The sequence below is a fragment of the Rouxiella badensis genome (assembly GCF_002093665.1).
GTDB classification, from domain to species: domain Bacteria; phylum Pseudomonadota; class Gammaproteobacteria; order Enterobacterales; family Enterobacteriaceae; genus Rouxiella; species Rouxiella badensis.
In genome coordinates this window covers 1-57,671 of the sequence record NZ_MRWE01000023.1, presented here as the reverse complement: position 1 = coordinate 57,671, position 57,671 = coordinate 1, and the positions used below count along the sequence as shown (strand labels likewise).

The window sequence follows — 57,671 nt, the reverse complement described above, 5'->3', positions numbered from 1 at the left end:
CAAATGATTGAATGAAAAGGCAAACAGAACTTAAACAAAGTCGATGCAGGACGCTAAAAATCGCATCCAACCTAATTATCAGACCTGAGTAAATCATCAAAAATCTAATTCTTTATCGAGGAGAATTTCTTTATCTTGGTGGGAAAACACAGAATTCGAGGGTATTAGTTGCACAAAGTCATACTGTCTTTAACTTATTGAATGACTGTTTCGATGATTGTTTGTTCATAAAGTGATACAGCGGCAACACCGCTGTATAGATATAAGGATAAATATAAGCACAAATATAATTAGCCTGATAGTTATAGAAAATCCTTTTTATCATTAACCGTCAGTGGAACGCGTCAGGTGCTCCCAGGCATCGATTTCCGCGCTCAATACTGCCAGCTTATTACGTACCAGGCCCAGCGCGTCGCTGCCCAACAATAAATGAGTCGGCGGCGAATCACTCTCAATGACCGCCAGCATGGCCTGCGCGGCTTTAACAGGATCCCCGAGCTGCTTGCCATTTTTCGCTTCCCGCGCCTGGCGAAGAGGATTAAATAAGGGGTCATAGTCGGCGATGGCTCTCGGACTTCTCACCATTGAGCGCCCCGCCCAATCGGTGCGAAACGATCCCGGCGCGACGGCCGTTACCGCAATGCCAAAAGGTTGCAACTCTTGACTCAGGGTCTCTGAAATCCCTTCGAGCGCAAACTTGCTGCCACAATAATAGGCAATACCGGGGAGGGTAATGAATCCGCCCATCGAGGTGATATTGAGAATATGCCCACCACGCCGCTGGCGCATAAGGGGAAGCAGCGCTTTTATCATCGCCACTGCGCCGAAGACATTAACGTCAAACTGACGTTTCATCTCGTCGAGCGACGACTCCTCCATCACTCCCTCATGCCCATAGCCCGCATTGTTAACCAATACGTCTATCGGACCGACTGCGGCTTCAACCTCGGCAATCACGCCATCAATTGCCGTAAAGTCAGTGACATCCAGCAGACGGGCAAAGGCACTTGCAGGAGCAAGCGCTTCAAAAGATGCTTTTGCCTCTGCGCTGCGTACGGTTCCCACAACCCGGTGACCGTGATTGATTGCCTCCTGTGCTAACGCCCGTCCGAAGCCGCTGCTCACGCCGGTAATAAAAATAATTTTGGATGAAGACATAAATACTCCCGTTCATGATGAGATGACTGCATAATATTCTCTTGAATGGGATATTTTTAGACCAGATACTCTCTATTTATTGCCTAAAACTATGAGGCAGGCGCAATGGATAACATTAATACCCCCAAGGGCGCAGACCAACAGAAGATGGTCTGCCGGCTTCTGGCCCTGGCGCCCAACGAAGGCTACAACCTTTGCGCCCTTCCCTGCGTGCGTTTCCTGCGCTCGAACCGGCCGCTGGCACAGACGCCGGTCCTTTACGATCCGGGCATCGTTATTGTGTGTCAGGGGTCGAAAAGGGGCTATTTCGGTGACAAAACCTACCTTTACGACGCGCAGCATTATCTCGCCGTCTCGGTGCCAGTCCCTTTTGTGATGGAAACCGATGCATCACCAGAATGCCCCCTGCTGGCGATATATTTGCATCTCGACTTTCAGCTCGCCGCAGAACTGTTAATTCAGATAGAAACCTTTGGCGCGCCACAGCCAACGACGGCTCCCGAAAGTATGATGTCCAGCCCAATGGATGCGGCCCTAAGAAAATCAGTACTTCATTTCCTCGAAGCAATGAGCACTCCCATCGATGCGGCCATTCTCGGCCCGAATCTGGTGAGAGAACTTTATTACCGCATTCTGTGCGGCGCTCAGGGAAAGGCCATGCGTTCTGCGCTGGCAATGCAGGGGCAGTTTGGAAAGATTGGCAAGGCGTTAAGACATATTCATGCTACCTATGCGTCGCATCTTGACCTCAATCAGCTTGCTCTGGAAGCTGGGATGAGCGTGCCGACCTTTCACAGCCATTTCAAAGCGATAACCCGCACCTCACCGATGCAATACGTTAAATGTACTCGCCTGCATCAGGCCCGATTAATGATGGTCAGGCAAGGCGTCACCGCGGCCGTCGCCAGCCAGTCGGTAGGCTATGAAAGCGCCTCGCAGTTCAACAGAGAGTTCAAACGCTTATTTGGGTTACCGCCAGCGGAAGAGACAAAACGCATGCGTGAAAATTTTGCCGTTCCTCCTGCACATTCCGCCTCTGAGTTTGTCTCGTCTCATTAGTCACCGAGAGAAGCGCTATTGATGCCTATCTTTTAACGGCACCCTTCTGATATCTCAACTAGTCTTTAATTTTATGTCAGAGGACAGGAGCCGTTAAGCATGTATTTATCCACGCATAATCAAAAAGAAGATAAAGAGAATCAGGAGCCAGAATCACTGGGTTCAGCTTCTCTCATTCAGCAAAAATTGCTGGACTCACGCTCAATCATTATTTCAGGTGAAATTAATCAGACGCTTACCGAAAAAGTGGTGTCGCAGCTGCTGTTACTTGAGGGAATCAGTGATGCGCCGATAAAAATATACCTCAATAGCCAAGGCGGCCACGTCGAAGCGGCCGATACCATTCATGACATCATAAAATTCATTAAGCCTGAGGTGCATATTATTGGCACCGGCTGGGTCGCGAGCGCCGGGATAACCATTTTTCTGGCCGCCAGCAAAAGTCATCGCTATGCGTTGCCTAATACACGTTTTATGATCCACCAGCCGCTGGGCGGCGTGCGTGGACAGGCAACCGACATTGAAATCGAAGCTAAAGAGATCCTCAAGATGCTGGATCGCGTCAATAACCTGATTGCCGATGCCACCGGGCAACCGGTAGAGAAAGTTAAAAGGGATACCGACCGTAACTACTGGATGAGCCCGCAGGAGGCTATCGACTACGGCATCGTTGGCAGAGTCGTCACCAGCTATAAAGATTTAAACCTGAAATAACGGGTTCGCGGCGCAATAACCACAAAGCGGCGGCTCAATTCGCTTTGTGGTTAAACCCTTTGCTCCTTTTTAACTGACGGTTTTAAGGCAACTCAGAAATTTGTTACGGGTTTATCCATTCAGTGGCTAAGAAAAGTCATTATTAATATTTTGTAAAGAGTCCCGGTGGGGATATACCAATATTGGGTAATGTTGCCTGGTACTGATATTTGATAAACGATGACGATTGTTTTTAGACAGTTGCATGCTGGCGACCGAGAAGAATATCTCACCTTGATGCTGGCAGCCTATAAGCCTATTTATGCATTAGGCATTCCCTTCGATGCGGCTACCGCTACGCTGGAAAAAGTCACACAGCATATTGCCGAACATGGGGTTTATGCGGTGTTCTCAGAAGGCGTGATGAGGGCTTCGGTTACTATCCGTTACCCCTGGGGCCCTATCCCAGGCCCATTTGGCGTGCCGCATTTCGGTTGGTTTGGCGCGCACCCGAATTACAAGGATCGCCGTTGGGGCCGAGAAATTCAGGAATGGGTCGAGCAGAATATTTTAATCGATAAACTCAAAGCCCCCGCCGTCTCACTCGGAACTGCCGTTACCCATCCCTGGTTAAAGCAAATGTATGAAAGACGCGGGTTTGAATCCATTCATGAGGTCGATATCGGCACCGGGCACAACATTGTCTTCATGAAAAAAATCCTCGAAAAATCATCATAGATATAATATTAATCATTAACCCCCCTGAGGATGGAGTACGCTTTGCATTTAGAATCTGCACGCCTGACGTTTCGACCGGTGCGTCATTCTGACGTCGAGGATCTTTACAGAATTTACGGCGATCCCGCCACGAATACCTTTAATCCTGCCGGTCCCTATCCCAGCCTCACCTACACCCAGGCAGTACTGGAAAGATGGATTGCACAATGGGCACGCGATGGCTTTGGCCAAATGGCGATTGCAACACGCCTGAATCCGCACAGGATTATTGGCTTCGCCGGCCTCAGCGTACGCGAGTTTGACGGTGAGACCGTCAATAATCTGGGATATCGTTTTGCAACAGAAGCGTGGGGGCAAGGATTTGCAACCGAAGCAAGTCTGCGCCTGACGCGCTTTGGTTTCGAAGAGTTAAAACTAAAGAAAATCTCGGCCGCCGTCAGAGAAAATCATCTCGACTCACTGAACGTGTTGGAGAAATCCGGTTTACGCCGTTCAGGCAAAGTCACCGACGTAAAAGACGCTCCGGCGAGCCTGGTATTTACGATAACCTCAGACCAATGGTTTGAGCGTCCGGTCTAGGCATTTATCGGCGTCGTTTTTTGCATTACTCGCGTCAGGCTGATGAGTGCCGCACCCACGGCAAGCGTGCCTGCCAGCATCAGCGAAGCATCGGTGCCGTGATTCTGAAACAGATTAAACATCAGGGCCACCAGCGCCGCCCCGGTAGTTTGCCCCAGCACGCGCGCGGTGCCCAAAAGTCCGCTTGCGCCACCGCTGCGGTTGCTGGGTGCAGAAGCTACAATGGTATGGTTATTGGGAGACTGGAACAGCCCAAACCCTGCGCCACACAAAATCATCCGCCAGATAATGTTCAGATGCGAAGGCGCATTGGGTAACAGCGCCAGCGAAAATAACCCTAATGAAAAAACGATCAGCCCCACGCCTCCCAGCACCCCGGCATGATAACGCCCGACCAGACGCCCTGATAAGGGCGCTATCAGCATCGTTGACAATGGCCAGAAGGTCAGTAAAAACCCGGTGGAACGGGTGTCAAGGCCAAGTGAATTCTGGAAAAAGAATGGCAAGGAAACAAATGCGAGGGTATAGGCCGCAAAAGAGCACATGGAAGTACAAAGCGATAAGGTAAAGATGGGAATACGCAGCAGATCTACTGGCAACAGCGGCAGAGGACGCAGCCGTTCACGGCGAATAAAGAACCAGCCAATGATAATTAACGCGACGACTTCAACAATAATAATCCGATGGTTCATACCTTGGGCATATCCGCTGATAGCGCTAATAAAGAGCCCAAAGGTCAACGCATTCATCAGGCTACTAATAAAATCAAACCGTCTGCCAGAATGCTTGAGCGGATTTTCTGGCAAGAATTTGAACCCCATAAACAGTGCAATCAGGCCAATCGGCAGGTTAATCGCGTAAAGCCACGGCCATGAGGCGACAGAGAGAATAAGTCCCGCTACGGTCGGGCCCGCTGAGGCCGAAACCGCGACAATCACCGCACCCGTGGCAATGCCTCGCCCTAAGAGACGCTTAGGATAAACAATGCGAATCATTGCCATATTCACACTGAGAATAGCCGCCGCGCCAAACCCCTGTAATATGCGGGCAAGCGTCAGCGTGATAAGAGAATCTGACAGGGCGCAGGCGAGCGAGGTAAAACTAAAGACAAATAGCCCGAGCTGATAAATACGCTTATAGCCAAATATTTCCCCAAGCGAAGCCAGAGAAAGCAGCGAGATGGTTATCGCTAACTGATATGCATTGACTATCCAGATAGAGGCCGCCGCACTGGCGTGAAAGTCACGGGCAATGGTCGGGAGTGCGACGTTTGCCAACGTGCTGTCCAATACTGGTACGGTGATGCCGAGCGCCAGAGTCAAAATGGCACCATAGCGCTGCGGCAACGGCAGTCCATCATTAATCATTTTTGTCATGAGGGTTATATCAAATTATTGCTTATACAATTTCAAATATCAGCTATAAACCAATAAGTGAGGAATTAAAATCGAGCAATAGTTATAACAACCACAATACAAATTAACAATGATTTAACGTGTGCACCGAATGATAATTATCATTTAGCGTGCGGGCTTTATTAATTAAAGCTGTCAAACAAAAGGGTTAGCTAATTACTGAAATAGCTTTGCCATTTATTTAATTTAGCACCCTCGCGAAACTTTACGTTATTACCGAGGGCCGTGCCGTATTATATCACCGCGATTTGCCGACTGCGCAAAGCCTCGCTAATTTCAGTGTCCAACTCTCCGTCAACGATGAGCGTGCTGGCCAGAGATAAATCGCCAATCTTGAACGCCGAGGCTGAATTCAGTTTCTCGGCCGACACCATCACCACCGTTTCGGCAGCTCTGTCCGACAGGGCCTTTTTAACGCAGGCTTCCTCATAGTCGCCGGTGGTGAATCCCGCGCTTTTATGCACGCCGGTAACCCCCATAAAGAAAATATCCGCATTAATACGGCTAATGGCATCCATCATCGAGGCACCGACTGTCACCATGGAGTGTTTAAAGAGCCGGCCTCCGATGAGGATGACGTCAATCAGCGGATAATCTATCAGACCTACCGCAATACTGGGGCTATGGGTCACGACGGTGAAGGGCAGATCCCTGGGCAAAAAGGTCAGCATCTCGCCGGTTGTCGTGCCCCCGTCAATGATAACCACCTGCCCCCGCTGAATCAGGCTCGCCGCTTTCTGCGCGATGAGCCGTTTTGAGCTGATGCGTACGCTTTTTCTTTCTTCAAAAGGCGCGATTGCTTCTGAAACGGGTAACGCGCCACCGTGTACCCTTTGCAATAATCCTTCAGCGGCCGGACTTTTGGACGACAGCTCGCCTGAGGCTCGCGTTATCGCAGAAGCCGAAGAAGAAACTGGCTTTCAGATAACCCATGTCGAAAAGGTATTCGAAGCCTATATGAGCCCCGGGTCGGTGACCGAAAAATTGTTCTTCTTTATCGCTGAGTACTCTGACCACGACCTTCGCGGCGACGGCGGAGGCCTGATCGATGAAGGCGAGGATATTGAAGTGCTGGAGTGGCCGTTCGAGAAGGCGATGCACGCCATTAAGACAAATGAAATTATTGATGCCAAAACAATTATGCTGCTTCAGCATCTGGCGTTGAATGCCATTATTGACTGATTTATGGCACTTCCAGCTTGTCCAGCAGCGCCCTCACGCTTTCTGTTGCCTGCGCGTGACGCGTCTCTGCCGGAATGTCGTCCCACGGCATAGCATCGTCAGCGCAGTAATCGCCAATACAGAGCGGGCTAATGGCGTCGTCCAGTAAACCCAGCGGCAGCCAGATATAGGGAAGGTTTCGCAGAAGATTAGGCACGCTGGAACCGCACGGTTTGCAGAAATCGTTTCTGTATCCTGTCGGTTTAATCCAGCTTGCTATTGCCTCCTCCCCCGACTGCCAACTGAAATCAGCGGCTCTGACAAGGGTTGCCAGGTTATGTCCTATACCACTCTGTTTACGGCACAGCGAGCAGTGGCAGCGGTAAAAGAATTTTGGGCTTACCGCGAGGGAGAACGTTACCTCACCGCACAAACAGCTTCCTGAAAGCATACTTCTTATCCTCGATTGGTTTAATAAGAAGAATATGTCATATTTTTCAGGCTGTTTGGCAAATAAAAAAGGCCGCACCCGGCAGCCTTTTTGCGACAAAAATGAGTTTAGTGAGTTCGTTCAGACTTGCCGAGCGCGTAGGCCGCCGGGAGATCGAGACGTTGCCAGAAAGCCTGCTCTGGCGTGTTTCCAGAAAGCGGATAGCCTGCCGGCAAGGCCGTTTTGACCATCAACTGACGGCGTTTCTCAGCCGAAAGGTGGGGTAAGGCAGACTGTAGCAGGACTTCGGCACCGGCCGGCACGCTCAGGGGCTGTGACGCACCCTGCTGCTTCGCTAGACCATAGCTCATGGTAAAGCGATAAAACTGCTTCATGTCTGGCGAGCGGTACGGGTCATCATGCCCGACGGTTTTCGCACATTCGGCCAGCGTAGTACCACACTCTTTCTCAAGCGCAGCACGCAGTTGATCCTTCGCTTCATTAAACAGCGTCACGTAGCGCGGATCGTTAAGATAGTGCGCGACATTACGCTGCGTCACCATACGCGAACCCATGATATCAAGCGGATAATGCACGCCCAAAACGATGCGCGAATAGCCGTAGCGCGCGCCCCGCTCCACCAGCGAGTCGTAACGCTCAGGGATCATCTGCGCCATTAGCAACGCATCGGTGTAGCCGGTATTGGTGTGTCCACTCGGGAATGACCCCCCGTCGGCGGTGTAAGGTTGGTTGTCTTTCACCACCGTATCATCCGGCACCAGATGTATAGTGTTGCCTTTAATCAGAAACGGGCGCGAATAGTTAAAGTGCTTTTTAGCCGCACTGGTGCTGACTTCGCTCGCCTTAATCAACGCTGCGGCCTTGCCGATTTCACCCTTGTCGTAGGCGGTCAGGAAAGCCTTGCCGAGACGTGGCCCCATTGCATCGGCGAGGAAATAGAGGTAGCTAATGCCTTCGGCGTCAGCCAGCGCCTGGTGACGGACGCCCTGAGTTGCATCGCAGTTAATCGCGGTGACGGTCTGTAGGCTTGCCTGTAGGGTGGAGTCTGGCAGCTTACTGAATCCGGATAACAGCTCAATCCCCGCCTGCTGATTGGCCTTAGTCTGGAAATCATAGCCGCTGGCCTTCAGCCACGCCTTGTCAGACTGGGTGTCATTCTGCGAGGCTTTATCCAACTGACCCCGGGTCAGCGTCGCTGCCCCCCCCTTCAGCGCATTGATTTCTGCCTGTAAGGACTGCGCCTCCAGTGCGTCAAAAGCCTGACTGGCGGAAGCCGGAGAAGTCCCGTTTGCCAGTGCGGCGGCCTGCGGAAGTGAGACTGCCTGCGCCTGCTGCGCCAACAGCAGCGTGGCCGCGATAAGCGTTAACCGAATTTTCATTAACTTTCCCTTATAATCAAACTATTACCCTGTTAATGCACAACGCTAGCACCGCAGGATGACAGTTTTATTGCAGAAAAAATTTTTAGCCACTGTGGGCGTGTCTTCCCGCCTCTGCCCCCTTGCCCCGGGTATTTATATCGATTAGGTTGGTTAATCATCAAGCGCGACAGAAGTGAGAAACTATGAATTACCTTAAATGGTTTAGTCTCGGTTATATCGTTGTCCTGCTTTTATCATTTGGATATAGCTATGCCAGAGCGTCGCAGACCTCGGAAGCTCCCGTGACGCAAAGCTGGTCAACGGCGCGCCGCGATTCGTCCAATCTTGCGCCCGATCCGCTCAAGTTTGCCGATACGGCGATTGTTGAGGTTTATGCCGCTAAAACCTACGGCTGGCGCGGGCTGTTCGCAGTGCATACCTGGATAATATTCAAAAGAGCCGGAGAGACCCAGTTCACCCGCTATGACGTGATTGGCTGGCGTAGCGACGACGTTGTACGCCGCAACTACGCCATTCCAGACGGCTACTGGTTTGGTGCCAAACCCCATATTCTGGTCGATCATCGTGGACCGCAGGCCGAGGCAATGATCCCGCAGATTGAGGCGGCTATCAAAAGTTATCCGTATCCACAGACCTATCACGCTTGGCCGGGTCCAAACAGCAACACCTTTATTGCCCATATTGGCCGTGACGTTCCGGCTTTACAGCTGGATATGCCCTCGAACGCCATCGGTAAGGACTATCGTCCGCTGACGCATCCGGTGGGATTGCCGCCTTCGGGGAAAGGCGTTCAGATTTCACTGTTGGGACTTTTGGGACTCAACATAGGTGCGCAGGAAGGGATCGAAATTAACGTTCTGGGGCTGAACCTGGGCGTCAATATCGCGCCTCCCGCGCTACGTTTACCCTTTATCGGCAGCGTAGGTGACGGGAATACAACGACGGTGCCCAATAAGGGCTGAGAGATTCTCAGAACCGATGTTGCTTAAAAGTCACCGCCAAGATTCAGAATCGCAATCTCGATTTTGAGGTCTATAATTCTACTTCGGGCCAATTCATGGCCCTTTACTCGGGCGCACGACTGCCCCTGTCCGACAGCACCACATCATTGTATTTACCATCCTCAACAATCTGATGAATAAGGGGTCCTCATGAGTTCATTCAAGGCGCAAGACGGTACCAATATCTATTACAAAGACTGGGGCGCAGGAAAACCTATTTTATTCAGCCACGGTTGGCCGCTGGACGCAGACATGTGGGACAGTCAGCTCAATTTTCTGGCCGAGCACGGCTATCGCACCATCGCGTTCGACCGCCGCGGCTTCGGACGCTCTGACCAGCCCTGGAACGGCAATGATTATGATACTTTCGCCTCGGATATTCGCGGGTTAATTGAGCATCTTGACCTCGAAGACGTCACGCTGGTCGGGTTCTCGATGGGGGGCGGTGACGTGTCGCGCTATATCGGCAATTACGGTACTGACCGCATCAGCGCGCTGGTGTTACTCGGTGCCGTCACGCCAATATTCGGCAAGACGGATGACTATCCTGGCGGCGTTGAAAAATCAGTATTTGAGGGTATCAGAGACGGAGTACGTAAGGATCGCGCGCAGTTTATCAGCGATTTTTCAACGCCATTCTATGGCATCAATGAGGGAATGAGCGTATCGGAAGGTGCGTTGACCCAGACCTTGAACATCGCGCTTTTAGCCTCGCTGAAAAGCACCATCGACTGTGTGACTGCATTTCAGGTGACGGATTTCCGGGGCGATCTGGCCAAGGTTGATGTACCGACACTCATTATTCACGGCACCAAAGACCAAATCGTTCCCTTCGAGTTAACCGGCAAGCTCTCGGCAGAGATTATCAGTCACTCGCAGCTGAAAACCTACGAAGGCGCACCGCACGGCTTCGCCCTCACGCATCAGGACAAACTGAACGAAGACCTGCTGGCCTTCCTCAAAACGGTTTATTAATACGGCATTTACCCGCCCCTTTATGACCTGTAAAGGGGCGCGCGCTCTTACAGCCTTTTACCCGGCATCATCCGCAGCAAGGTATTATCTTTAAGATAATAGTGATGGAATAACGCAGCCGCGGCGTGCAATCCAATCAGATAATAGCCTGTGTTGGCAATAAGCTCGTGAATAGACTTTATCTTTTTGGATAACAGTAAATTCGGATCGTAAGTTACCGGCATCTTCACGCCAAAAAGAGCCCACTCGGTGCCTTTAAAATACATCGAAAGTATTCCCATGATCGGCACCACAATAAAGAAGATATAAATGATGCCGTGCATGATATGCGCGGCAATGTCCTGCCAGTGTGGCGGTTTAGGGGTAATTCCCGGCGTAACATACATGAGCCTTACGAACACACGCGTGCTCATCATTAATAATACGCTGGCACCAAAGCTGTAATGCAGGACGGTTAATAGCGCATGCTGAGGTAAACTTTTTGGAATAAAGCCTTTGAGCTCAATGGTGGCATAGGTAGCAACAACAAGCAGGAAAACAAGCCAATGAATGGCAATCTGTATAGGACTGTATTTAACGCGCATGTAAGTGTCTCAAGAAAGATGCTGAAGTCAGCGTATCTTCAAGAGATTAAGCGCACATTAAGGCAAGAAAGAAACCGCAATCCGTGAGCCAGATTGCGGAGGGTGATTAAGATTTTTTGGTCTGAACCCAGAAGCCGTGAATAAGTCCCGGGAAATATCCGCAAATAGTCAGAATGATATTAATAATAAACGCCCATCCAAATCCTTTGCCGATTAAAACACCCAGCGGAGGTAAAATGATGGTAAACAGAATTCTCCAAAATCCCATGGTGCTCTCCTTTTCGTTTTTGATACCTAACCCTATCGAAATAGAAACATGTACACAATAAGAGTTCTCTTGGTTACCGATTGCGTCGCGAAACCAGGGAGATTAGTATTTGATTATGCAATGATGAGGCTGGCAGTGGCCAACTCTGGGGAGACAGGTAATGAAGCAGGACGTGATAATGCTGATCCTCGCGATAATTTTTATCGTGATAATGTTTGGCACGACGATGAGCATCACGGTACGTGCCAAAGGGTTGAAAAAGGCCTATTGGCTTCTTTGCAGCTTCCTGATTGGCATCGGCAGTTTGTCTTTCATCTATTTTCTCGCTTTTCCCGAACATCCTGGATTCTCGGCAAATCGCCCAGCGGGTGAAATTCCTCCCGAACTGATGTTCGCCGCCACGCTAACCCGCACCGGTATCGCCGCCGCCCTGCTGGGGTTTCTGGTGCACGGCATTTGGCGGCTGATCGGTTTTTTCGGCAAACGTGATGCCTCCTGACATCGGGTTTCGCTTGATAACAATTTGTTTCGGAAGAACAGCTTGGCTCACCTTACTTTTCGCTGTATATTTATACAGCCAAATTACCCTGGCATTTATGCCGATCGCCTCCCGCTATTTATTTTAAGACCCCCCTTTAATAAATAGAACGGCGATAAATCGAATGACAAAAAATTGATAGAGAGTGAGCCATGCGGGTTGAACTGAGTTATGACAAAAGGAATGTAGCGGCAATACCAGATGCCGGTGAAAAAATTACCCGGGAGCTCACCAAGCGGGTTCACAGAATGTTTCCCGACGCGGAAATTAAGGTCAAAGCGATGCAGGCCAATGGTCTCAGCACGCACGGCGTCAGTAAACAAGAAAAGTCACAGTTGAATCAGATGCTTGAAGAGATGTTTGAGGAAGCGGATGAATGGCTTTCTTATGAATAAGCCGTTATTATTTACTTACAAAGCGCAATTGAAATAAACATATCACTGCGATGGCTTATTATAAGATAGCCAAAGAAGATAAAATATTTTAACGAATTTGCGAAGTAATCGATGCCAAATCCTAAGAAAAACAGCGCTCAACCCCATTTTTATTCTAAACGTTTCGCGTTGATTTGCTTAGGAATCGTCTGCTGTATGGGGCTATTGCTGGCCCGCGTAGGTTATCTCCAGCTGCTTAATCGGCCGATGCTGGAGCGTCAGGCCGACCAACGCTCACTGCGCACGCAAATTATTCCCGCCGATCGCGGCACCATCGCCGATCGCAACGGGCACCCTCTTGCGCTCAGCGTGGCGTCTAAAGACATCATCGCTGACCCGTACCGTATCGAACAGCTGCACAGCGATCTGAACAGTCCAAAGTGGCAATATCTGGCCTCGGCGCTCGATATGCCGCTGTCGCAGCTTCAGCAAATGATCACCAGTGACCCTAAGCGTCGCTTCGTCTTCCTGGGGAGAAAAATTGAACAGGGCATCGCGAAGGACATCGGCGAACTGCACCTCGGCGGCGTTATCCTGCAACACGACGACAGCCGCTATTATCCCATGAGTGAGGCGGCCTCGAACCTGGTCGGCGTAGTCGGTACCGATAACGAGGGTCTGACCGGACTGGAACGTGGTTTCAACAGTCTGCTGCAAGGCAAGCCTGGTATGCGTGAGTTCCGTCAGGACGGTCAGGGTAACGTCATCGGTATTCTTAAGGACGTGCCGCCGCAGCAACCACCGACGGTTAACCTGAGTATCGACAGCTATATTCAGTACGTGGTGTATGCCGCGCTGAGAAAAGGCGTGATGCTGAACCAGGCGGACTCGGGGGCAGCGGTGATGGTCGACGTCAACACCGGCGAAATTCTGGGAATGGCCTCTTACCCTTCGTTTAACCCGAACAACTATGCTGGCACCGACGTCAAAGACATGCGTAACGTGGCAATTAGCGACAGCTTCGAGCCAGGTTCGACGGTAAAACCTTTAGTGGTGATGGCGGGTCTCGCGCACAACATCATTAGACCCGATACAGTGCTCGATACCCGTCCTTATACGGTTAACGGCCACCTTATTCGCGACGTAGGCCACGAGTCGGCGCTTACTATCACCGGCGTACTGCAAAAATCCAGTGATATCGGCGTATCGCACATTGCGTTGGCGATGCCTGCACAGATTCTGGTCGATCAATATCACGCCTTTGGTCTGGGCAAACCCACCGATCTCGGTGTGGGTGGTGAAAGTGCCGGTTACTTCCCGCTGCACCGCGAACGCTGGGCTGACATCGAACGCGCCACTTTCGCCTTTGGCTACGGTCTGCGCGTAACGCCGCTGCAAATTGCCCGCGAATATGCCACTATCGGTTCATTCGGTATTTATCGTCCACTGTCGATAACCAAAGTTACGCCGCCGGTGCTTGGTACCCGCGTCATGGATAAAAACGTGGTAGAAACCGTAGTACATATGATGGAAAGTGACGCCCTGCCGGGGGGTTCTGGGCTGAGTGCCGCCGTTCCGGGTTATCGTTTAGCGATTAAAACCGGTACGGCCGAAAAGATGGGTCCATCGGGCAAATATGACGGCGGTTACATCAACTATACGGCAGGCGTTGCGCCAGCAAGTAACCCACGCGTAGCGCTGGTGGTGATGGTCAATAACCCACAGGCCGGGAAACACTTCGGTGGTTCGGTTGCGGGTCCTATCTTCGGCGAGATAATGGGGCAGGTTCTGAACCACATGAACATTGCGCCAGATGCCTTAGTCCCTGAAACACCGCCGACAACCGTTGCTTCGTCCAGTAAGGCAGTGAAGTTAAAAGAAAAAAGCGCGCTCGCGCCGCAGTAAAGAAAAGCGGTAAAAAAGTCAGTTTTTAACGCCGAGTGACTGGATTTGTGCAGGCAAATTTTGTACCTTTCCGTGTTATTTTCCACTGCTTAAAAGTGTCTACCCGTATGAAAAGGCTCTTAATTGTTGTCGTTATTTTTCTCTCGGTTTGCCTGGCTGTCATTGCATTAAACATGCACGGCAATGGCCCGTGGGGCTAACTGCCAAGCCCGCAAGGATTAGGAGAACGCATTTTGCCCACCGGTAAACGTTTTATTTTAATGGTGATCGCAATCCTTGTCGGCATTGTGGTATTGGACGATGCCATCGCCCGCATCATCCATTGGATCCTGCTAAGGTAATGACAAACGAGTGATTTTTCCTCATCCAGCCGTCGAATTGCCTAATACCACACGTTATGACTACTCTGCCCGCTCCGCCTGCGCGGCGAATTTGTGTATAATCATCTTAACGTAACTAATCATTGACGAGCTATGGCACAAGATATCCACCTCTCTATCGTCTGCGCACTCAGCAAATGGATCGAAGGCCATTTGGGGCGAGTTATCCATCTTGAGGAGCTGGCAGAATATTCCGGCTACTCGCTTTGGCACATGCAGAAACTGTTCAAAGAGTCGACCGGTATCTCCCTCGGCAAATATATTCGTGAGCGTCGTCTGGCCAGTGCGGTTTATCAGCTGAGCAGCAGTGATTCATCGATTTTCGATATCGCGATGGATTTTGGTTTTGGCTCGCAGTCGCACTTTACCTACATGTTCCGCAAGCGCTTTAACATCACGCCCTACGAGTTCCGGCAAAACCCCGACGTCAAACTCGATGTCGCTCCCCCGCTGCACATCATTCATCAGAAATCGGCCTGATTAAAAACCTAACTCGCTAAGACCCGGATGATCGTCGGGTCGACGCCCGAGCAGCCAATGGAATTTTCGCTCAGAGGCCTTAATCGGCAAATCATTGATGCAGGCATAGCGTGCATACATTAATCCCTGTGGGTTGAACGCCCAATTTTCGTTGCCGAAACTCCGGAACCAGTTACCGGAATCGTCATGCCACTCATAGGCGAAACGCACTGCGATACGCTCTCCGTCAAAAGCCCATAACTCCTTGATTAACCTATAATTGAGTTCTTTCGCCCACTTGCGCTCTAAAAATGCCACCACGTTCTGCTGGCCGGTGACGAATTCGCTGCGGTTGCGCCACTGGGTATCGGCCGAATAAACCTGGCTGACCCGCTGCGGGTCACGGCTGTTCCAGGCATCCTCAGCAAGTCGAACTTTCTCAGCGGCGCTTTCTCGAGTGAAAGGTGGCAGCGGTTTTTTCAGAGTCAGGGGGGTATTTTCAGCCATCATTGCCTCACGGTTAATCAAGGTAAAAGATTGAGATGCATGTAGACAAGTCTGTCTACACCAATCACACTAGCGCATGTAGACAGAGTTGTCTACATGTGTAAAATATCCATCATCAGCTCACCACAGGATATTTCATGAATACCCGGTCTTCGCCTAACGTTGCACAGCCCGCCGCACGCGAACGCATTCTTCACACCGCCCACGATCTTTTCTATCGTGACGGCATTCGTGCAACCGGCATTGATTCAATCATCAGGGAAGCTGGAGTCACCAAAGTGACGTTCTACCGTCATTATCCGAGTAAGGATGCACTGATACTGGCGTTTTTGCAGTACCGCCACCAGCGCTGGATAAGCTGGTTTAGTCAGGCATTACGCGAACATTCAGACACAGGCATGCCCCTTCCTGCTGCATTGGCCGCTACCCTGCAAGCCTGGTTCGAGCGAGAGGATTTTCGCGGTTGTGCATTCATTAACAGCAGTCTGGAATATGGCGATGCGCTGCCGGAAGTGCTCAAGCTTTCTGTCGCGCACAAGAAAGAGATGGCAGAGGTGATTGCCGATTATTTTAAGGCGTTCTCAGATAAAAATCAGACAGCGGAGAGCGTGGCACTCTTGATTGATGGCGCAATCATAAAAGCGCAAATGGAAAATGAGGCAACGCAGGCAACGCAGCTTGTGCAGAAAATGTTGACCCTGCTCCTCAGCGCGCGGATGACAAACGACTGACCCTTAACTCACCCTGCGCCCACAAAAAAACGCAGCCGAGGCCGCGTTTTTTCTTATCTGTGTCTGTATCAGGAAGTGGTTAGAACTGGTAAACCAGGCCTACAGCCACGATGTTGTCGGTATTGATACCGGCAGCTTCGGTGAAGTCGTTATCGTGCAGCAGGTTAACTTTATAATCCACGAAGGTAGACATGTTTTTGTTGAAGTAGTAGTAAGTACCGATATCGATATATTTTTCGATGTCTTGAGTACCGAAGTTACCCATGTCTTTACCGCGTGACTGCAGATATGCCAGTGATGGACGCAAACCGCTGTCGAACTGGTACTGGGCCACGGCTTCGAAGTTGTCAGCCTTGTTGGCGAAACCGTCGATGTCGTTATCTTCGGAACCGATACGAGTCAGGTTTTCAGTGTGGGTGTACATCGCCGCCAGGTAGACGTTGTTTGCGTCATATTTCAGACCGCCGCTCGCCGCCGTTGCCTTGTCGCCGCGACCGTAAGCCAGCTCGTTCTGATCGCTGGTGCGATCAGAACTGCTGTACGCCGCTGCTGCACTGATGCCCATGCCCAGATCGTAAGTCGCGGAAATGCCATAGCCGTCGCCGTTAGCAGCCTGCGCTGAACGACCGGAAGACTCGCCGCCCGGGTTGTCATTTTTCCCCTGATACTGCAACGCGATGTTCAGGCCTTTAATCAGACCGAAGAAATCATTGTCACGGTAGGTCAGTAAACCGTTTGCGCGCTGCTCCATGAAGTTGTCAGCGGTATAGGTATCACCACCGAACTCTGGCAGTACGTCGGTCCATGAACCGATGTCATACATTACGCCGTAGTTACGGCCGTAATCCAGTGAACCCCAATTGCCGAATTTAAGACCGGCGAAACCTACACGGGTGTAGCTGTTGGCAGTACCTTGTTCTTCCGCCGTGTTTAGCGCTGCCTGGTACTCCCACTGACCGTAACCGGTAAGCTGATCGCTAATCTTGGTTTGGCCGTCGAAGCCGAAACGCAGATAAGACTGGTCGCCATCAACGCCATCATTACTGGAGAAGTAATGTTCTGCATCGATTTTACCGTTCAGGTCTAGAATATTTCCGTCTTTATTGTAGATTTCTGCCGCACTCGCGGTTCCTGCAATTAATAATGCTGGGACCAGGAGTGAAAGAACGCGAAGTTTCATTTGTCTATCCTCATTAAAGGGTATCGAGCCGCCGCCACTGTTTCTTAGGTTTACGTATGTTTAAAAATTGTTAGGCTCGATAGGCAGACCTATTCTCATGATAAGGAATATATTAATCCAGAAAGAAAATGATACCGAATTAGTGATAGTGTTTCATAACAATAAATAAATGTAACATAAAATGTATTTTCAGGAACTTTTGTCAATCATGTAAAGGCAAAAAATACAGCACGTAGTGTTAATTAATTAAAAAATCATTAAAAATCAAATAAATACACAAAACAAAAAGCGCACTAAGTGATAAACCAAAATAAACCCATCCTATATAATGTCTCTCGCTATCATCATTATTTGTTATTTATTACTTTCATTATCCCCTGTATTTGGAAACAACAGCCGGCCTTTTGGCCGGTTTTTTTTTGCCGTTTGTGCGGTAATTCAAACCCGTCACTATCCCCCTATTTACACATCTTTGCGTCCCCGCACATAATTTCTTCAATAACCTTTTATTTCATGGCGGAAATTAAATCCTTTTCTTGCAGATTATTTCTTTTGCTATGCCAGGGTATACCCCCCTGTATTGAGCCAGTCCGAATGAATCATTTTCCTCTCACGGAGTAGAAGTTAAGCAAGAAGGCGGTTGCATATTCCGTTACTATAAGAGCAATCCCGCTGTAGCGAACTTCAAGGGTCGTTACACTGGCACATTTCGACTTTCGACCAGCTCACAAAGGAATCGCATGCAACAACCCGACAACCACGACAACATCGCCAAGGCACAGATGCTGCTGGCAACCCGCCGTTTCCTCAAACTCGACGAGTGGCTGTTGTCACAAATGCGCGGTTGGCAAAATCAGAACGAGGCCAACAACACGTATGGTCTCGTCATGCATCCCGATACCCTGTTTTCGAAGGATGAAAGTGCGACGCAGCGTCTCGAGATCTTGCGTGACTGGGCGCAACAGTGTCCCGGTAGCTATCACGCTCACTGTTTGATGGGCATGTTCTGGCACGAGCAGGCGTGGGTTATCCGTCGTGGAAATGGGCCGGAACACGAGGTTGAAGACGCGCAGTGGCTCGGCGCGCAGCTGTGCTGCGACTATGCGGTGCTGTCATTCCTCTCAGCGATTGCCTGCCACCCTCGCCCCACGCACGCATTTCGTCACATGATGAACCTCAGCGGCGGATTTGGTGAACCTTACTGGCTGCGCGCGCTGTTTGCGGGTCAACAACCAAAACCCCTGCATGAACAGTTCAATATTCAAAACAGCCCAGTATGGGAGCAAGGCGCTGCCTACCTTTATGCGATGGGCGTTGCGCCGGCCACCCATTGGCCGCAGCAGCTCCCCGCAGCATTGCAGCAGACGCGTCGTAATGATGAAGACGCGTTAGACTACTGGCTGCGAATGGCCATGTCAGTGCGTCACAGTGACGTGGGCAGCATGGAGTCGTATCTGCTGTTCCACTCAACCTTCTGGGGCGGCAGTGACGAACAACAAAACGAAATCATCGATGGCCCGCTGTGTGCCGAGTTCAGCGAAGATGAGCGAAACCAGTTCCGCGCCAATGCGCTGCTGGATGCCCTCGGCGGCGAGATAGCCGACCGCGACTCGCCGCGCGCCGAACAACTCCAGCAGCGGCTGACCGCGCTTCTCAACCAGCCGCTAGAGCCTGCAACCCGCATCGCGCTGCTCAATCTGGCCGGTACCTGCATCGCCTACTGGCAGGACGACGATCGTGCCGGACTGCAGGTGTATGCAGACCTGTTCGCCGTTTCACCTCAGGCGATGCCCGGCAAATTCGCTGCACTTTTTATTTCTCGCGCCGTGCTGGCAAGCGAGGAACAGGACGGCATGCCAGTACTCACTTCACTGCTGGTGCGCGCTATCAACCGCGCCGATGATGCTCTATTGACCGCCTTTGCCGCCGCCGCTGTGCAGTTCGGTCTTTATGGCCTGCCGTGCGACACGTCATTAAGCAGCGGCCTAATGGACTGCGCCTGGTCACTGATGCAGCAGCAAAAAACCACCGAGTCGGTCGGCAAAGACCTGCTGGTGCTGGCACACGACATGGCGATTAATGATGATATCGACGCGACCCATTTCCTGATGACAGAAATGGCGCGTCGCGGCAGCGCGCTTCATACCTATGAACTGTTCTTCTTTTATCGCAACGCCTGGCATCAGGACGTCCCGGAATCCCTGCACAACGACAGCAATGCGCTGGACTGTGTGCTGAGCGCCGCGCGGTCAGGCCTGGTTCCGGCGATGTTCAGCGCTGCCAACGCCCTGCGTGAAGGCCTCGGCGGCGAAGTGGATTATCAGCAGGCGATGCATTGGTATCAGCGTGCCAGCGAAGCCGGCCACCCTTCCGCCGACTACTGGCGCGCAAGCTGTGCGCTCGATTTAGGTTCTGACGCTGAAAAGCGTGAAGCGGTTGAGGTTTCACTGCCAGCTATCCTCGCGCAGCAGAATCACCCTGAACGTTTCGAAGCCGCCTACACCTTGGGTATGGCCTGGATGCAGGGCGTCGGCACCAAAAAGAACAAATACATCGCCTGGCAGTTGATGAACTTCGTACTGGAGTTGAATCCTGAATCCGAGGTAGCGCGTCAGGCCATTATCCAGCTCGAAGGGTCGCTGCGCGCGCGCATGAGCCTCTGGCAGGACAAACGTAAGGTTGAAGGCGTCGATTTCACCGCACCTTATCGCCAGAGTAGCGCGCCTCAACTGCCCGACGCCTCACACGAGCCGCAGCATGTAGATTAGGACGACAGGAAATAACGGCCCCACGGCCTTTCTGCTACAATACTCAGCCAGTTTTAGCCCATACTGGCTTTTTTTATTGAAAGATAGCGGTTTATCGATAAGTATTCGTTATATCCTGTAAACGGATTTCACAGAATTATAAGAAAGGATTGACGACTACATGCCAGCAGAATCGATGATAGACCTTTCACGGGCTCAGGCTCAGCCTGGAAGAGCCCAGCAGATAGCGACACGAATTATCTTCCTGCTTTCAGGATTTGCGATGTCCGCCTGGGCGCCGCTGGTCCCCTTCGTAAAAATTCGCCTCGACATCAGCGACGGCACGCTGGGCCTGCTGCTGCTGTGTATCGGTGCCGGTTCCACCTTTTCCATGCCGCTAACCGGCTTCCTGACCGGAAAACTGGGCTGTAAGACGGTGATTTTGCTCGCCACTATCGTACTGTGCCTCGACTTGCCTTTACTGACGTTGATGGACACGACTCTCGGCATGGCGCTGGTACTGATCATCTTCGGCATGTCGATTGGCATGGTCGACGTAGCGATGAACGTTCACGCAGTGGTGGTCGAGAAAGCCAGCGGGCGCGCGATGATGTCAGGTTTTCACGGCTTCTTCAGCATAGGGTGTATTCTCGGCGCGCTGGCGGTCAGCGGCCTGCTCTCCCTGGCGCTGACGCCGTTTCTTGCCAGCATCGCGGTCATTGCCGTGGTGTTACTGTCTTTGCTTGGCATCAGCAAACACCTGTGGCACGACACCAAAAGTAAGCAAGGCGATCCGATGCTAGTGATGCCACGAGGCTGGGTGATCTTCCTCGGGTTACTGTGTTTCGTGATGTTCCTGACCGAAGGCGCGATGCTCGACTGGAGCGCACTGTTTCTCATCACCGAGCGGAGCGTGGATCCACACAACGCCGGTCTGGGATATACCGTCTTTGCCATCGCGATGACCCTCGGGCGTCTCACCGGTGACAAGGTCATCAACTATTTTGGTCGTTTTAAAGTCCTGCTTTTCGGCAGCCTGATAGCCTGCGCAGGACTGCTTCTGTCTGTAGGCGTAGATAGCCTGTATGCTGTAGCAGCCGGTTTTATCATGGTCGGCCTGGGTGCCTCGAATTTGGTGCCGATTATGTTTAGTGCCGCCGGTAATCAAACCAGCATGCCTGCCAACCTCGCCATTGCGTCGGTGACGACATTGGGATACGCCGGGATACTGGCCGGCCCGGCACTGGTCGGGTTTATTGCACAATTGAGTAATCTGTCGATTGCATTGAGCTGTGTCGCGGTCCTGATGCTGCTGGTTTCCGCCAGCGCACGCGCCGTGACTCGCTAAACAAGGAAAAGCGTCACCACCATGCCAAGTAAATATTTATCGCTGACTTCGACCAATATTACGCGATTTTTTTGGATCTTCATTCTGCTGCTGGCAATGGGGCTTGGCCTCTATGGCTATAACTACACCAATGCGTATCTCAACGATAAGCTGAGAACGCTGCAATACACCGGCGATCGCCTGCAAAAGCGTATCGACCACTATCGCTATCTGACCTATCGCATTTACGATAACTACACCGGTCAGCCACTGGCGCAGATCCCGGCCAACGTGCAGGAAGTGAAGCTGCGTCAGGATATGTTCTTCATTAACAAGCCGCACAAAAAAACCGATGCGCTGATTTACGGCACTCATGACGCCGCCACGCTCGACCTGACGCTAAAAATCTCCGGCTTTCTTGACGATCAGTGGGGGGCGAAAAATCAGCCCTACTCGATGTATTATCTGAACGGTCAGGACAACAGCCTGATGTTCATTACCACGCAGCCGCTGCAACAGCAGGACTCGCGTCTCAAAGAGAACTATTTCTACGCCGGGATGCAGGCGCGCCGCGCAGAGATGCTGCAACAGGCCAATACGCTCGACGAGCGCGAGAGCTATTCCAGCCTGCGCAAATCGCGTAACTCCAGCGACTATTTCTTCTCGCTGCGCACCACCTTTAACAACCCCGGCAATCTTGCGACGGTGATTGCATTCGATCTGCCGATGAGCGATCTCGTGCCGCAGAGCATGGCCCGAGACAATTTTCAACTGACCAATAACAACGACACGGTCAACGAAGGCGACGCACCTCAGGATCCAAACGCGGGCAGCACGATTACGCTGCAAGGCGGATCAATTAACCTCAGCACGCCGTTGAGCAACTCGCCGCTGAACCTGACTTACAGCATTCCGGTGCTTTCACTGGCGATTGATCTCACCCGCAACAACTTCTGGCTGATCCTCATCAACCTGATCCTGCTCGGCATGGCGATGGCCGGTATCTATCTGATTCGCCATAAATATATCCGCCCGAGCGAGAACATGGCCCACCAGTTGCACACCCAGCAGGCGCTGAACCATGAGATAATCTCTAACCTCTCCGTCGGTCTGCTTATCTATAATTTCAGCAGCCACAGCGTGGTGGTCAGCAACAAGATTGCTGAACAGCTGTTGCCGCATCTTAGCCTCGACAAAATCGCCAATATGGCCGAAGAACATCACGGCGTGATTCAGGCGACGGTCAACAATGAAGTGTATGAAATTCGCATGGTGCGCAGCCAAATAGCGCCAGACACTTACCTGTTCATGATGCATGACCAAGACAAAGAGGCGATGGTCAACAAGACGCTGCAACAGGCGCGCCGCGAGCATGAAAAGAATCTGCAGGCACGCAAGCTGATGCTGCACAACCTGGGCATCGAACTCAATCAGCCGCTGCTCGAACTGCACGCGCTGGCTGAACAGTTGAACAGCAACCCACCGGTCGAAGACCGCAGCAAGCTGGAGAAAACGCTGCTCGGCGAGTCCAAGGACGTCCTCACGCTGGTTGATAATATTACCCTGCTGACCCGTCTCGAAACGCAGGACTGGCAGCCGGTTCAACAACGCTATTCGCTGGCCGCGCTGATGGACGAGCTGCTGCTCGACGCACTGCCTAAAATTAACCAGAAAGGCCTGATGCTGCTGAACCATTTCGAGATGGATCCGCTCGACAGCTACGTCGGCGATCCGAATGCGGTGAAGAAGATCCTCGCGCTATTGCTCGATTATGCCATCGTGGCTACCTCGCTTGGCAAAATTACGCTGACCAGCGAACGGGATCCGCAGCAGCCGGACCAGCTGATTTTCCACATTACCGACACCGGCAGCGGCCTGTCGAAAGAGGAGTTGAGCAACCTCAATTATCCGTTCCTCAGCCAAACGCTGGTAGACCGGTTTAATCACGGTTCGGGGCTTAATTTTTACCTGTGTAATCAGCTGTGCAAGAAGCTCGGCGGTCAGCTCGAGATACGCAGCAAAATCGATATCGGCACCCGTTATACGGTGCGAATCAAACAAACGCTTGAAGCGGTGGATACTGAGGTCGAGGCGGCGGACGAAAGGCTGCTGGACGACGTAACTGTGCTGCTCGACATCACGGCGGATGAGGTTCGCGGCATCGTTACCCGCATCATGAGCGCCTACGGTGCGATTTGTATCGTCGCCGACGAGCGCCAGCCAACACGGGATTACGATGTATTATTAACCGATAACGCCCAACACTGTGACCACTATACGCTGTTGCTAACCAGTGACGAGATTGGCTTCCAGGCTCTCGAAAAACGCTATATACGCGTCAACTTCAACATCGGCAGTGCGCTGATAGACGCAACCTTACTGTTAATTGAACAGCAGCTGCTGGAAGAGGCGGAAAATGAAATCGCGCTTTCACAGCAGAATAGCAGTGCCGATTCAACTAACGGTGATTCAGATTCCGGTACCGGCGACGACGAAATCGAAGCCTATGTTAAACAGCTGCATACCAGCGACTATTACGGCCTTTTCGTTGATACAGTACCGGAAGATATAGAGAAACTGTATAATGAAAATCAACGTCGTGATTTTACATCGCTTTCCCAGACAGCTCATCGGCTTAAGGGAGTGTTCGCCATGCTGAACCTTACACCGGGGAAGCAACTGTGTGAAAAATTAGAACAGCATCTCGCCGAAGGCGAAGTGTTGATGATCTCAGACAATATTAATCAGATTGATTCTTTTGTCTCCAGACTGCTGCAGCAAGGTAGCTAATCACATGAACAATATGAACGTAATTATTGCCGACGACCATCCTATCGTCTTATTTGGGATCCGTAAGTCCCTTGAACAAATTGAGTGGGTAAACGTAGTAGGCGAGTTCGAGGACTCTACCACGCTTATCAATAGCCTGAGCAAACTTGATGCACACGTGCTGATAACCGACCTGTCTATGCCAGGTGACAAATACGGTGACGGCATTACGCTAATCAAATACATCAAGCGCCACTACCCACAGCTGTCTATTATCGTGCTGACCATGAACAACAACCCGGCTATCCTGAGCTCCGAGCTCGACCTGGATATCGAAGGGATTGTGTTGAAACAGGGTGCACCTACCGACCTGCCTAAGGCACTGGCCGCGCTGCAAAAAGGCAAGAAGTTCACGCCGGACAGCGTTTCCAAACTGCTGGAGAAGATAAGCGCCAACGGTTACGGTGACAAGCGCCTCTCTCCAAAAGAGAGTGAAGTTCTGCGCCTGTTCGCCGAAGGTTTCCTGGTGACCGAGATTGCCCGCAAGCTGAACCGCAGCATCAAAACCATCAGCAGCCAGAAGAAGTCAGCGATGATGAAACTGGGCGTCGAGAACGACATCGCCCTGCTCAACTATCTGTCTTCAGTCAGCTCTACGCCGGTTGATAAAGACTAACGTTCAGCGCCGTGGGCCAGAAAAGAAAAAAGGCACAATCTAGATTGTGCCTTTTTTTATGCTCTGAATTCAGGATGATAACGGCCTGGCGCCCTGCCCGCTGACGCGTTTCCTGCGCACCTGCTGGCTGTAATAGCTCAGCGTTTTGCGCAGTTGGTCGAGCGTCACCGGTTTGGACAGACAGTTGTCCATGCCCGCTTCGAGACAGAGCTGCTTCTGCTCCGCCAGCGCATTGGCGGTAACCCCGATAACCGGCAGCATAAACTCCAACTCACGCAGGCGCTTGGTTAAACCATAGCCGTCGAGTTTTGGCATGTTCACGTCGCTAAGCACGATATCGACCGGATGAACCTTCATCGCCTCGAGCGCGTCCAGGCCGTCGTTGGCGGTCACGACGATGTATCCCATGGACCCGAGCTGGTCGGCCAGCAGGCGGCGGTTAATTGGATGGTCATCGACCACCAGCAGCGTGATATCACCGTTATCCTGTGACTCGACGACCTCTGGCAGCAACGCGATATTATTCTCGTTAACCTCATTCAGCTGATAAATGCGGTTCAACAACAGCGTGATCTCCAGCGGCGTAGAGGTACTGTGGATCCAGTAACCCGGGCTGCTTTCCTGCGGTGGCCCGATGTGGTCGATGGAAAACTCGATTTGTGCACAGAGCGCGCCACGGTGAATGAGCGGCGTATCGACTATCAATATGTCTTCGGCGAGGGTTTCGTCTTCCGCATTCCAGCGCTGAACGTTGGCACCGTGGTGATGCAGCAGCTGCATCAAATAGCTTTCGAGATAGCCGTTGCGGATATTCACCCACAGACGTTTACCGGCCCAGAACGCTAGCGGCGGTGGCGCAGGATGGACTTCGCCGTAGATTGGCAGTCGCACGGTAAAGGCGCTGCCGAGCCCCGGTTCCGAATCAACGGAGATATCGCCATCCATCAGGTTAATCAGCTTTTCACAGATAGCCAGCCCCAGTCCGGTGCCCTGGAAATGACGCTGTACCCCACTTCCGACCTGGAAGAAGGGATCGAACAGGCGGGTGATCTCTTTGGTTGGGATCCCCACGCCGGTATCGCGAATCATAAACTCCAGATAGTTGCCGCAGGTGCGCGCGTGCAGCACGATGCAGCCGGTATCGGTAAACTTGATAGCATTGTTGAGGATGTTCGACAACACCTGCTGCAAACGTACCGGATCACCGACAAAAATCTCAGGCACGTTGTGCTCGATGAAGCAGTACAGCCCGAGGTGCTTCTTCACCACCAGCGGCAGATAGTTGCCTGCAATGTGAGTGATAACTTCGCGGCAGGAGAATTCCTGCGGCTCGATTTTTAGCTGCTCGGATTCTATTTTCGAGAAATCGAGAATATCGCTGATGATCTTCAGCAGCAGCGCCGACGAGTTATTCATCGCCGTGACCAGTCGGTCAACGCCCTGCGGCAGCCCTTGCGTTTGCAGCAGATCGAGGTTACCGATAATGCCGTACAGCGGGGTGCGCAGCTCGTGGCTAACGGTTGCCAGGAACATCGACTTCGACTGGCTCGCCTGCTCTGCGGCATTGGCCATCTCGTGCAGCGACTCTTCCATCTTCACGCGAGCGCTGACGTCAATCAGTACACAGATTGCTACGTCCTCGTTGCGATAACGGGAATGCACAAAGCTGAGCTGTATGTTGTTGTTGTCACGCGTGATGATGTCCACGAAGCGCGTCTGTTGGTCGCAGATGATGCGCGTGATGCGCTGGCGGTCTTCGTGCGTCAGCATGCTGATGTAGTTGTGCGCCAGTTCGTTACTGAGGATGTTGACCCCATCGCTGATGCGCAAAATTGAGATACCCACCGGCGCAGAAGCGACGATTTTATGGTTGAACTGCTCGTGTTCCTCGAGGCGGAAAGCGTTCTCTTCTGCGGGCAGGAACATTTTTCGCTCAAACAGCCAGGCCAGCACGAACAACAGCAATGCCGAGAAAACGTTAAGCACAACAGCATTAAGAATCAGCAGCTTAAAGCGTTCGATCACCGTTTTGAACGGCAAAGAATAGACCACGCTCAGCCCGGAGGGTGGCAACGGTTTCTTATAAATCAGATCGTTATAGCCGTTCATGTAGCCGAAATAACTTTGGCCGGTCGGATAATTGTCGAGGATCGACGTATAGCGGTCTCCCTCAAGGAAACTCAGCAGCGGCACGCCTTCGCTGTCGAGCAGCGTTACGCCAGTATGCGAGGAGCTGGAGACGGTGAAATCTTCCAGACGCAGCGTCTGCTGCACGCCCATCAGAGCCTCGAGCTTGTTACCGACGTAGATTGGCGTCAGCACGTACAGGTTACCCTGCTCTTTGTTATTTCCCGCCTCAACCCAGTATTGGCTTTTCTGCTTGTCCTGGCTCTTGCTGTTGCGGTATTTGATCAGTTTATCGTGCAGGGTTTTGAGACCGTTTTCTCGTTCAATCGGCGTCGCGCTGTCCATGACACCGAAATCAACCAGACAGAGATTCTCCCCGTTAATGTAGAACACCCGCTTGAGGGAGTAATTATCGGAGAAGTTGTCCTTCCAGTAGTTAATTGTATTACCCAGCGACGCCAGCGAGTTGCGTTTGCTGTCGGTCAGTTGCGAACAGTTGGATTCAGGGAACAGCGCGTGATAGCTCGGAATAACATTCTTGGTGCTCAACACGCCATTGATTAAGTCGAGGCCGTTAATCGAATCACCGAGGCGCTTTTCAGCCATCGACCTCACGCTACGAACCACTTCGGCGGTATTTTTAATGTAGGTTTGCGCCTGGTTGTAGTTGAGGTTGTCCTCTTCGCGAATTTCCGACTCTTTATTGTGGAAAATATTCAGCACATAAAATGTCGTCAGCAGTGCGCCGAGCGACCAAAGCATGATAGCCAGTACCCTGAAGAGGTAACGGGAAATTCTCAATGCCGTTCTGAACGAGGTTAAATACTTCAAGCGGTTACCATTGCTGAAACGTAAAATGAAAAGGAAAAGGGCACAATATGTAACCCATATTATGCCCTTTGTCGCTCAACCTGAGAAATCGATTTTATTCGTCTTCTGAAGGTTGCTCGTCGTCTTCTGCTTCGATATCGTCAGGTGCTTCGCTTTCCTGCGCAGCTTCCAGTTCACCTTCCACTGTTGCTACGCCGTCCAGTTCTTCATCTTCAACAGGTTCTGCAACGCGCTGCAGGCCGACCACGTGCTCGCCATCAGAGGTACGGATAAGCGTCACACCCTGGGTGTTACGGCCAACCTTGCTGACTTCGGAAACTCGGGTACGAACCAGCGTGCCGGCGTCGGTAATCATCATGATCTGGTCGGCGTTATCTACCTGGATAGCCCCCACAACCGGACCATTACGCTCACTCACCTTGATGGAGATAACGCCCTGCGTCGCACGAGATTTAGTTGGGTATTCGCTGGATTCGGTACGCTTACCGAAGCCGTTCTCGGTAACGGTCAGAATGGCACCTTCACCGCGAGGAATAATCAACGAGACCACGCTGTCGCTTTCGCCCAGACGGATACCACGAACACCGGTCGCCGTACGGCCCATCGAACGCACTGCCTGTTCGGAGAAGCGCACCACTTTACCGGCCGCAGAGAACAGCATAACTTCGTCATTACCGTCTGTCAGGTCAACACCAATCAGCTCATCACCCTCATTGAGGTTGATAGCGATGATGCCAGCGCTGCGTGGACGACTGAAGTCGGTCAATGCGGTTTTCTTCACCGTGCCGCTGGCCGTTGCCATAAACACGTGACGGCCTTCTTCATACTCGCGCACCGGCAGAATGGCGGTAATACGCTCGTTCGGTTCAAGCGGCAGCAGGTTGACAATCGGACGCCCACGGGCACCACGGCTTGCTTCCGGCAGCTGATAAACCTTCATCCAGTACAGACGTCCACGGCTGGAGAACATCAGGATGGTGTCGTGGGTGTTAGCCACCAGAAGACGATCGATGAAATCCTCTTCCTTAATACGTGCCGCGGACTTGCCTTTACCCCCGCGACGCTGCGCTTCGTAATCGGTCAGAGGCTGGTACTTGACGTAGCCCTGATGCGACAGCGTAACGACAACGTCTTCCTGGTTGATCAGGTCTTCGATATTGATGTCGGAGGTATTGGCCGTGATTTCGGTACGGCGCGGGTCGTTGTACTGGTCACGAATAGCTTCGAGCTCTTCACGAATGACTTCCATCAGACGGTCAGGGTTTTCGAGGATGTAGATCAGTTCAGCAATCTGCGTCAGCAGCTCTTTGTACTCGTCGAGCAGTTTTTCGTGCTCGAGGCCGGTCAGTTTCTGCAGACGCAGGTCCAAAATAGCCTGAGCCTGTTGCTCGGTCAGGAAGTACTTACCGTCGTGAATACCGTACTGCTTTTCGAGCCACTCTGGACGCGCGGCGTCATCACCGGCGCTTGCCAGCATGGCGGACACGTTGCCCAGATCCCATGAACGCGCAACCAGGCCCGCTTTCGCTTCGGCAGGGGTTGGCGCAGCACGGATAAGCTCGATGATGGGGTCGATGTTTGCCAGGGCAATCGCCAATGCTTCGAGGATGTGCGCACGGTCACGGGCTTTACGCAGTTCGAAGATGGTACGGCGAGTCACCACTTCACGGCGGTGGCGCACGAACGCAGACAGGATCTCTTTCAGACCCAGAATCTTTGGCTGCCCCTGATGCAGGGCAACCATGTTGATACCAAACGAGGTTTGCAGCTGAGTGAGTGAATAAAGGTTATTCAACACCACTTCGCCCACCGCATCACGTTTGATCTCAATCACGATACGCATACCGTCTTTGTCGGACTCGTCGCGCAGTGCGCTGATGCCTTCAAGACGTTTTTCTTTCACCAGCTCGGCAATCTTTTCGATCAAACGAGCCTTGTTCACCTGATACGGGATCTCGTGAACAATGATGGTTTCACGACCGGTCTTCGCGTCAGCTTCTACTTCAGCGCGGGCGCGAATGTAGATTTTACCGCGGCCGGTGCGATAGGCCTCTTCAATGCCACGACGGCCGTTAATGATAGCGGCAGTCGGGAAGTCAGGACCCGGAATGTGTTCCATCAGCCCTTCAATGCTGATGTTTTCGTCTTCGATATAGGCCAGACAGCCGTTGATAACCTCGGTCAGGTTATGGGGCGGAATGTTGGTGGCCATACCCACGGCGATACCAGAAGAACCGTTAACCAGCAGGTTCGGGATACGGGTTGGCATAACCGCCGGGATTTGCTCGGTGCCGTCATAGTTCGGCACAAAGTCGACGGTTTCTTTTTCAAGGTCTGCCAACAGTTCGTGGGCAATTTTTGACATACGGATTTCGGTATAACGCATCGCAGCGGCGGAGTCGCCGTCTACCGAACCGAAGTTACCCTGCCCGTCGACCAGCATGTAGCGAAGGGAAAATGGCTGGGCCATACGAACAATAGTGTCATAAACCGCGGTATCACCGTGCGGGTGATATTTACCGATAACGTCACCGACCACACGGGCCGATTTCTTATAGGCTTTGTTCCAGTCATTACCCAGAACATTCATTGCGTAAAGTACGCGGCGGTGCACCGGTTTCAAACCATCGCGCACATCTGGAAGCGCACGTCCGACAATAACGGACATGGCGTAATCCAAATAAGAGTTTTTAAGCTCTTCTTCGATGTTAATCGGTGTGATTTCTCTGGCAAGGTCGCTCATGGAGCTGCTATCCCTCTCTGATTATTCATGGCCGCTGCCCAAAAATACCTTAATTACTCAAGGTATAGGCAAAGGTGTCAAACTATAGCACGAAGCTGCCTCTCGGTCCCTAGAATATGTATAATCGGCTTCACAAGGCATAAGGAGTTTATCAGCCCAATGACAACCACACCGAACAGCAAACAACACACTATCATTTCGCAAAACGTGGATACCCAAAACGTAGATCAGTCCGAAATCGCCAAATTTGAGGCCGTCGCCTCACGCTGGTGGGATCTCGAGGGCGAATTCAAACCCCTGCACCGCATTAATCCGCTGCGCCTGAACTACATTCTGGAGCGTTCGAACGGGCTTTTCGAAAAGAACGTGCTCGACGTCGGCTGCGGCGGCGGCATCCTTAGCGAAAGCATGGCCTCCGCGGGCGCAACCGTGACCGGTCTGGACATGGGCGCAGAGCCGCTCGAAGTCGCCCGCCTGCACGCACTCGAAAGCGGCGTAAAGGTCAACTACGTTCAGGAAACGGTTGAAGCGCACGCCGACGCCAATCCGCAGCGTTATGACGTAGTGACCTGCATGGAAATGCTGGAGCACGTTCCTGACCCGGCCTCGGTCGTGGCCGCCTGTGCTCGCCTGGTCAAACCCGGCGGTCACGTGTTCTTCTCCACCATCAACCGCAACAACAAAGCCTGGCTGATGGCGGTGTTCGGTGCCGAATACGTATTGAAGATGGTTCCGAAGGGGACGCACGACATCAAGAAGTTTATTAAACCTTCCGAGCTGCTCTCGTGGGTAGACAGAACTCACCTCTACGAGCGCAACATCATCGGATTGCACTACAACCCGCTGTCGGATCACTTCAAGCTGGGCCCGAACGTTGACGTGAATTACATGCTGCACACGCAATCACAGGAAACTGCTGAAAGCTAAGCACCAGTCAAGTCATTTACCGCGCTCTGGCCGCTGCACACGTTGAGGTATTCACGCAGGCGCGGCCAGACTTCAGGATAAAAGCTTAGTTTTTAGGGCATTGGCCTGTCCAACCCCTGCAACATGATTTTTTAGAATAGTTTTTGGTGCCAATATAGCGTTTTTTTCTAACGTTTAATAAATCGGCAGTCGATCGGCTTTTAGAAAAATATAAGAAAATCGTATCGTAGATATTGACACTTCTTTAAGCCCAGTTGCGATGGGCACTCCGGAGAAGGCCAGCGATTTTCTCCCCAACTTATCCACAAAACGCGGCAGTTTCATGCCTTGCAAAAGTGTGGATCGATCACTATCTTGTCATCAGAAAATAATACACCCACAATATATTGTGTTTATATCCTGAGCAGCACACTAGGCTTGGTCGGCAAAATTTCGTCCGACGGTGCCTTTTTGTGTTTTTGTCGTCAGTTGCTTTATAAACCTTTAAGGTATAATCCCGAATGAATCAGAGTCTACTTGTTACTAAACGTGACGGCCGTAAAGAGCGCATCGATCTTGATAAAATCCACCGAGTCATCGACTGGGCAGCGGAAGGTCTCCAAAACGTATCAGTTTCCCAAGTAGAACTGCGCTCCCACATCCAGTTTTACGATGGGATTAAGACGGCTGATATTCATGAAACCATCATCAAAGCTGCCGCAGACCTGATCTCTAAAGACGCGCCTGACTATCAGTATCTGGCCGCGCGCCTAGCTATTTTCCACCTGCGTAAAAAAGCCTACGGCCAGTTCGAACCGCCTGCACTGTTTGACCAGGTCAGCAAAATGGTCGAAATGGGCAAATACGATAAACATCTGCTGGAAGACTACACCCGTGAAGAGTTCGAGCAGATGGACAGTTTTATCGATCACTGGCGTGACATGAACTTCTCCTATGCCGCGGTTAAGCAGCTGGAAGGCAAATATCTGGTGCAGAACCGCGTCAGCGGCCAAATCTATGAAAGCGCCCAGTTCTTGTACATTCTGGTCGCCGCGTGCCTGTTCTCCGGCTACCCGCGTGAGACGCGTCTGGACTACATCAAGCGTTTCTATGATGCGGTTTCAACCTTCAAGATTTCTCTGCCTACGCCAATTATGTCCGGCGTGCGCACCCCGACTCGCCAGTTCAGCTCTTGCGTACTGATCGAGTGCGGCGACAGCCTGGACTCCATCAACGCGACCTCCAGCGCCATCGTGAAATACGTTTCACAGCGCGCAGGTATCGGCATCAACGCTGGCCGCATCCGTGCGCTGGGTAGCCCGATTCGCGGCGGTGAAGCATTCCATACCGGCTGTATCCCATTCTATAAGCACTTCCAGACGGCGGTTAAATCCTGCTCTCAGGGCGGCGTGCGCGGCGGTGCTGCGACCCTGTTCTACCCGATGTGGCACCTGGAAGTTGAAAGCCTGCTGGTTCTGAAAAACAACCGTGGTGTTGAAGGCAACCGCGTTCGTCACATGGACTACGGCGTGCAGATCAACAAACTGATGTATCAGCGTCTGGTTAAAGGCGGCGACATCACTCTGTTCAGCCCGTCTGACGTGCCTGGCCTGTACGACGCGTTCTTCGCCGATCAGGACGAGTTCGAGCGTCTGTACACTCAATACGAGCAGGACGAAAGCATTCGCAAGCAGAGGGTGAAAGCCGTTGAGCTGTTCTCCCTGATGATGCAGGAACGCGCGTCAACCGGCCGTATCTATATTCAGCACGTTGACCACTGCAACACCCATAGCCCGTTTGACCCCGCTATTGCACCGGTTCGCCAGTCCAACCTGTGCCTTGAAATCGCGCTGCCAACCAAGCCGTTAAATGACGTGAACGACGAAGAAGGGGAAATCGCGCTTTGTACGCTGTCTGCCTTCAACCTCGGCGCTATCGAAAGCCTGGATGATCTCGAAGAGCTGGCGACCCTTGCAGTGCGTGCGCTTGACGCCCTGCTCGATTATCAGGATTACCCAATCCTGGCCGCTAAACGCGGCGCAATGGGCCGCCGTACGCTGGGTATTGGCGTTATCAACTATGCTTATTATCTGGCCAAGAACGGCGTGCGTTACAGCGACGGCAGCGCCAACGCCCTGACTCACCGCGCGTTCGAAGCGATTCAGTACTACCTGCTGAAAGCCTCTAACGAACTGGCGCGTGAGCAAGGTGCCTGCCCATGGTTCAAAGAGACCACTTACTCGCAGGGAATTCTGCCGATCGACACCTATAAAAAGGAACTCGATACGCTGACCGATGAGCCGCTGCACTATGACTGGGAAGCGCTGCGCGCCAGCATTAAAGAGCACGGCCTGCGTAACTCCACGCTGTCTGCGCTGATGCCGTCTGAAACCTCTTCGCAGATTTCAAACGCCACCAACGGTATTGAACCACCGCGCGGCCACGTGAGCATCAAGGCGTCTAAAGACGGTATCCTGCGTCAGGTTGTGCCTGAGTATGAGCGTTTGAAAGACCAGTACGAGCTGCTGTGGGATATGCCTAATAACGACGGTTACCTGCATCTGGTCGGTCTGATGCAGAAGTTTGTCGATCAGGCGATTTCGTCTAACACCAACTACGACCCATCCCGCTTTGCAAGCAGCAAGGTGCCGATGAAGCAGCTGCTGAAAGACCTGCTGACCGCCTACAAGTTTGGCGTGAAAACGCTGTACTACCAGAACACCCGCGACGGCGCAGACGATGTTCAGGAAGACATGAAGGCTGAAGTTGACGACTGCGAAAGCGGCGCCTGCAAGATTTAATTGCTCAAATTCAAAAAACGCCTCTGAAAAGAGGCGGTTTTTTCAGAGGAAGTTATGGCATATACCACCTTTTCACAAAACAAAAACGACCAGCTGCTCGAGCCGATGTTCTTCGGTCAGTCGGTTAACGTGGCGCGCTTCGACCAGCAGAAATATGAAATCTTCGAAAAACTGATCGAAAAGCAGCTATCCTTCTTCTGGCGTCCGGAAGAAGTTGACGTTGCCCGTGACCGTATCGACTTCCAGGGTCTGCCGGAGCATGAAAAACACATTTTCCTGAGCAACCTGAAGTATCAGACGCTGCTGGACTCGATTCAGGGCCGTAGCCCTAACGTGGCGCTACTGCCGCTGATCTCCATTCCAGAGCTTGAGACCTGGGTTGAGACCTGGGCGTTCTCCGAGACTATCCACTCACGCTCGTACACACATATTATTCGTAATATCGTCAACGATCCGTCACTGGTGTTTGACGATATCGTCACCAACGAAGAGATCCTCAAGCGTGCGAAGGACATCTCTGGTTACTACGACTCGCTGATCGAGATGACCAGCTACTATCACCTGCTGGGTGAAGGTACGCATCAGGTCAATGGCAAAACGGTTGTGGTGAACCTGCACGAGCTGAAGAAGAAACTCTATCTGTGCCTGATGAGCGTCAATGCGCTGGAAGCCGTGCGTTTCTACGTCAGCTTCGCCTGTTCATTTGCCTTCGCAGAACGCGAGCTGATGGAAGGTAATGCAAAAATCATCAAGCTAATCGCCCGCGACGAAGCGCTCCACCTGACCGGGACTCAGCACGCGCTGAACCTGCTGCGCTCCGGTGCCGATGACCCGGAAATGGCCATCATCGCCAAAGAGTGCGAGAAAGAGTGTTATGACCTGTTCGTGCTGGCCGCAGAGCAAGAGAAAGACTGGGCAGAATATCTTTTCCGCGACGGCTCGATGATCGGCCTGAACAAAGACATTCTTTGCCAGTACATCGAATACATCACCAACATCCGTATGCAGGCCGTGGGTCTGACTGCACCGTTCAAGACTCGCTCAAACCCGATCCCATGGATCAACGCGTGGCTGGTGTCTGACAACGTACAGGTTGCGCCGCAGGAAGTTGAAGTGAGCTCTTATCTGGTGGGTCAGATCGATTCTGAGATGAATGCTGACGACCTGAGTGACTTCGAGTTCTAAGCATTGAGTCAGCCTACCGTTACACTGCACGATTTCGGCAAAACGCTCGTCTGCGAGGACGAGCACAACAACCTGCTGGAAGTCTTCGAGCGGAATAAGTTGATCGTCGAGTATCAGTGCCGCGAAGGTTATTGCGGCTCTTGCCGCATGCGTCTGGTTAAAGGTGAAGTGGCTTATAGTCAAAAGCCGCTGGCCTTTATCCAGGACGGAGATATTTTGCCGTGCTGCTGTCTGCCGGTAGGGGATGTTGAGCTGACGCTTTAACCTCTCCTCTCAATAATTGCCCACTCTGCGCGACACCCTTTACCCTAAACTGCCCATAATAAAACCTCTGCGTTCCTTGGTAATTTTCAAAAGTCCCCCCCTGTTTAATTCAATATATATTTTAATAAGCTTAAGTCGATATTACCGGCTCGGTCGTCTACATTTTCGACAATACGGGTCAGTAATGTCTCTGGTCTCAAAAAAGCTTAAAGAGCACGGGTTTCAACCTGATTATGTGTTGGCTGCACCCGCTGCTGGGCGGTGAGCGTAAACGGCTCGATTATCTACTGAAGTTGACATGACTACGATATCGCGTGGGCCACGGTAGTCAACTGGAGACCCTGCAGGCGCAGCAGGAAATGGATAATCATGACAATTATCGTGAGAGATTATTCAAACAACACCAGGCAGAAAATCGCCTGAATAGACACCTGAGCGAGATGCGTTTTTTCTCGCCACAGGTGGATAATTTTGAAATTGCGCTCAGTCACAGACACGGCAAACATAGTGTCTGCGCTGGCGAGAGAATAATTACCAAATACTGATGACTATACTTTTTCCAATACTTTCAACCACGGATAATCGGCCACTACCGACCAGTCATTCAGATAACGACGCAGCATATCCATCGCCATCATTGCTATCGTCTCCTGACGCAGCTCGAGGCCATGGCGGCCGGCAGTATAGTGAATCGTCATACCGCGCGTGCCGCCCGGCGTATGCAGTGCGAGGCTGAGGCGGTCTTCCGATACCCCACCCACCGCCAACGCCAGCTGTGCACCGGTTTTGTCGGCCAGAAGCTGTGCGCGCTCCAGCAGTGCAGACAAGGATTCATCTTCACCGTGCGTCGGCAACAGTTCGCCACCGGCCAGCGGCGCTCCGGCGTTTTGCATCCGCCAGTTGAGCAGCCCACCGGTATAGCTCTCGCTAATTGCCAGACGCAAATTCTGCGTCAGCAAACGTTCGGCAAGTCGTGCAGGCAGTCCGCCCACGCCTTCAAAAATGGTGCTTTCACCGGCCACCTCGCGCACACGCTCCCAGGCTTTACGCATGCTGGCTTCCTGACTGCGCGGTCCGGTCAGCTTCAGCTCGATAATCGGCGACGATGAGCGATAGCCCATCACCACGCCTTCCGGCAGCGCCTGCCCGTCCAGCTCACTGGCAAGGTCGCTCTCGGAACGTCCAAAGGTCGTTAAACGCAGGCACAGCGGAGCCTCCAGCGCAGGAAACGCCTTGTGCAGCCGTGGCACTATCTGCTGCTCGACCATGACCTTAAATTCAGAGGGTACGCCAGGGGTAAAGAACATTTGGCAGCGGTTGAGCTTCAACGTAAAGCCGCACGCCGTGCCGACCGGGTTGTCGAGCACCTCGGCATTGGCCGGGATCTGCGCCTGCTTGCGGTTCGACTCTGCCATCGGTCTGCCACGTTGAGCAAAGAACGACGACATCTTGGCCAGCCAATCCGCGTCTTCAATCAGCTCGACGCCACAGGCGGTCGCCGCGGCCAGTGAGCTCAGATCATCACTGGTCGGCCCGAGTCCCCCATTGACGATAAGCACGTCAGCAATGTGGCTGCGCTCGGTCAAGACGGCAACCAGCGCCTCAAGACTGTCGCCGACTGTCTCGCGACTGGTCATTGGCAACCCCTGTTCAAACAGATAGTTAGCCAGCCACGCAGAATTTGAATCGACGATTTGGCCGTGCAGAACCTCGTCACCCGTACTAAGCATCTCAACCCTAAGCATTACCCTCTCCTTAAATCACATAATTATTGCTTTAGAAATTCACCGCTCCGCCGAGGTAAGCACCGTCGGCAATGACGTTATCGCGATGGCCGTCTTTACCGTTCAGCGCCTGATAACGATAACCCACGTCAATACTTACCAGACTGATTGGCGAGAAGCGAATACCACCGGTGGCTTCTTTGTAGTTGTTGATGCCGCTGGAGAGTGAATCCGGCGCGTAATAAGCATTACCATACAGGCTCAGGTAATGACCCAGCGGCAGTTGCAGTCCACCACCAATCGGTACGGCGTAACCGTCACTGCCGTCTTTAGGGCTGGTGTAGAGTGCTTTAGCCCCTACAGTCGCCATCACTGGCCCCAAACCAATATTGTAGCCGAGCCCAAGACCTGTGACGTCGCCGTCGCGATCGCTATGGGTCCAGTCGCCGGTCAGCGCCAGTCCCGGCGTGGTGTTGCCCAGACCAAAGCCCAGACTGGTGTAGTGTTGGCCAACTTGAGCATTAATGCCAATCGCGTGAGCGGAAACGGTGGTCATCATCAGTGCGGCCGCCGAACAGGCAACGAGATATTTTTTCATTATTTATCCTGAATAATCATAAAACTATAAGGTGTGATACTCATCGCGAGTCTAAAGCAATTTTCTGGCAGAGTAATCAGGCCAAATCCTTAAAATTTATTTCCTCCATAAAAAAAGCCCTGACATGTCAGGGCTTTCGTCTTAATCGATAAACATTAGCTAACGGTTTTTATCATACTCTGCTGGTAGGCCCGCTGACGGGTGACCCAAGGCAGCACGACGATTGCCATCAGGCCACACACCGCCGAGATGGACAACCACACGCCCGGCATCGCTTTGTTGCCGGTCACGTGAATGAGATAGCTGGAAATGGCCGGCGTAAAACCGCCAAAAATTGCGGTCGCCAGACTGTAGGCCATTGAGAAGCCTGTCGCGCGAACCTCCGCAGGCATCACCTCGGTCAACGCCACCACCATCGCCGAGTTATAGCTGGCATACATAAATGACAGCCAGAGTTCTACCTCAAGCAGGCGAGCGAAGCTTGGCGCCCCGACCAGCCAGTTCAGCGCCGGATAGGAGGTCAGCAGGATAAGCGTGCTGAAGGTCAGGAGCAGAGGACGACGCCCCACTTTGTCGGAGAATGCCCCCATGATAGGCAGCCAGAACAGATTCGAGACTCCGATACACAGCGTCACGATAAAGCTCTGCTCTTCGCTAAGCAGCAACACGTTTTTGCCGAAGGTCGGGGTAAAGGCGGTGATCATGTAGAAAGAGACGGTCGTCGTGACCACCATCAGCATCCCTACGAGCACAATTTGCCAGTTGGCCGCGACGGAACGGGCAATCTCTCCCATCGAAGGATGGTGTTTACGCTGCTGGAAGGCGTCGGTCTCTTCCATCATACGGCGGATCCAGAACAGGAACGGCACAATCATGCAGCCGATCGCGAAAGGAATACGCCAGCCCCACTCGTTCATCACGCCATTACCCAACAGGTGATTCAGCAGCACGCCAAGCAGCGCGGCGAAGACCACCGCAACCTGCTGACTCGCGGACTGCCAGCTGACGTAGAAGCCCTTCTTACCCTTCGGCGCAATTTCGGACAGATAAACCGATACGCCACCCAGCTCAACGCCCGCAGAGAAGCCCTGCAACAGGCGCCCCAGCAGAATGAGGATCGGGGCTGCCACGCCAATGCTGTGGTAACCCGGCACGCAGGCAATGGTCAAGGTACCGAACGCCATCAGCCCAAGAGTAATAAGCAGCCCTTTACGACGCCCGTGATGGTCAATATAGGCCCCCAGTACCATGGCACCCAGCGGACGCATCAGGAAGCCAGCCCCGAAGGTCATCAGCGTTAGCATTAACGAGGCGAAAGGATTGGAATCGGGGAAAAAAGTATGGGCTATCGCGTTGGCGTAATAACCAAACACCATAAAATCATACATTTCGAGGAAGTTGCCGCTGGCAACGCGGAAGATATTTGCAGCCGTACCCTGCCTGCTACCGCCAGAGGCGGTATTAATGGATGACATTGTGTTCACTCCTGCTTTCTATTTACCTCCAGTTAACCCTATCTTTATCATTACTCAATGTGATGCTATTCACACTTTTTTAGCAGGCCGTTTGTTTTTAGGTAACATGATATTAACCCACACTTTTCTTTGCCCCATCAGAGAGCACAGGCAAAAAAAAGAGACAGCCTTAGCTGTCTCGTTGCATGTATTTTGTTCATTCCGCTAAAGAATGATATTGCAGGTTATCGGCGCACAAGCAGGCCGATAACCAAACCTACGGCGGCACCGACGCCAACACCGTGCCACGGTTTGTCGTGAACATAGGTATCAGCCTGACGGACTACGGTTTTCGCTTTGGCACAGTAAGAATCGGTGGCCGAACTCAGACGTGATTGCACGTCACTCAACGCCTGTTCGGCTCGTGACTTTATTTCGATGTATTTTTCATCCGCTTTATCACCAGAAGACTTAAGCACCTCTTCCAGCGTTTCACTAAGCATTCTCAGGTCATCGTCTAGACTGGTTTGCTGTGGTTCGAATTGGTTAGCCATTCTTTTCTCCTTATGATGTATTTCAGCGAGTTAGTGCGCATGGCACGCTCAACCCTTGCCTAATAACCCTAGCCTACTTTTCGACGCGTTGCTGACGGAATGACAATTTTAGCGGCAATGCCGGGTATTTTAAGAACCTTCCGACACTGATTTCACCTTAGCGTAAAAAGCGGGACGAAAAAAAACCGCACATCCAGGATGCGCGGTTTTGTGGTTGCCGTTTTAACGTTAGAACAGCGGCTGAGCCAGCTGTACCAGCGAGATAAGCGGCTGCGGATAGACACCCAGAGCCAATACCAGAATGGCGGAGATAAGCACGACTATGCCGCCTGCGGTAAACGCCCAGTTATTTGGGGTATCGCGAACCAGTCTTTCTGGCGCATTCAGGAACAGACTCACGGTCACGCGCAGATAGTAGTAGAGGCCAATTGCACTGCCGATGACCACTGCACCGGTCAACCACCACAGATGCGCGGTCACACCGGTCGCAATGACGTAGAACTTACCAATAAAGCCCAGCGTCATCGGGATACCGGCCAGTGACAGCATCATCACCGTCATTACCGCAGACAGGATTGGCTTGTGCCAGAACAGGCCGCGGTAGGAGAACAGCGATTCTGCGTCCGGACCGCTGTACGGGCTAGACATCAGGCTGACCACACCGAAGGCACCCAGGCTGCTGAACAGATAACCAGCCAGATAGACACCGACAGTTTCCATCGACAGCTGGTGCGTCTGTACGGCAATCAGTGCCACCAGCAGATAACCCAGATGTGCGATGGAGGAGTAACCCAGCAGGCGCTTGATGTTGCTCTGGCTGATAGCCATCAGGTTACCAAACAGGATCGAGCAGAAGGCGATGACGCCCAGCACGACACGGATGGCTTCACTGTTGGCAACCGGCGCGTAGAGGAACAGGCGCATAACGACGGCGAAAATCGCAATCTTGCTGGCGGTAGCCAGGAAGGTTGAGACCGGTGCAGGTGCACCCTGATACACGTCCGGCGTCCACAGGTGGAAAGGCACCAACGACAGCTTGAAGCCCAGCCCGACGATCATCATGCCCAGACCAGCCAGCAGCAGCGGCTGGTGAATCACCGCGTCGCCGAGATTTTTGCCCAGTGCCGCGAACGACAGATCGCCCGATTCCGCATACAGCAGCGCCATACCGAACAGCAGGAACGACGACGCCGCGGCGGACAGCAGCATGTACTTGATGCTGGCCTCGAGTGAGCGTTTCTGACGATAGGCGTAACCCACCAGACCAAACAACGGCAGCGAAATCAGTTCGATTCCGAGGAACATTGAGGCCAGGTGATTGGCATAAGCCAACAGAATACCGCCCATTGCCGCAATGAGAACCAACAGGTAGAACTCTTCGCGGTTGTCAGGGTAGCCCTCAAGCCATGGATAGGCGAAAGTGCTGGTGGCCAGACTGGCGAGCAGCACCAGGCCAATGTAGAACATGGAATAGCCGTCAACACGCAGCAGTGGGGTCACGTCCTGCGGACCCACTTTAGCCACGAAGTACAGCGAAAGCAGCGCAAGGTTAAGGCCAATCACGGTCAGAGTGGCATTAACAAAATGGTCGCGTCGCCACGCAATGGACAGCATCACCACGACCACCGTCAATCCGACGATCAACAGTGGTAACAGTGCGATCAGATTTTGAGGAGTAAATGTCATGGCGAATTACGGCCTTGTCGTTGAAATTGATGAAACTGATGACCCGAACCAGTGCTGAATATTGCTCATCGCTGCGCTTGAGGTATCGAGGATTGGCTGCGGGAAGACCCCGAGCAATACCAGCAACACGACCAGCAGCAGGATGATTAACAGCTCACGCGCCGTCATGCCCTGCAAAGGTTGGTCCGACTTAGGCGCGCCATAGTACGCACGCTGCATCATAACCAGCGAATAAACCGACGCGAAGACCAGCCCGAAGGTCGAAATCACAGTGATGACCGGCACAATAGGGAAGCTGCCGAACAGGATCATGAATTCACCGACGAAGTTACCGGTACCCGGCATCCCCAGCGTCGCCACCGCGAAGAACAGCGACAGCGCAGGCAGGTATTTAATTCGCCCCCACAGGCCGCCCATCAGACGCATATCACGGGTGTGCAGACGTTCGTACAGCTGTCCGCAGATGATGAACATACCGGCCGCAGAGAGGCCGTGCGCAATCATCTGGATAACCGCACCCTGGTAAGCTAACTGGCTGCCGGTAAAGATGGCAATCAGCACGAAGCCCATGTGCGACACGCTGGTGTAAGCGATAAGGCGTTTGATGTCGGTCTGTGCGAAAGCCATCCATGCGCCGTAGAAGATGCCCAACACGCCGAGCCACATGGCGATAGGGGCAAACTCGTGCGACGCATTCGGGAACAGCGGCAGCATGAAGCGCAGCATCCCGTAGGCCGCCGTCTTCAGCAAGATCCCCGCCAGGTCCACAGAACCCGCCGTCGGTGCCTGACTGTGCGCGTCCGGCAACCAGCCGTGCAGCGGCACCACCGGCATCTTGACCGCGAAGGCGATAAAGAAGCCCAGCATCAGCAGGTATTCGACGTTGTGCGTCATCGGGGTTTTCAGCAGTTGTTCATAGCTGAAGGTCCAGACACCGGTCGCGTTGTAGTGCACGAAGACCAGTCCCAGAATCGCAATCAGCATCACCAGACCGCTGGCCTGGGTATAGATGAAGAACTTGGTCGCCGCGCTGATACGCGTTTTACCGTCTGACGCCTTGTGACCCCACAGCGCTATCAGGAAGTACATCGGCACCAACATCATTTCCCAGAAGAAGAAGAACAGGAACATGTCGATGGAGAGGAACACCCCAATCACGCCGCCGAGGATCCACAGCAGGTTCAGGTGGAAGAACCCCTGATACTTCTGGATCTCGCGCCACGAACAGAGAATCGCCAGTACGCCGAGCAGGCCGGTCAGCACCACCATCAGCAGCGACAAACCGTCGAGCGCCAGGTGGAAGTTAATGCCAAAGCGTGGGATCCACGGCACCGAAAACTCGGATTGCCACTGTGGAATGCCCTTCGGCGCCGTTAACGAGTACCCACCCTGCAGCCACAGCTGAAGGGAAAGTGCCAAGGTCAGCCCCATCGCGACGAGTGCTATCCAGCGAGGTACTTTGCTTCCGAAGCGCTCCGTCTGCCAACACAGCAGTCCGCCAATAAAGGGGATAAAAATTAGCCAAGGTAATAGCATGGCGTAGAGGTCCCTATGTTTTTAAATCACCAGTAACAGCGCTAAAACGACGACTGCACCCAATCCCATCGACGCGACATACCACCGCGTCTGCCCGTTTTCACTCAATGTCAGCCCACGGTTACCCAAGCGGGAGAACACGGCAGGAATATTCATTAATGAGTTCAACGGATCGCGTTGCAGGAGTTTCGCGACACCCAGATAGGGTTTCACGAAAATCATGTCGTACAGCCAGTCAAAGCCCCAGGCATGGAACCACCAGGTCGTGAAGAAGCGTCCCGGCGCGCTTTTTGCGATGCTGTTAACCAGCGAGCGCTTGCCGAGATACAGTGCCGCAGCCAGCAGAATGCCGACGATGGCGACTATGCCCGAGGTGATTTCAAGCTTCAATACTGTGCCGTGAGGCAGTTCGGTGGTACCCGGCAACACGCCCTGCAGTGGCGGAACAATCATCGCGCCAATGAAGGTAGACAGGACCAGCAGAACCAGCAGGGGTAAGTGGTGAGTAATCCCTTTACCGGCATGCGCTTTAATTTTCTCTTCGCCGTGGAAGACGATAAAGATCATGCGGAAGGTGTAAAGCGAGGTCATAAACGCTCCGACCAGCCCTGCGAGGAGCAGATCGATATGGCCATTAGCCAGCGCACCCGCCAGAATTTCGTCCTTACTGAAGAAGCCGGCAGTGATGATTGGCAAGGCTGACAGCGCCGCGCCCCCCACCAGGAAGCAGACGTAAACCAGTGGAATCGACTTACGCAGGCCGCCCATCTTAAAGATGTTCTGCTCGTGATGGCAGGCAAGGATAACCGAGCCGGAGGACAGGAACAGCAAGGCTTTGAAGAACGCGTGCGTCATCAGGTGGAAGATAGCCGCATCCCACGCCTGAACACCCAGCGCCAGGAACATATAGCCAATCTGGCTCATGGTCGAGTAAGCGAGGACGCGTTTGATGTCGGTCTGCACCAAGGCCGCAAAACCAGCCAGCACCAGCGTTACCGCCCCCACAATCCCCACCAGATGCAGGATGTCAGGTGCCATCAGGAACAGGCCGTGCGTGCGGGCAATCAGATAGACACCCGCCGTCACCATCGTTGCAGCGTGGATCAGGGCCGAAACCGGAGTTGGACCCGCCATCGCATCGGCAAGCCAGGTCTGCAACGGCAGCTGCGCCGATTTACCGACCGCGCCGCCCAGCAGCATCAGGGTTGCCCAGGTGATTGTCGTGTCGCCCACTGCCAGCTTCTGCGGTGCCAGGATCATCAGTTCACGAATGTTCAGCGTACCTAGTTCGCGGTAGAGGATGAACAGCGCGAAAGCCAGGAACACGTCACCCACGCGGGTCACGATAAAGGCTTTCATCGCCGCCGCGCCATTGTCTGGATTGGTGTAGTAGAACCCAATCAGCAGGTAACTGCACAGCCCTACCCCTTCCCAGCCGAGGTACATCAGCAGCAAGTTGTCGGCCAACACCAGAATCACCATGCTGGCGATAAACAGGTTGGTATAAGCGAAGAAGCGTGAGTAACCCTCTTCACCGCGCATATACCAAGAGGCAAACATGTGGATGAAGAAACCGACGCCGGTTACCACGGACAGCATGGTCATCGACAGCCCGTCGAGGGTCAGCGTGGCGGAGATGTTGAAATCGCCGACCTGCATCCAGGTCCACAGGTTCTGGTTAAATACCGGAACACCCGCAGCACGCTGGCTCAGGAAGTTAATGCCAACATAAAGGGTCACCAGCGCGGCGAGACCAATTGAGCCTACACCGACGGTAGCCGACGTATTTTCAGACCAACGCCCGCGAGAAAAGGCCAACAACAGGAAGCCAATCAGCGGGAACAGAATTGTTAAATATAATAGGTTCATCCGCGCATCTCACTGACAGTGTCGATATTCAGGGTATGTCGACGACGATAGAGTTGCAGCAGTAAGGCCAAACCAATACTGGCTTCCGCTGCCGCGAGGCTGATGGCCAGGATATACATCACCTGTCCGTCTGCCTGTCCCCAATAGCTGCCGGCTACGATAAAGGCCAGCGCCGCCGCGTTGATCATCACTTCAAGGCTAATCAACATAAACAGCAGGTTACGTCGTACCAATAATCCGGTCAGTCCCAACACGAACAGGATAGCGGCCAGGATCAGGCCATGCTGTAGAGGGATCATGCTCTCTCCTCCGTTTTTCTTTTTGCCATCTCTTTGACCGGCGCAGCGGATGCGTTGCCGAGCACTTCACCCGGCTTGTGTTCACGTCCGATGTGGAAGGCCACTACCAGACCGGCGAGCAACAGCATTGATGCCAGCTCGACCGCCAGTACGTAAGGACCGAACAGCGCGATACCGACCGCTTTCGCGTCAACCATCGTGCCCTTGATCCCCTGGTCATGCAGACCGGTGATGGAAGCAATCATCACCGCCAGCAGCACGACGGCCAGAATCGACGGCCCAATCCAGGTCGAGGGTTTCAGCCAGGCGCGCTCCTGTTCCTGCACGTTGCCGAGGTTCAACATCATCACCACGAACACGAACAGCACCATAATGGCACCGGCGTAGACGATGATTTCCAGCGCGGCAGCGAAGTATGCGCCGAGCGAGAAGAACACGGCGGCAATTGCCAGCAGCGAGATGATCAGGTACAGCAGTGCGTGTACCGGGTTGGTGTGCGTGATAGTGCGCAACGTCGCCAACACGGCCACCAGGGCTGCAATATAAAATGCAAATTCCATGCTTGCGGCTCCTTAGGGCATCAGACCTTTGACGTTGATCGGCTTGGCTTCGTTTTCGGCTTCACCTTTCGCTTTGCCGTCAACGGCCATACCGGCCATCCGGTAAAAGTTATATTCCGGATACTTACCGGGTCCTGAAATCAACAGATCTTCTTTTTCATACACCAGATCCTGGCGTTTGAATTCACCCAACTCGAAGTCTGGCGTCAGCTGAATCGCCGTCGTCGGACATGCCTCTTCGCACAGGCCGCAGAAGATGCAGCGCGAGAAGTTGATGCGGAAAAACTCCGGATACCAACGACCGTCTTTCATCTCTGCTTTTTGCAGCGAAATACAGCCTACAGGGCAGGCTACCGCGCAAAGGTTACAGGCAACGCAACGCTCCTGACCGTCAGGGTCACGCGTCAACACAATGCGACCACGGTAGCGCGGCGGCAGATATACAGGTTCTTCCGGGTACATCAAGGTTTCACGTTTGGCGAAGGCATGGAGACCTATCAGCCACAGACTGCGAACCTGGGTGCCGAAACCAACCACTAGCTCTTTCAATGTCATGGTTCAATCACCCCTTATTAATTTGCGTGGTACAAAATGACCGCAGCGGTTGCCAACAGATTCAGCAAGGTCAGCGGCAGGCATATACGCCAGCCAAATGACATCACCTGATCGTAACGAGGACGCGGCAACGCGGCGCGGAGCAAGATGAACATCACCATGAAGAACGCAGTCTTCAACGCAAACCAGATAAACGGCGGCAGGAACGGTCCCTGCCAGCCCCCGAAGAACAGCGTCACAATCAGCGCAGAAACAGTGACGATACCGATGTACTCGCCCACGAAGAACAGACCGAACTTCATGCCGGAATATTCGATGTGATAACCGTCGGCCAGTTCCTGTTCGGCTTCTGGCTGGTCAAACGGGTGACGGTGACAAACGGCTACGCCCGCTATCGCGAAGGTCAGGAACCCAAAGAACTGCGGGATGATGTTCCACAGGTGTTCCTGGGAATGCACGATGTCCTGCAGGTTAAAGGATCCCGCCTGCGCCACGACGCCCATCAGCGACAGGCCGAGGAACACTTCATAGCTCAGCGTTTGGGCCGAGGCGCGCATTGCACCGAGCAGCGAGTATTTGTTGTTACTGGACCAGCCAGCAAACAGCACGGCGTAAACCGTCAGACCCGCCATCATCAGGAAGAACAGGATGCCGATATTCAGGTTGGCGCCATACCAGGTCGGTGCCACCGGCACAATCGCGAAGGCCATCAGCATGGAGCTGAAGGCAATCATCGGTGCCAGCGTAAAGATGGCGCGGTCCGAGAATTTCGGCGCCCAGTCTTCTTTAAAGAACATCTTGATCATGTCGGCAGCCAGCTGCAACGAGCCGCCCCAGCCGACACGGTTAGGTCCGTATCGATTTTGGAACAGGCCCAGCAGACGGCGTTCTGCGAAGCTCATAAATGCCCCGACGGTAACCACAACCAACAGGATGACCACCGCTTTAACCACAGCGATAATCGTGTCGATAACTTCAGGTGTAAACCAACTCATCGGGTTGCCTCCCGCAGATTCTCAACCGTTGCGCCAACCAGCACCGGAGGAATTCCCGGTAAGCCCAGCGGCAGACCAACTTGTCCTTTATCGAGGGTCTCACTCAGACGAACCGGCAGCGTCAGGGTTTGTCCAGCACAGGTAAACTCGACCTGCGTGCCCTGATTAACGCCGAGTGCTGCGGCATCGGACGGGTTAACCATCACGTAAGGCTCTGGCATACGCTGCTGGATAACGCTCGAACGCTGAGACATCTCTTCACTACCGAACAGGTGGTAGTAAGGGGCAACGCGCCAGTGGTTTTCCTCGGCGGTAAACGCAGCAGGAATGTTGCCGAAGTAGTCGAGGCTGCCCTCTCCCGCTTCGATAAGACGCACACCTGGGTCACCGTGACGCAGTTTGCCACCGACTTCGGCCTGGAATTTGTTCCACGCCTGCGGGGAGTTCCAGCCCGGAGCCCAAGCAAACGGCACCTGTTGACGATTGGCATACGGGCTGTTGTTCCCTTCCATCGAGAAGGCAAACATGGTGTCTTTGTCCTGCGGCTGACGCGGTTCATGCACGCTGATGTTGGCACGCATGGCGGTACGTCCGCTCGAACGGATAGGAGAACGCGCCAGCTTCTGACCGCGGATACGGAAAGTCGCATCCGGTGCGGCCTCGACGATACCTTTCAGCTGAGGCAGCACGGCGACGCAGGCTTCGATAACGTGATCGAGCTGAGTCCAGTCAACGCGACGGCTGTTAATGGTAGAGTGCAGCGAATGCAGCCAGCGCCAGCTTTCAAACATCGCCACCGTCGTATCGTAGTAGGCCGGGTCGTAAACCTGGAAGTAGCGCTGGGCGCGGCCTTCCTGATTGACCAGCGTACCGTCACTCTCGGCAAAGCTCGCCGCAGGCAGGATAAGGCTAGCCTTGTCCATGATGCGGGTGCGCTGATGGTCAACGACCAGCAGGTTTTTCACTTTGGACAGTGCAGCATCGACGCTGGCTTCCGGTGCCTGACGATAGAGGTCGTTTTCCATCACGATAACGCTATCGGCGTCGCCGTTGGTCAGCAGGCTCAGGGCCTCATCAAGGTTGCCGCCGCCAATCATCGACAGACCGATGCTGTTGGCAGAAGACGCCACAAAGGTGATACCGACGTCGCTGCCGCGCGCTTTCAGGGCTTTCGCCACGTTGGCGGCCGCTTCGATGATGGCATCGCTGCCCGCGTTGGTCCCGGTGATAATCAGCGGTTTTCTCGCGCCGGTTAACGCCTGCACAATCATGTCAACTTTCTTGCCAACGCCTTCAGCAAGGTCAGAAACACCCGGTGCGGCCTCGTCAATAGCGTGGGCTATCGCAAAACCGAAACGCGCCTGTTCATCGACCGGCGCACGGTAGTTCAGCGCGGCGATGTCATCAAGACGGGTGTTATCGACGTTGGTCATGAACAAGGGGTATTTGGCATGCTGGCCGATGGTCTGGATTGCCGCAATCTGCCAGTCAGCAACGCGCTGCGCTGCGGCCATGGCACGGGCTTTCCCCTTCACCGCCTGACGCACGGACAGCGCAATGCGCGCGCCGGTCTGCGTCAAATCTTCACCCAGAATCAGCACGGCGTCATAATCTTCGATTTCACGCAATGCAGGCGTATACACGCCGCTGTTTTTTAGGATGTTCAGTATCTGTGCCAGACGATTTTGCTCAGCGGCGTTGATACCGGTGTAGAAGTTCTCTGCTCCCACCAGCTCGCGTAGCGCAAAGTTGCTTTCGAGGCTGGCACGCGGTGAACCAATACCGATAGTTTTGCTTGATTGACGCAGAATATCCGCCGCGCCCTGCATTGCCTGCTCGGCGTTCAGGGAGATCCAGTCGTTGCCACGCTGCTGCAGTGGATGCTTAGGACGATCTTTAGCGTTTACGTAGCCGTAACCAAAGCGGCCACGGTCGCAAAGGAAGTAGCGGTTCACGGTACCGTTGTAGCGGTTTTCGATACGACGAAGTTCGCCGTAGCGCTCACCCGGGCTGGTGTTACAGCCCACGCTGCACTGCTGGCAAACGCTAGGGGCAAACTGCATGTCCCATTTACGGTTGTAGCGCTCGGAGTGCGTTTTGTCGGTGAATACGCCCGTCGGGCAGACCTCGACCAGGTTGCCGGAGAATTCGCTTTCCAGCGGACCGTCTTCCGGACGACCAAAGTAGACGTTGTCGTGCGCGCCATACACCCCGAGATCGGTACCGTCCGCGTAGTCCTTGTAGTAACGGACACAGCGATAACAGGCGATGCAGCGGTTCATCTCGTGAGAAATGAACGGACCGAGATCCTGATTCTGGTGGGTACGTTTGGTGAAACGATAGCGACGCGTGGCGTGGCCGGTCATGACTGTCATGTCCTGCAGGTGACAGTTACCGCCCTCTTCGCACACCGGACAGTCGTGTGGGTGGTTGGTCATCAACCATTCCACTACGCTCTCACGGAACTGTTTGGCTTCTCCGTCATCGATGGAAATAAAGGTTCCATCTGACGCAGGCGTCATACATGACATAACCAAACGGCCGCGCGTATCTTCCGCGTTTTGGTATTGCTTAACCGCACATTGGCGGCAAGCGCCGACGCTTCCCAGCGCCGGATGCCAGCAAAAATAAGGAATATCGAGGCCAAGAGAGAGGCAAGCCTGAAGTAGGTTGTCCGCTCCATTTACATCGTATTCTTTGCCGTCTACATGAATCGTAGCCATAGTCAGCATGCTTCCACAAGGCTCACCTTTCAGTGAGCGTTAATCAAAAATTCTGGCCGGAACTGCCCGATTTCTCAGGCATAAATTTTCAAGTCGTTACCATCGCTCTTTGAGCAGGTTATTTGGCTGTATGCCGCCAATTGCCCGCGCATTGTTGTAGTGTTGCTTGGCGATGCCCGCTTCAAACTCGTCCCGGAAATATTTAATCGCACTCTGCAATGGCTCCACGGCACCCGGCGCATGTGCGCAGAATGTTTTACCCGGGCCAAGCTGACGGCAAAGTTGCTCGAGGGTTTCGATGTCCCCGGGCTGCCCTTCGCCGCGCTCCAGTGCGCGCAGGATCTTGACGCTCCACGGCAGCCCGTCACGGCAAGGCGTACACCAGCCGCAGGACTCGCGCGAGAAGAACTCTTCAAGGTTGCGCACCAGAGAAACCATGCCGATTTCATGATCGACGGCCATCGCCAACGCGGTGCCCAAACGGCTACCGGCCTTGCCGATGCTGGCAAATTCCATCGGCAGGTCGAGATGCTGGTCGGTCAGGAAGTCGGTCCCTGCCCCGCCCGGCTGCCAGGCCTTAAATTTCAGCCCGTCGCGCATACCGCCCGCGTAGTCTTCGAGAATTTCGCGTGCCGTGGTGCCAAACGGCAATTCCCACACGCCCGGATTCTTCACGCGGCCGGAGAAGCCCATCATCTTGGTGCCGGTGTCTTCGCTGGTCGAAATGCCTTTGTACCAGTCGACGCCGTTGGCCAAGATAGCCGGAACGTTCGATAGGGTTTCAACGTTATTAACGCAGGTCGGCTTGCCCCATGCCCCGACAGACGCCGGGAACGGCGGCTTGGAGCGCGGGTTGGCGCGGCGGCCTTCCAGCGAGTTAATCAGCGCGGTTTCTTCGCCACAGATATAGCGGCCCGCGCCAGTGTGCACCATCAGCTCGAAATCGAACCCGGTGCCGAGAATGTTTTTGCCAATAAATCCGGCAGCACGCGCTTCTTCAATCGCGCGACGCAGGTTAACGGCGGCCTCGATATACTCACCGCGCAGGAAGATGTAGCCACGGTAGGCCTTCAGCGCAAAGGCGCTGATCAACATACCTTCAACCAGCTGATGCGGCATTTGCTCCATCAACAGGCGGTCTTTATAGGTACCCGGCTCCATTTCATCAGCGTTACACAGCAGGTAACGGATGTTCATGGATTCGTCTTTCGGCATCAGGCTCCACTTCAGACCGGTAGAGAAGCCCGCGCCGCCACGCCCCTTCAGACCAGAGTCTTTGACCAGCGCGACTATCTCGTCAGGCGACATGCCGCCGAGCGCTTTCTCTGCACCGGCGTAACCGTTTTTGCTGCGGTATTCGTCAATCCACACCGGCTGCTGGTCTTCGCGCATGCGCCAGGTCAGCGGATGCATCTCCGGGGTACGGATGATTTCTTTAGGCGTGTAACCGTAGATATTCATGAGTAACGCTCCAGTAACTGACCAATTTCTTCTGGTTTCAGGTAGCTGTGCGTGTCTTCATCGATCATCATCGTTGGGCTCTTATCACAGTTGCCCAAACAGCAGGTTGGCAGCAGGGTAAAACGTCCGTCCGGCGTGGTTTCACCCGGTTTGATATTGAGCTTTTCTTCGATAGCAGCCTGAATACCCTGATAGCCGGTGATATGACACACCACGCTGTCGCAATAGCGGATCACGTGGCGGCCCACAGGCTGGCGGAAGATCTGGCTGTAAAACGTCGCAACACCCTCTACGTCGCTGGCAGGGATCCCCAGCACGTCGGCGATGGCGTAGATTGCACCGTCTGGCACCCAACCGCGCTCTTTCTGCACGATTTTCAGCGCTTCAATCGAGACAGCACGCGCATCTTCGTAGTGATGTTTCTCGTGTTCAATCGCGTCACGTTCAGTCGCGCTCAGCTCAAACGTCTGCTTGTTCGCCTGAGCAGCAAAAGCCGCAGGCGTAGAGACGTTGATGTACTGAACCTCTGAGTCTTTTTTAAGATCTGTCATCGTTAGCGGTCCACATCTGACATTACAAAATCAATACTGCCCAGGTAGACGATCAGGTCCGAAACCAGGCTGCCACGGATAACCGACGGGATCTGCTGCAAGTGCGGGAAGCTCGGCGTACGCACGCGGGTGCGGTAGCTCATGGTGCTGCCATCGCTCGTCAGGTAGTAGCTGTTGATCCCTTTCGTTGCCTCGATCATCTGGAAGGATTCGTTGGCAGGCATAACCGGCCCCCACGAAACCTGCAGGAAGTGGGTTATCAGGGTTTCGATGTGCTGTAGCGTGCGCTCTTTCGGCGGTGGCGTCGTCAGTGGGTGATCGGCCTTGAACGGGCCAGCCGGCATGTTGTCGACGCACTGTTGCAGAATACGCAGGCTCTGACGCATCTCTTCCATTTTCAGCATAACGCGGGAATAAGAGTCGCTGATGCCGTCACCGACCGGAACTTCGAAGTCAAAGTTTTCATAGCCGGAGTACGGACGCCATTTGCGCACGTCAAATTCGATGCCGGTTGCTCGCAGGCCCGCACCGGTGGTACCCCAAGCCAACGCATCTTCTGCGTTGTAGGCAGCAATACCTTTGGAACGACCGATCAGGATGCTGTTTTTCAGCGCCGTCTTCATGTAGGAATCGAGGCGTTTTGGCATCCACTCGAGGAACTCACGCATCAGGCGTTCCCAACCTTTCGGCAGGTCGTGCGCCACGCCACCGATGCGGAACCACGCCGGGTGCATACGGAAACCGGTAATCGCCTCGACGACGTCATAGATTTTCTGACGGTCAGTGAAGGCGAAGAACACCGGCGTCATTGCGCCAACGTCCTGAATGAACGTAGAGATATAAAGCAGGTGGCTGTTAATGCGGAACAGCTCGGAGAGCATCACGCGAATAGTGTTAACGCGATCGCCGACGGTGATTCCTGCCAGTTTTTCAACCGCCAGCACGTAAGGCATTTCGTTAACGCAGCCGCCGAGGTACTCGATGCGGTCGGTGTAAGGGATGTAGCTGTGCCAGGACTGGCGCTCACCCATTTTCTCTGCACCGCGGTGGTGATAACCGATGTCCGGAACGCAGTCGACAATCTCTTCCCCGTCGAGCTGCATCACAATGCGGAACGCACCGTGGGCAGACGGGTGGTTAGGACCGAGGTTCAGGAACATAAAGTCTTCGTTTTCGGTGCCGCGCTTCATGCCCCAGTCTTCAGGCTTGAAGGTCAGCGACTCCATCTCGAGGTCTTCTTTCTGCTTGGTCAGCTCGAACGGGTCAAACTCGGTCGCGCGCGCAGGATAGTCTTTGCGCAGCGGATGCCCTTCCCAGGTCTTCGGCATCATGATGCGCGTCAGATGTGGGTGGCCGTCGAAGGTGATACCGAACATTTCCCAGGTTTCACGCTCATACCAGTTGGCATTTGGGTAAACTTTGGTCAGCGTAGGCAGGTGCAAATCGTTTTCAGCCAGCGCGACCTTGAGCATGATATCGCTGTTGCGTTCGATTGAAAGCAGATGATAGAAAACGGAGAAATCCGCGGCCGGTAAACCGTCGCGGTGGTTACGCAAACGCTCATCCACGCCATGCAAGTCGTACAGCATGACGTAAGGCTTCGGCTGTTTGCGTAAAAAGGTAATGACTTCCAGTATCTGCTCGCGTTTTACCCACACCACCGGGATACCGGTACGGGTCGGCTGAACAGAAAAGGCCTCAGGCCCAAAACGGTTACGCAGCTCGCCGATAACCGGATCATCGAGATGATCGCGGGTTTGCCATGCTGGCTGTGCGAGGTCTTGCGTCGTCAAATCTGTCATATTTTCTCACCACACTAAATGGTCATTTATGCCCAAGGGGAAAAGCGTTTTAGTGCACCGTCGTCTCTAATAATCTTGTCCTGACGGCCTTGCCCCTCAGGGTTGACGAACAGTGTTAAATCTCGTCAGGGGTGCGCAAATTCGTCACGGCAATACGCTCGGCGCGTTTACGCTCTTTTTCAGACTGCATATTGGCGCGATAAACACCCTGGTCACCGACCACCCATGACAGTGGGCGACGCTCTTTGCCGATCGACTCCTGCAGCAACAGCAGTGCCTGCATATAGGCCTCGGGGCGCGGCGGGCAGCCCGGAATGTAAACGTCTACAGGCAGGAACTTGTCAACGCCCTGCACCACGGAGTAGATGTCATACATGCCGCCGGAGTTGGCGCAGGCACCCATCGAGATAACCCATTTAGGTTCGAGCATCTGGTCGTACAGGCGCTGAATAACCGGCGCCATTTTGGTAAAGCAGGTACCGGCAACCACCATAAAGTCAGCCTGACGCGGTGAAGCACGGATAACTTCCGAGCCAAATCGCGCCACGTCATGCACGGCGGTAAATGACGTTGTCATTTCTACGTAGCAGCATGAGAGACCAAAGTTGAATGGCCAAAGCGAGTTTTTACGACCCCAGTTCACCACGTCATGTAAAGCGTGTTCGAGTTTCCCCATATACACGCTGCGGTTCACTTCCTGCTCAAGAGGGTCGGCAACCGTCTCTTGTTTTTGCAGGGGGTAACGGTCGTTCTCACCGTTTGGGTCTAAGCGGGTGAGCGTATAGTCCATCTTGATGCCTCACTTTTTTATTGGCGATTGCCTTGCGGGTGATTGCTGGTCTTAATGACTGGGCTCGGGATAACCGGGCTAGCTTTCACAGGACCTTTCGAACGAGTCGGGGTCCAGTCAAGCGCGCCGATGCGAACCAGATAAAACAGGCCGGCTAAAAGGATAAAAATGAAAATCGCGGCTTCGACAAAGCCGGTCCACCCACTCTCGCGAATCGACGTAGACCATGCATAGAGATACAGGGCTTCCACATCGAAAATAACGAAGAACATGGCGACCAGATAGAATTTTGCCGAGAGACGCATATGAGTCGTACCCACGGGGGCGATACCCGACTCGAAGGGCGTTTCCGTGTTGCGTCCGCGAACCTTCCCTCCCAGGAAAGCTGCGCCTAACAACATCAGGCAACACAGGCCGACTGCGATTATTAGAAAAACTGCGAGCGCCCAGTTATGAGCGGTGACATCTGTGGCTGTTGACATACTCTATGCTTACTCATCAAAAGTGGCGTGATGCATTTGCTCTTGCCCGGCAACTTGCCTGCCACATCGATTCAAGGGAAGGATTAAGAACCACCAGCGTTCACGGGTTCCCTGCTGACCGATATCACCCCAAACTGGCGGTAATCTCATAGACTCAGGGGTTTAAAAGCGATTATCCAGTGAATTACTGTGGGCTTTTTACCCTTTTCTATAACCTTTTGTCAACTTTGACAAAAGTATCTCTACGTTATTTTACATCTTTAGCATTTTATTAACATAACATGCGAACTTCGACAGCTAAATCGAGTCAGTCAAAAAGTTAAAAAAAAAGGATGGTGGTTAACGAGAGTCAATGCTTTAGCGCCTACCCCTACTATTGTCGCAGGTATGCCCCATTCTTCCACTCTGGAAACAGGGTTATTTATTGATCCAGGACACGTTTTAGGCAAGATTGCTAAAAAATAAGACAATTATTGAATGAATTTTGTTTAATCATTTAAAATAAAAATGCATTTCATCAAAAAATCTTAGTATCACGACGGAGGATTTGGGCCCCAAAAAGTCCATGATTTGTGTGAGGTGATAGTTGCGTAATGAGACAATTTAAGGGAATGATTAAGCGGAGTTAAGTCGGGGAAATAGCAGGTTGGTAAAGAAAAACTAATGAGTTGGTTATTTATTGGTCTTTGTAGTTTTCCTGTCCCCGGCCCTGAAGCGTTAACAGGAGGGCGGGGAAAAGGAAAAAAACATTAAGAACGAGTCTACGGCGCTTCTTCGTATTCGTCGTCAACGTTGGCGCGCTGGGCGTAACTATTGAGCGAATAAGGATCGTTGCCTTGTTCAACAGCGTTGAAAATAGCCAGCGCAAGATCGTTGTCACAATGCTGGTTCTTGTACAACACGTATTGCGTGTCCGGCAGTCTCGGCAGGCCGTCCTGCTCACCCAGAACTCTGAGCTCGGGGCTCATCATCTCAATAGGCCGCACCGTAACGCCCAGACCCGCTCGCACCGCAGCACGGATGGCTGAAAGCGTAGAGGCCACGTAGGCAATGCGCCACGGGATCCCGGCCTTGTTGAGGTGCTCAATCGCCATAGAGCGATAAGGGCTAGGTTCATCAAGCAGCACTAACGGCACGCTGTCGCCCGACGGATACGAGAAGTCGGCAGAGCAATACCACAGCGTGGGTGACGTTCTCAGCACGATATGTGGATGATCGGTGGTGGTCATGGTGGTGATCGCCAGATCAACTTCGTCACTTTCAAGCATCGGTAACATAAACGGGCTACGCTTAACCCGCACGTCAATTGACAGCTTCGGATAGATAGAGGTCACTCGGCTCAACAGATAAGGCAGGATGGTATCTGCGGTATCGTCTGAAGCTCCGATGGTCACTCCACCCTGAACGTCGCTATACATTAATGAAGTGCAGGCTTCGTCGTTAAAACGTAATATTTTTCTTGCGTAGCCAAGTAACTGAATACCGTGTTCCGTCAATAACTTATTGCGTCCATGCCTGGCGAACAGTTCTTTACCGACAAGTTGCTCTAGACGTTGCATTTGCTGACTGACAGCCGACTGGGTACGACAAACTGCGGCGGCGGCGGCGGCGAAAGTATTTAAATCAGCGACTGCAACAAAGGTCCTAAGCAGGTCTAGATCTAGATTAAGAATTGGACGATTTGCATTTGTCATAGTTTTTCTTCACTTTTAAAATCTAATAACAAGCTACCCTGGATAGTGCGGAAAAAGAGCCCGCATAATGCAGAATACCAGATCTGAAAGACACTCACTCATTAGATAATGAAGAAATGAGAAATATTTCTGCCTGACAACTCACAATAAAATGATCAGGATTACCGTGCTTTTTCAAATAGTGATTAAATTCAAAGAAATATAATTTCCCATCTGGAAAGCTTGATAATTAGAATCATTAACCTAGCTGTACAATAAGGCTACTAAGGCTCATTTCAACGGCTGCCGAGGCAGGTACGGCGCAGCGCTAGCAATTCGATATATAAATAATTTCTCAAAGGTAAACGACTGAAATCTATTTATTTGGTCTACATGCGGCAAATTGCTTTTGCCGATGTGTTATATCGACGCTGCCTAATAGGAC

The 57,671-nt window shown here is 52.9% G+C and carries 47 protein-coding genes and 2 pseudogenes; 20 read left to right on the top strand and 29 right to left on the bottom strand.

Annotated features, from left to right (window positions below; translation table 11 throughout):
- Positions 1-324: 324 nt before the first annotated feature.
- A complete protein-coding gene (locus tag BS640_RS14265) occupies positions 325-1,158 on the bottom strand; it encodes an oxidoreductase (RefSeq protein WP_017491821.1) in 834 nt (277 codons plus the stop codon).
- A 147-nt stretch (positions 1,159-1,305) separates the two neighbouring features.
- On the opposite strand from BS640_RS14265, the gene BS640_RS14260 reads away from it, so the two are divergent.
- The 4 genes from BS640_RS14260 to BS640_RS14245 all read left to right on the top strand — a co-directional run bounded on the left by BS640_RS14260 (position 1,306) and on the right by BS640_RS14245 (position 4,227).
- Positions 1,306-2,217, top strand: coding sequence for an AraC family transcriptional regulator (locus BS640_RS14260; RefSeq protein WP_026110524.1), 912 nt, complete (start codon positions 1,306-1,308; stop codon positions 2,215-2,217).
- 99 nt (positions 2,218-2,316) lie between these two features.
- Positions 2,317-2,931, top strand: a complete 615-nt coding sequence (locus BS640_RS14255) for an ATP-dependent Clp protease proteolytic subunit (protein ID WP_017491819.1) — start codon at positions 2,317-2,319, stop codon at positions 2,929-2,931.
- 219 nt (positions 2,932-3,150) lie between these two features.
- Positions 3,151-3,648: a GNAT family N-acetyltransferase gene (locus BS640_RS14250; RefSeq protein ID WP_026110523.1), complete on the top strand. Its 498-nt coding sequence runs from the start codon at positions 3,151-3,153 to the stop codon at positions 3,646-3,648.
- A gap of 42 nt (positions 3,649-3,690) precedes the next feature.
- Positions 3,691-4,227, top strand: a complete 537-nt coding sequence (locus BS640_RS14245; protein WP_017491817.1) for a GNAT family N-acetyltransferase — start codon at positions 3,691-3,693, stop codon at positions 4,225-4,227.
- Here BS640_RS14245 and BS640_RS14240 read toward each other — a convergent pair.
- Both BS640_RS14240 and BS640_RS14235 read right to left on the bottom strand, forming a co-directional pair.
- Positions 4,224-5,603: an MFS transporter gene (locus BS640_RS14240; protein ID WP_026110522.1), complete on the bottom strand. Its 1,380-nt coding sequence runs from the start codon at positions 5,601-5,603 to the stop codon at positions 4,224-4,226. The genes BS640_RS14245 and BS640_RS14240 overlap by 4 nt on opposite strands.
- Before the next feature lie 272 nt (positions 5,604-5,875).
- Positions 5,876-6,496, bottom strand: a pseudogene (locus BS640_RS14235) (DeoR/GlpR family DNA-binding transcription regulator); the annotation flags it as partial.
- Here BS640_RS14235 and BS640_RS14230 point away from each other — a divergent pair.
- Positions 6,489-6,824: pseudogene (locus BS640_RS14230) on the top strand (NUDIX hydrolase); the annotation flags it as partial. The pseudogenes BS640_RS14235 and BS640_RS14230 overlap by 8 nt on opposite strands.
- Position 6,825: 1 nt before the next feature.
- Here BS640_RS14230 and BS640_RS14225 read toward each other — a convergent pair.
- The gene (locus BS640_RS14225; protein WP_084912796.1) at positions 6,826-7,254 is read right to left on the bottom strand and encodes a GFA family protein; all 429 of its coding nucleotides are present in this window, start codon (positions 7,252-7,254) and stop codon (positions 6,826-6,828) included.
- Positions 7,255-7,361: 107 nt separating this feature from the next.
- The gene (locus BS640_RS14220) at positions 7,362-8,633 is read right to left on the bottom strand and encodes an acid phosphatase (RefSeq protein ID WP_084912795.1); all 1,272 of its coding nucleotides are present in this window, start codon (positions 8,631-8,633) and stop codon (positions 7,362-7,364) included.
- 185 nt (positions 8,634-8,818) lie between these two features.
- Here BS640_RS14220 and BS640_RS14215 point away from each other — a divergent pair, with 185 nt between their 5' ends.
- Both BS640_RS14215 and BS640_RS14210 read left to right on the top strand, forming a co-directional pair.
- A complete protein-coding gene (locus BS640_RS14215) occupies positions 8,819-9,598 on the top strand; it encodes a DUF3750 domain-containing protein (protein WP_017491811.1) in 780 nt (259 codons plus the stop codon).
- 189 nt (positions 9,599-9,787) lie between these two features.
- Positions 9,788-10,612 (top strand): alpha/beta fold hydrolase, encoded by an 825-nt coding sequence (locus BS640_RS14210; protein WP_017491810.1) that lies wholly within the window; start codon positions 9,788-9,790, stop codon positions 10,610-10,612.
- Positions 10,613-10,659: 47 nt separating this feature from the next.
- On the opposite strand, the gene cybB is transcribed toward BS640_RS14210, so the two are convergent.
- Both cybB and BS640_RS14200 read right to left on the bottom strand, forming a co-directional pair.
- Positions 10,660-11,196, bottom strand: coding sequence for a cytochrome b561 (cybB, locus tag BS640_RS14205; protein WP_017491809.1), 537 nt, complete (start codon positions 11,194-11,196; stop codon positions 10,660-10,662).
- 106 nt (positions 11,197-11,302) lie between these two features.
- Positions 11,303-11,464, bottom strand: coding sequence for a YqaE/Pmp3 family membrane protein (locus BS640_RS14200; protein WP_017491808.1), 162 nt, complete (start codon positions 11,462-11,464; stop codon positions 11,303-11,305).
- 160 nt (positions 11,465-11,624) lie between these two features.
- Between BS640_RS14200 and BS640_RS14195 the strand changes: the two genes are divergently transcribed.
- The 4 genes from BS640_RS14195 (at position 11,625) to BS640_RS14180 (ending at position 15,141) form a co-directional block, all read left to right on the top strand.
- Entirely contained in the window at positions 11,625-11,963 is a 339-nt protein-coding gene (locus BS640_RS14195) for a hypothetical protein (protein ID WP_017491807.1), read from the top strand.
- A gap of 191 nt (positions 11,964-12,154) precedes the next feature.
- Positions 12,155-12,397, top strand: coding sequence for a DinI family protein (locus BS640_RS14190; RefSeq protein ID WP_017491806.1), 243 nt, complete (start codon positions 12,155-12,157; stop codon positions 12,395-12,397).
- A gap of 111 nt (positions 12,398-12,508) precedes the next feature.
- Positions 12,509-14,281, top strand: a complete 1,773-nt coding sequence (locus BS640_RS14185; protein WP_051040067.1) for a penicillin-binding transpeptidase domain-containing protein — start codon at positions 12,509-12,511, stop codon at positions 14,279-14,281.
- Positions 14,282-14,754: 473 nt separating this feature from the next.
- A complete protein-coding gene (locus BS640_RS14180; protein WP_026110520.1) occupies positions 14,755-15,141 on the top strand; it encodes a helix-turn-helix domain-containing protein in 387 nt (128 codons plus the stop codon).
- On the opposite strand, the gene BS640_RS14175 is transcribed toward BS640_RS14180, so the two are convergent.
- Positions 15,142-15,627, bottom strand: coding sequence for a nuclear transport factor 2 family protein (locus BS640_RS14175; RefSeq protein ID WP_420916432.1), 486 nt, complete (start codon positions 15,625-15,627; stop codon positions 15,142-15,144).
- 137 nt (positions 15,628-15,764) lie between these two features.
- Here BS640_RS14175 and BS640_RS14170 point away from each other — a divergent pair, with 137 nt between their 5' ends.
- Entirely contained in the window at positions 15,765-16,358 is a 594-nt protein-coding gene (locus tag BS640_RS14170; RefSeq protein ID WP_017491801.1) for a TetR/AcrR family transcriptional regulator, read from the top strand.
- A gap of 79 nt (positions 16,359-16,437) precedes the next feature.
- Here BS640_RS14170 and ompC read toward each other — a convergent pair whose 3' ends face one another.
- Positions 16,438-17,538 carry a porin OmpC gene (gene ompC, locus BS640_RS14165; RefSeq protein WP_017491800.1) on the bottom strand — a complete coding sequence of 367 codons (1,101 nt, stop codon included), beginning with the start codon at positions 17,536-17,538 and terminating at the stop codon, positions 16,438-16,440.
- Positions 17,539-18,278: 740 nt separating this feature from the next.
- On the opposite strand from ompC, the gene BS640_RS14160 reads away from it, so the two are divergent.
- The 4 genes from BS640_RS14160 (at position 18,279) to rcsB (ending at position 25,057) form a co-directional block, all read left to right on the top strand.
- Entirely contained in the window at positions 18,279-20,306 is a 2,028-nt protein-coding gene (locus BS640_RS14160; RefSeq protein WP_017491799.1) for a DUF4034 domain-containing protein, read from the top strand.
- Between the two features lie 160 nt (positions 20,307-20,466).
- Positions 20,467-21,633, top strand: a complete 1,167-nt coding sequence (locus BS640_RS14155) for an MFS transporter (RefSeq protein WP_139802818.1) — start codon at positions 20,467-20,469, stop codon at positions 21,631-21,633.
- 21 nt (positions 21,634-21,654) lie between these two features.
- Entirely contained in the window at positions 21,655-24,402 is a 2,748-nt protein-coding gene (gene rcsD / locus BS640_RS14150) for a phosphotransferase RcsD (protein ID WP_017491797.1), read from the top strand.
- Between the two features lie 4 nt (positions 24,403-24,406).
- Complete coding sequence (gene rcsB, locus BS640_RS14145; RefSeq protein WP_084912794.1) at positions 24,407-25,057, top strand: response regulator transcription factor RcsB; 651 nt, start codon at positions 24,407-24,409, stop codon at positions 25,055-25,057.
- A gap of 69 nt (positions 25,058-25,126) precedes the next feature.
- On the opposite strand, the gene rcsC is transcribed toward rcsB, so the two are convergent.
- Entirely contained in the window at positions 25,127-28,015 is a 2,889-nt protein-coding gene (gene rcsC, locus BS640_RS14140; protein WP_026110517.1) for a two-component system sensor histidine kinase RcsC, read from the bottom strand.
- A gap of 94 nt (positions 28,016-28,109) precedes the next feature.
- On the bottom strand, positions 28,110-30,758 hold the full coding sequence (gyrA, locus tag BS640_RS14135) for a DNA topoisomerase (ATP-hydrolyzing) subunit A (RefSeq protein ID WP_017491794.1): 2,649 nt from the start codon (positions 30,756-30,758) through the stop codon (positions 28,110-28,112).
- 159 nt (positions 30,759-30,917) lie between these two features.
- Between gyrA and ubiG the strand changes: the two genes are divergently transcribed.
- The 4 genes from ubiG to yfaE all read left to right on the top strand — a co-directional run bounded on the left by ubiG (position 30,918) and on the right by yfaE (position 35,914).
- Positions 30,918-31,685 carry a bifunctional 2-polyprenyl-6-hydroxyphenol methylase/3-demethylubiquinol 3-O-methyltransferase UbiG gene (gene ubiG, locus BS640_RS14130; protein ID WP_017491793.1) on the top strand — a complete coding sequence of 256 codons (768 nt, stop codon included), beginning with the start codon at positions 30,918-30,920 and terminating at the stop codon, positions 31,683-31,685.
- A gap of 500 nt (positions 31,686-32,185) precedes the next feature.
- The gene (nrdA, locus tag BS640_RS14125) at positions 32,186-34,465 is read left to right on the top strand and encodes a class 1a ribonucleoside-diphosphate reductase subunit alpha (protein WP_084912793.1); all 2,280 of its coding nucleotides are present in this window, start codon (positions 32,186-32,188) and stop codon (positions 34,463-34,465) included.
- Between the two features lie 54 nt (positions 34,466-34,519).
- A complete protein-coding gene (nrdB, locus tag BS640_RS14120; protein ID WP_017491791.1) occupies positions 34,520-35,650 on the top strand; it encodes a class Ia ribonucleoside-diphosphate reductase subunit beta in 1,131 nt (376 codons plus the stop codon).
- 3 nt (positions 35,651-35,653) lie between these two features.
- Positions 35,654-35,914, top strand: a complete 261-nt coding sequence (gene yfaE / locus BS640_RS14115; protein ID WP_084912792.1) for a class I ribonucleotide reductase maintenance protein YfaE — start codon at positions 35,654-35,656, stop codon at positions 35,912-35,914.
- Between the two features lie 548 nt (positions 35,915-36,462).
- Here yfaE and BS640_RS14110 read toward each other — a convergent pair.
- The 18 genes from BS640_RS14110 to lrhA form a co-directional block, all read right to left on the bottom strand.
- On the bottom strand, positions 36,463-37,659 hold the full coding sequence (locus BS640_RS14110) for a nicotinamide mononucleotide deamidase-related protein YfaY (protein ID WP_084912791.1): 1,197 nt from the start codon (positions 37,657-37,659) through the stop codon (positions 36,463-36,465).
- A 31-nt stretch (positions 37,660-37,690) separates the two neighbouring features.
- Complete coding sequence (locus tag BS640_RS14105; protein ID WP_017491787.1) at positions 37,691-38,236, bottom strand: YfaZ family outer membrane protein; 546 nt, start codon at positions 38,234-38,236, stop codon at positions 37,691-37,693.
- A 155-nt stretch (positions 38,237-38,391) separates the two neighbouring features.
- The gene (gene tcuC / locus BS640_RS14100) at positions 38,392-39,711 is read right to left on the bottom strand and encodes an MFS transporter (RefSeq protein WP_017491786.1); all 1,320 of its coding nucleotides are present in this window, start codon (positions 39,709-39,711) and stop codon (positions 38,392-38,394) included.
- 224 nt (positions 39,712-39,935) lie between these two features.
- Entirely contained in the window at positions 39,936-40,244 is a 309-nt protein-coding gene (gene elaB, locus BS640_RS14095) for a stress response protein ElaB (protein ID WP_017491785.1), read from the bottom strand.
- Positions 40,245-40,472: 228 nt separating this feature from the next.
- A complete protein-coding gene (gene nuoN / locus BS640_RS14090) occupies positions 40,473-41,930 on the bottom strand; it encodes an NADH-quinone oxidoreductase subunit NuoN (RefSeq protein WP_017491784.1) in 1,458 nt (485 codons plus the stop codon).
- 6 nt (positions 41,931-41,936) lie between these two features.
- Positions 41,937-43,466 carry an NADH-quinone oxidoreductase subunit M gene (gene nuoM, locus BS640_RS14085; protein WP_017491783.1) on the bottom strand — a complete coding sequence of 510 codons (1,530 nt, stop codon included), beginning with the start codon at positions 43,464-43,466 and terminating at the stop codon, positions 41,937-41,939.
- Between the two features lie 21 nt (positions 43,467-43,487).
- Positions 43,488-45,335 (bottom strand): NADH-quinone oxidoreductase subunit L, encoded by a 1,848-nt coding sequence (gene nuoL, locus BS640_RS14080; RefSeq protein WP_084912790.1) that lies wholly within the window; start codon positions 45,333-45,335, stop codon positions 43,488-43,490.
- Complete coding sequence (nuoK, locus tag BS640_RS14075) at positions 45,332-45,634, bottom strand: NADH-quinone oxidoreductase subunit NuoK (RefSeq protein WP_004936014.1); 303 nt, start codon at positions 45,632-45,634, stop codon at positions 45,332-45,334. The genes nuoL and nuoK overlap by 4 nt, the downstream gene beginning before the upstream one ends.
- Complete coding sequence (gene nuoJ, locus BS640_RS14070; RefSeq protein ID WP_017490244.1) at positions 45,631-46,194, bottom strand: NADH-quinone oxidoreductase subunit J; 564 nt, start codon at positions 46,192-46,194, stop codon at positions 45,631-45,633. The genes nuoK and nuoJ overlap by 4 nt, the downstream gene beginning before the upstream one ends.
- Positions 46,195-46,206: 12 nt before the next feature.
- A complete protein-coding gene (gene nuoI, locus BS640_RS14065) occupies positions 46,207-46,749 on the bottom strand; it encodes an NADH-quinone oxidoreductase subunit NuoI (RefSeq protein WP_017490245.1) in 543 nt (180 codons plus the stop codon).
- A 17-nt stretch (positions 46,750-46,766) separates the two neighbouring features.
- Positions 46,767-47,744: an NADH-quinone oxidoreductase subunit NuoH gene (gene nuoH / locus BS640_RS14060; RefSeq protein ID WP_017490246.1), complete on the bottom strand. Its 978-nt coding sequence runs from the start codon at positions 47,742-47,744 to the stop codon at positions 46,767-46,769.
- On the bottom strand, positions 47,741-50,467 hold the full coding sequence (gene nuoG, locus BS640_RS14055; protein WP_084912803.1) for an NADH-quinone oxidoreductase subunit NuoG: 2,727 nt from the start codon (positions 50,465-50,467) through the stop codon (positions 47,741-47,743). The genes nuoH and nuoG overlap by 4 nt, the downstream gene beginning before the upstream one ends.
- A gap of 96 nt (positions 50,468-50,563) precedes the next feature.
- The gene (gene nuoF / locus BS640_RS14050; RefSeq protein WP_017490248.1) at positions 50,564-51,928 is read right to left on the bottom strand and encodes an NADH-quinone oxidoreductase subunit NuoF; all 1,365 of its coding nucleotides are present in this window, start codon (positions 51,926-51,928) and stop codon (positions 50,564-50,566) included.
- Entirely contained in the window at positions 51,925-52,479 is a 555-nt protein-coding gene (nuoE, locus tag BS640_RS14045; RefSeq protein WP_017490249.1) for an NADH-quinone oxidoreductase subunit NuoE, read from the bottom strand. The genes nuoF and nuoE overlap by 4 nt, the downstream gene beginning before the upstream one ends.
- Positions 52,480-52,481: 2 nt before the next feature.
- Positions 52,482-54,281, bottom strand: coding sequence for an NADH-quinone oxidoreductase subunit C/D (gene nuoC / locus BS640_RS14040; RefSeq protein ID WP_017490250.1), 1,800 nt, complete (start codon positions 54,279-54,281; stop codon positions 52,482-52,484).
- A gap of 115 nt (positions 54,282-54,396) precedes the next feature.
- Complete coding sequence (locus BS640_RS14035; RefSeq protein ID WP_017490251.1) at positions 54,397-55,071, bottom strand: NuoB/complex I 20 kDa subunit family protein; 675 nt, start codon at positions 55,069-55,071, stop codon at positions 54,397-54,399.
- Positions 55,072-55,088: 17 nt separating this feature from the next.
- The gene (locus BS640_RS14030) at positions 55,089-55,553 is read right to left on the bottom strand and encodes an NADH-quinone oxidoreductase subunit A (protein ID WP_026110310.1); all 465 of its coding nucleotides are present in this window, start codon (positions 55,551-55,553) and stop codon (positions 55,089-55,091) included.
- A 761-nt stretch (positions 55,554-56,314) separates the two neighbouring features.
- Positions 56,315-57,247 carry a transcriptional regulator LrhA gene (lrhA, locus tag BS640_RS14025; RefSeq protein ID WP_017490253.1) on the bottom strand — a complete coding sequence of 311 codons (933 nt, stop codon included), beginning with the start codon at positions 57,245-57,247 and terminating at the stop codon, positions 56,315-56,317.
- Positions 57,248-57,671 lie beyond the last annotated feature (424 nt).

Bases quoted from the DNA above. Each gene is read 5' to 3' on its own strand.
- nuoF (WP_017490248.1), bottom strand. From the start codon at position 51,928: ATGAATATCTACGGTTACACGCCTAAAGAAATCATCCGTACCCCGGAG.
- cybB (WP_017491809.1), bottom strand. From the start codon at position 11,196: ATGCGCGTTAAATACAGTCCTATACAGATTGCCATTCATTGGCTTGTT.
- BS640_RS14035 (WP_017490251.1), bottom strand. From the start codon at position 55,071: ATGGACTATACGCTCACCCGCTTAGACCCAAACGGTGAGAACGACCGT.
- rcsD (WP_017491797.1), top strand. From the start codon at position 21,655: ATGCCAAGTAAATATTTATCGCTGACTTCGACCAATATTACGCGATTT.
- BS640_RS14180 (WP_026110520.1), top strand. From the start codon at position 14,755: ATGGCACAAGATATCCACCTCTCTATCGTCTGCGCACTCAGCAAATGG.
- BS640_RS14170 (WP_017491801.1), top strand. From the start codon at position 15,765: ATGAATACCCGGTCTTCGCCTAACGTTGCACAGCCCGCCGCACGCGAA.
- nuoE (WP_017490249.1), bottom strand. From the start codon at position 52,479: ATGACAGATCTTAAAAAAGACTCAGAGGTTCAGTACATCAACGTCTCT.
- tcuC (WP_017491786.1), bottom strand. From the start codon at position 39,711: ATGTCATCCATTAATACCGCCTCTGGCGGTAGCAGGCAGGGTACGGCT.
- gyrA (WP_017491794.1), bottom strand. From the start codon at position 30,758: ATGAGCGACCTTGCCAGAGAAATCACACCGATTAACATCGAAGAAGAG.
- BS640_RS14185 (WP_051040067.1), top strand. From the start codon at position 12,509: ATGCCAAATCCTAAGAAAAACAGCGCTCAACCCCATTTTTATTCTAAA.
- BS640_RS14210 (WP_017491810.1), top strand. From the start codon at position 9,788: ATGAGTTCATTCAAGGCGCAAGACGGTACCAATATCTATTACAAAGAC.
- nuoI (WP_017490245.1), bottom strand. From the start codon at position 46,749: ATGACATTGAAAGAGCTAGTGGTTGGTTTCGGCACCCAGGTTCGCAGT.
- nuoH (WP_017490246.1), bottom strand. From the start codon at position 47,744: ATGAGTTGGTTTACACCTGAAGTTATCGACACGATTATCGCTGTGGTT.
- BS640_RS14250 (WP_026110523.1), top strand. From the start codon at position 3,151: ATGACGATTGTTTTTAGACAGTTGCATGCTGGCGACCGAGAAGAATAT.
- ompC (WP_017491800.1), bottom strand. From the start codon at position 17,538: ATGAAACTTCGCGTTCTTTCACTCCTGGTCCCAGCATTATTAATTGCA.
- nuoG (WP_084912803.1), bottom strand. From the start codon at position 50,467: ATGGCTACGATTCATGTAGACGGCAAAGAATACGATGTAAATGGAGCG.
- nuoL (WP_084912790.1), bottom strand. From the start codon at position 45,335: ATGAACCTATTATATTTAACAATTCTGTTCCCGCTGATTGGCTTCCTG.
- BS640_RS14190 (WP_017491806.1), top strand. From the start codon at position 12,155: ATGCGGGTTGAACTGAGTTATGACAAAAGGAATGTAGCGGCAATACCA.
- BS640_RS14255 (WP_017491819.1), top strand. From the start codon at position 2,317: ATGTATTTATCCACGCATAATCAAAAAGAAGATAAAGAGAATCAGGAG.
- BS640_RS14175 (WP_420916432.1), bottom strand. From the start codon at position 15,627: ATGGCTGAAAATACCCCCCTGACTCTGAAAAAACCGCTGCCACCTTTC.
- nrdB (WP_017491791.1), top strand. From the start codon at position 34,520: ATGGCATATACCACCTTTTCACAAAACAAAAACGACCAGCTGCTCGAG.
- BS640_RS14195 (WP_017491807.1), top strand. From the start codon at position 11,625: ATGAAGCAGGACGTGATAATGCTGATCCTCGCGATAATTTTTATCGTG.
- rcsB (WP_084912794.1), top strand. From the start codon at position 24,407: ATGAACAATATGAACGTAATTATTGCCGACGACCATCCTATCGTCTTA.
- elaB (WP_017491785.1), bottom strand. From the start codon at position 40,244: ATGGCTAACCAATTCGAACCACAGCAAACCAGTCTAGACGATGACCTG.
- BS640_RS14160 (WP_017491799.1), top strand. From the start codon at position 18,279: ATGCAACAACCCGACAACCACGACAACATCGCCAAGGCACAGATGCTG.
- nrdA (WP_084912793.1), top strand. From the start codon at position 32,186: ATGAATCAGAGTCTACTTGTTACTAAACGTGACGGCCGTAAAGAGCGC.
- nuoN (WP_017491784.1), bottom strand. From the start codon at position 41,930: ATGACATTTACTCCTCAAAATCTGATCGCACTGTTACCACTGTTGATC.
- BS640_RS14265 (WP_017491821.1), bottom strand. From the start codon at position 1,158: ATGTCTTCATCCAAAATTATTTTTATTACCGGCGTGAGCAGCGGCTTC.
- nuoK (WP_004936014.1), bottom strand. From the start codon at position 45,634: ATGATCCCTCTACAGCATGGCCTGATCCTGGCCGCTATCCTGTTCGTG.
- BS640_RS14155 (WP_139802818.1), top strand. From the start codon at position 20,467: ATGCCAGCAGAATCGATGATAGACCTTTCACGGGCTCAGGCTCAGCCT.
- ubiG (WP_017491793.1), top strand. From the start codon at position 30,918: ATGACAACCACACCGAACAGCAAACAACACACTATCATTTCGCAAAAC.
- BS640_RS14260 (WP_026110524.1), top strand. From the start codon at position 1,306: ATGGTCTGCCGGCTTCTGGCCCTGGCGCCCAACGAAGGCTACAACCTT.
- BS640_RS14215 (WP_017491811.1), top strand. From the start codon at position 8,819: ATGAATTACCTTAAATGGTTTAGTCTCGGTTATATCGTTGTCCTGCTT.
- BS640_RS14110 (WP_084912791.1), bottom strand. From the start codon at position 37,659: ATGCTTAGGGTTGAGATGCTTAGTACGGGTGACGAGGTTCTGCACGGC.
- BS640_RS14030 (WP_026110310.1), bottom strand. From the start codon at position 55,553: ATGTCAACAGCCACAGATGTCACCGCTCATAACTGGGCGCTCGCAGTT.
- BS640_RS14240 (WP_026110522.1), bottom strand. From the start codon at position 5,603: ATGACAAAAATGATTAATGATGGACTGCCGTTGCCGCAGCGCTATGGT.
- BS640_RS14200 (WP_017491808.1), bottom strand. From the start codon at position 11,464: ATGGGATTTTGGAGAATTCTGTTTACCATCATTTTACCTCCGCTGGGT.
- nuoM (WP_017491783.1), bottom strand. From the start codon at position 43,466: ATGCTATTACCTTGGCTAATTTTTATCCCCTTTATTGGCGGACTGCTG.
- BS640_RS14220 (WP_084912795.1), bottom strand. From the start codon at position 8,633: ATGAAAATTCGGTTAACGCTTATCGCGGCCACGCTGCTGTTGGCGCAG.
- lrhA (WP_017490253.1), bottom strand. From the start codon at position 57,247: ATGACAAATGCAAATCGTCCAATTCTTAATCTAGATCTAGACCTGCTT.
- BS640_RS14105 (WP_017491787.1), bottom strand. From the start codon at position 38,236: ATGAAAAAATATCTCGTTGCCTGTTCGGCGGCCGCACTGATGATGACC.
- BS640_RS14225 (WP_084912796.1), bottom strand. From the start codon at position 7,254: ATGCTTTCAGGAAGCTGTTTGTGCGGTGAGGTAACGTTCTCCCTCGCG.
- nuoJ (WP_017490244.1), bottom strand. From the start codon at position 46,194: ATGGAATTTGCATTTTATATTGCAGCCCTGGTGGCCGTGTTGGCGACG.
- nuoC (WP_017490250.1), bottom strand. From the start codon at position 54,281: ATGACAGATTTGACGACGCAAGACCTCGCACAGCCAGCATGGCAAACC.